51 protein-coding genes and 2 pseudogenes (2 of these 53 only partly in view) are annotated in these 55,978 nt (G+C 71.3%); 29 read left to right on the top strand and 24 right to left on the bottom strand.

Annotated features, from left to right (window positions below):
* Both DEJ46_RS36115 and DEJ46_RS36110 read left to right on the top strand, forming a co-directional pair.
* Positions 1–23, top strand: partial view of a hypothetical protein gene (locus tag DEJ46_RS36115; protein ID WP_150273209.1) — the final stretch only. 703 nt of this gene lie to the left of the window's left edge; only the last 23 of its 726 coding nucleotides appear in the window; its start codon lies off the left edge, out of view; the stop codon is at positions 21–23.
* Positions 23–1,030, top strand: a complete 1,008-nt coding sequence (locus tag DEJ46_RS36110) for a serine/threonine-protein kinase (protein ID WP_150273207.1) — start codon at positions 23–25, stop codon at positions 1,028–1,030. Before DEJ46_RS36115 ends, DEJ46_RS36110 begins: the two co-directional genes overlap by 1 nt.
* A 37-nt stretch (positions 1,031–1,067) precedes the next feature.
* Here DEJ46_RS36110 and DEJ46_RS36105 read toward each other — a convergent pair whose 3' ends face one another.
* Positions 1,068–2,414, bottom strand: a complete 1,347-nt coding sequence (locus DEJ46_RS36105) for a streptophobe family protein (RefSeq protein WP_150273206.1) — start codon at positions 2,412–2,414, stop codon at positions 1,068–1,070.
* 100 nt (positions 2,415–2,514) lie between these two features.
* On the opposite strand from DEJ46_RS36105, the pseudogene DEJ46_RS36095 reads away from it, so the two are divergent.
* Positions 2,515–3,873: pseudogene (locus tag DEJ46_RS36095) on the top strand (DUF6777 domain-containing protein); the annotation flags it as partial.
* A gap of 165 nt (positions 3,874–4,038) precedes the next feature.
* On the opposite strand, the gene DEJ46_RS36090 reads toward DEJ46_RS36095, so the two are convergent.
* The gene (locus tag DEJ46_RS36090) at positions 4,039–4,629 is read right to left on the bottom strand and encodes a universal stress protein (protein WP_150273202.1); all 591 of its coding nucleotides are present in this window, start codon (positions 4,627–4,629) and stop codon (positions 4,039–4,041) included.
* Complete coding sequence (locus tag DEJ46_RS40635; RefSeq protein ID WP_263411770.1) at positions 4,626–4,757, bottom strand: hypothetical protein; 132 nt, start codon at positions 4,755–4,757, stop codon at positions 4,626–4,628. The genes DEJ46_RS36090 and DEJ46_RS40635 overlap by 4 nt, the downstream gene beginning before the upstream one ends.
* A gap of 102 nt (positions 4,758–4,859) precedes the next feature.
* On the opposite strand from DEJ46_RS40635, the gene DEJ46_RS36085 reads away from it, so the two are divergent.
* A complete protein-coding gene (locus tag DEJ46_RS36085; RefSeq protein WP_150273200.1) occupies positions 4,860–6,326 on the top strand; it encodes a PLP-dependent aminotransferase family protein in 1,467 nt (488 codons plus the stop codon).
* Positions 6,327–6,416: 90 nt separating this feature from the next.
* Positions 6,417–6,920 carry an FBP domain-containing protein gene (locus tag DEJ46_RS36080; protein WP_150273198.1) on the top strand — a complete coding sequence of 168 codons (504 nt, stop codon included), beginning with the start codon at positions 6,417–6,419 and terminating at the stop codon, positions 6,918–6,920.
* Between the two features lie 134 nt (positions 6,921–7,054).
* Here the strand turns inward: DEJ46_RS36080 and DEJ46_RS36075 are convergent, their stop codons facing one another.
* Positions 7,055–8,236: an acyl-CoA dehydrogenase family protein gene (locus DEJ46_RS36075; protein WP_150273196.1), complete on the bottom strand. Its 1,182-nt coding sequence runs from the start codon at positions 8,234–8,236 to the stop codon at positions 7,055–7,057.
* A 171-nt stretch (positions 8,237–8,407) separates the two neighbouring features.
* On the opposite strand from DEJ46_RS36075, the gene DEJ46_RS36070 reads away from it, so the two are divergent.
* Both DEJ46_RS36070 and DEJ46_RS36065 read left to right on the top strand, forming a co-directional pair.
* Positions 8,408–9,592: a CaiB/BaiF CoA transferase family protein gene (locus DEJ46_RS36070; protein WP_150273194.1), complete on the top strand. Its 1,185-nt coding sequence runs from the start codon at positions 8,408–8,410 to the stop codon at positions 9,590–9,592.
* Between the two features lie 77 nt (positions 9,593–9,669).
* A complete protein-coding gene (locus DEJ46_RS36065) occupies positions 9,670–10,341 on the top strand; it encodes a GntR family transcriptional regulator (protein WP_150273193.1) in 672 nt (223 codons plus the stop codon).
* Positions 10,342–10,355: 14 nt separating this feature from the next.
* Here DEJ46_RS36065 and DEJ46_RS36060 read toward each other — a convergent pair whose 3' ends face one another.
* Entirely contained in the window at positions 10,356–10,955 is a 600-nt protein-coding gene (locus DEJ46_RS36060) for a hypothetical protein (RefSeq protein ID WP_223835353.1), read from the bottom strand.
* A gap of 159 nt (positions 10,956–11,114) precedes the next feature.
* Here DEJ46_RS36060 and DEJ46_RS36055 point away from each other — a divergent pair, with 159 nt between their 5' ends.
* Positions 11,115–11,708 carry a TetR/AcrR family transcriptional regulator gene (locus tag DEJ46_RS36055; protein ID WP_150273191.1) on the top strand — a complete coding sequence of 198 codons (594 nt, stop codon included), beginning with the start codon at positions 11,115–11,117 and terminating at the stop codon, positions 11,706–11,708.
* Positions 11,709–11,826: 118 nt separating this feature from the next.
* Positions 11,827–13,899: a discoidin domain-containing protein gene (locus DEJ46_RS36050; RefSeq protein WP_150273189.1), complete on the top strand. Its 2,073-nt coding sequence runs from the start codon at positions 11,827–11,829 to the stop codon at positions 13,897–13,899.
* Between the two features lie 45 nt (positions 13,900–13,944).
* Here DEJ46_RS36050 and DEJ46_RS36045 read toward each other — a convergent pair whose 3' ends face one another.
* On the bottom strand, positions 13,945–15,264 hold the full coding sequence (locus DEJ46_RS36045) for a YncE family protein (RefSeq protein WP_150273187.1): 1,320 nt from the start codon (positions 15,262–15,264) through the stop codon (positions 13,945–13,947).
* A 163-nt stretch (positions 15,265–15,427) separates the two neighbouring features.
* On the opposite strand from DEJ46_RS36045, the gene DEJ46_RS36040 reads away from it, so the two are divergent.
* On the top strand, positions 15,428–16,036 hold the full coding sequence (locus DEJ46_RS36040; protein ID WP_150273185.1) for a CBS domain-containing protein: 609 nt from the start codon (positions 15,428–15,430) through the stop codon (positions 16,034–16,036).
* Positions 16,037–16,143: 107 nt separating this feature from the next.
* On the opposite strand, the gene DEJ46_RS36035 is transcribed toward DEJ46_RS36040, so the two are convergent.
* Positions 16,144–16,443: a DUF1876 domain-containing protein gene (locus DEJ46_RS36035; protein ID WP_150273183.1), complete on the bottom strand. Its 300-nt coding sequence runs from the start codon at positions 16,441–16,443 to the stop codon at positions 16,144–16,146.
* A 96-nt stretch (positions 16,444–16,539) separates the two neighbouring features.
* Positions 16,540–17,385: a maleylpyruvate isomerase family mycothiol-dependent enzyme gene (locus DEJ46_RS36030; protein ID WP_223835352.1), complete on the bottom strand. Its 846-nt coding sequence runs from the start codon at positions 17,383–17,385 to the stop codon at positions 16,540–16,542.
* Between the two features lie 142 nt (positions 17,386–17,527).
* Here DEJ46_RS36030 and argG point away from each other — a divergent pair, with 142 nt between their 5' ends.
* Positions 17,528–18,982 carry an argininosuccinate synthase gene (argG, locus tag DEJ46_RS36025; RefSeq protein ID WP_055645107.1) on the top strand — a complete coding sequence of 485 codons (1,455 nt, stop codon included), beginning with the start codon at positions 17,528–17,530 and terminating at the stop codon, positions 18,980–18,982.
* A gap of 100 nt (positions 18,983–19,082) precedes the next feature.
* On the opposite strand, the gene DEJ46_RS36020 is transcribed toward argG, so the two are convergent.
* Positions 19,083–19,475 (bottom strand): nuclear transport factor 2 family protein, encoded by a 393-nt coding sequence (locus DEJ46_RS36020; RefSeq protein WP_150273180.1) that lies wholly within the window; start codon positions 19,473–19,475, stop codon positions 19,083–19,085.
* Between the two features lie 184 nt (positions 19,476–19,659).
* On the opposite strand from DEJ46_RS36020, the gene DEJ46_RS36015 reads away from it, so the two are divergent.
* The 6 genes from DEJ46_RS36015 (at position 19,660) to DEJ46_RS35990 (ending at position 25,389) form a co-directional block, all read left to right on the top strand.
* Positions 19,660–20,745 (top strand): hypothetical protein, encoded by a 1,086-nt coding sequence (locus tag DEJ46_RS36015; RefSeq protein ID WP_150273178.1) that lies wholly within the window; start codon positions 19,660–19,662, stop codon positions 20,743–20,745.
* Positions 20,742–21,866: a hypothetical protein gene (locus DEJ46_RS36010; protein WP_150273176.1), complete on the top strand. Its 1,125-nt coding sequence runs from the start codon at positions 20,742–20,744 to the stop codon at positions 21,864–21,866. Before DEJ46_RS36015 ends, DEJ46_RS36010 begins: the two co-directional genes overlap by 4 nt.
* Positions 21,867–22,052: 186 nt before the next feature.
* Complete coding sequence (locus DEJ46_RS36005) at positions 22,053–23,093, top strand: C40 family peptidase (RefSeq protein ID WP_150273173.1); 1,041 nt, start codon at positions 22,053–22,055, stop codon at positions 23,091–23,093.
* A 122-nt stretch (positions 23,094–23,215) separates the two neighbouring features.
* Complete coding sequence (locus tag DEJ46_RS36000; protein ID WP_150273171.1) at positions 23,216–23,584, top strand: BlaI/MecI/CopY family transcriptional regulator; 369 nt, start codon at positions 23,216–23,218, stop codon at positions 23,582–23,584.
* A complete protein-coding gene (locus tag DEJ46_RS35995; protein WP_150273169.1) occupies positions 23,581–24,489 on the top strand; it encodes a M56 family metallopeptidase in 909 nt (302 codons plus the stop codon). The genes DEJ46_RS36000 and DEJ46_RS35995 overlap by 4 nt, the downstream gene beginning before the upstream one ends.
* A 114-nt stretch (positions 24,490–24,603) precedes the next feature.
* Complete coding sequence (locus DEJ46_RS35990; RefSeq protein WP_150273167.1) at positions 24,604–25,389, top strand: sulfite exporter TauE/SafE family protein; 786 nt, start codon at positions 24,604–24,606, stop codon at positions 25,387–25,389.
* A 50-nt stretch (positions 25,390–25,439) separates the two neighbouring features.
* On the opposite strand, the pseudogene DEJ46_RS40255 reads toward DEJ46_RS35990, so the two are convergent.
* The 3 genes and pseudogenes from DEJ46_RS40255 to DEJ46_RS35975 all read right to left on the bottom strand — a co-directional run.
* Positions 25,440–25,934: pseudogene (locus tag DEJ46_RS40255) on the bottom strand (GNAT family N-acetyltransferase); the annotation flags it as partial.
* Positions 25,935–26,191: 257 nt separating this feature from the next.
* Entirely contained in the window at positions 26,192–27,364 is a 1,173-nt protein-coding gene (locus tag DEJ46_RS35980; protein ID WP_150273165.1) for an esterase-like activity of phytase family protein, read from the bottom strand.
* Between the two features lie 89 nt (positions 27,365–27,453).
* Complete coding sequence (locus tag DEJ46_RS35975) at positions 27,454–28,245, bottom strand: class I SAM-dependent methyltransferase (RefSeq protein WP_150273163.1); 792 nt, start codon at positions 28,243–28,245, stop codon at positions 27,454–27,456.
* A gap of 477 nt (positions 28,246–28,722) precedes the next feature.
* Here DEJ46_RS35975 and DEJ46_RS35970 point away from each other — a divergent pair, with 477 nt between their 5' ends.
* The 3 genes from DEJ46_RS35970 (at position 28,723) to DEJ46_RS35960 (ending at position 32,513) form a co-directional block, all read left to right on the top strand.
* Positions 28,723–30,747: an ATP-binding cassette domain-containing protein gene (locus DEJ46_RS35970; RefSeq protein ID WP_150273161.1), complete on the top strand. Its 2,025-nt coding sequence runs from the start codon at positions 28,723–28,725 to the stop codon at positions 30,745–30,747.
* A 120-nt stretch (positions 30,748–30,867) separates the two neighbouring features.
* On the top strand, positions 30,868–31,737 hold the full coding sequence (locus DEJ46_RS35965; RefSeq protein ID WP_150273159.1) for an NUDIX hydrolase: 870 nt from the start codon (positions 30,868–30,870) through the stop codon (positions 31,735–31,737).
* Positions 31,734–32,513: a methyltransferase domain-containing protein gene (locus DEJ46_RS35960; protein ID WP_150273157.1), complete on the top strand. Its 780-nt coding sequence runs from the start codon at positions 31,734–31,736 to the stop codon at positions 32,511–32,513. Before DEJ46_RS35965 ends, DEJ46_RS35960 begins: the two co-directional genes overlap by 4 nt.
* A 69-nt stretch (positions 32,514–32,582) precedes the next feature.
* Here the strand turns inward: DEJ46_RS35960 and DEJ46_RS35955 are convergent, their stop codons facing one another.
* Both DEJ46_RS35955 and DEJ46_RS35950 read right to left on the bottom strand, forming a co-directional pair.
* Complete coding sequence (locus tag DEJ46_RS35955) at positions 32,583–33,593, bottom strand: hypothetical protein (protein WP_150273155.1); 1,011 nt, start codon at positions 33,591–33,593, stop codon at positions 32,583–32,585.
* On the bottom strand, positions 33,590–33,940 hold the full coding sequence (locus tag DEJ46_RS35950) for a thioredoxin family protein (protein WP_150273152.1): 351 nt from the start codon (positions 33,938–33,940) through the stop codon (positions 33,590–33,592). Before DEJ46_RS35950 ends, DEJ46_RS35955 begins: the two co-directional genes overlap by 4 nt.
* A 320-nt stretch (positions 33,941–34,260) precedes the next feature.
* Between DEJ46_RS35950 and DEJ46_RS35945 the strand changes: the two genes are divergently transcribed.
* Entirely contained in the window at positions 34,261–36,216 is a 1,956-nt protein-coding gene (locus DEJ46_RS35945; RefSeq protein ID WP_150273149.1) for an amino acid transporter, read from the top strand.
* A 71-nt stretch (positions 36,217–36,287) separates the two neighbouring features.
* Here the strand turns inward: DEJ46_RS35945 and DEJ46_RS35940 are convergent, their stop codons facing one another.
* The 4 genes from DEJ46_RS35940 to DEJ46_RS35925 all read right to left on the bottom strand — a co-directional run bounded on the left by DEJ46_RS35940 (position 36,288) and on the right by DEJ46_RS35925 (position 39,461).
* Positions 36,288–36,518, bottom strand: coding sequence for a hypothetical protein (locus DEJ46_RS35940; RefSeq protein WP_150273147.1), 231 nt, complete (start codon positions 36,516–36,518; stop codon positions 36,288–36,290).
* 238 nt (positions 36,519–36,756) lie between these two features.
* Positions 36,757–38,184 carry a diaminopimelate decarboxylase gene (lysA, locus tag DEJ46_RS35935; protein WP_150273144.1) on the bottom strand — a complete coding sequence of 476 codons (1,428 nt, stop codon included), beginning with the start codon at positions 38,182–38,184 and terminating at the stop codon, positions 36,757–36,759.
* A gap of 14 nt (positions 38,185–38,198) precedes the next feature.
* Positions 38,199–38,591, bottom strand: a complete 393-nt coding sequence (locus DEJ46_RS35930) for an SAV_915 family protein (protein WP_150273142.1) — start codon at positions 38,589–38,591, stop codon at positions 38,199–38,201.
* Positions 38,592–38,789: 198 nt separating this feature from the next.
* Entirely contained in the window at positions 38,790–39,461 is a 672-nt protein-coding gene (locus DEJ46_RS35925; protein ID WP_150273139.1) for an endonuclease, read from the bottom strand.
* A 222-nt stretch (positions 39,462–39,683) separates the two neighbouring features.
* Between DEJ46_RS35925 and rpmF the strand changes: the two genes are divergently transcribed.
* Positions 39,684–39,854 carry a 50S ribosomal protein L32 gene (gene rpmF, locus DEJ46_RS35920; RefSeq protein WP_150273137.1) on the top strand — a complete coding sequence of 57 codons (171 nt, stop codon included), beginning with the start codon at positions 39,684–39,686 and terminating at the stop codon, positions 39,852–39,854.
* Between the two features lie 6 nt (positions 39,855–39,860).
* Complete coding sequence (locus DEJ46_RS35915; RefSeq protein WP_150273136.1) at positions 39,861–41,021, top strand: GTP-binding protein; 1,161 nt, start codon at positions 39,861–39,863, stop codon at positions 41,019–41,021.
* A 120-nt stretch (positions 41,022–41,141) separates the two neighbouring features.
* On the opposite strand, the gene DEJ46_RS35910 is transcribed toward DEJ46_RS35915, so the two are convergent.
* From DEJ46_RS35910 to DEJ46_RS35900, 3 genes are all read right to left on the bottom strand, one after another.
* A complete protein-coding gene (locus tag DEJ46_RS35910) occupies positions 41,142–41,327 on the bottom strand; it encodes a CsbD family protein (RefSeq protein WP_150273134.1) in 186 nt (61 codons plus the stop codon).
* A gap of 86 nt (positions 41,328–41,413) precedes the next feature.
* A complete protein-coding gene (locus DEJ46_RS35905) occupies positions 41,414–43,036 on the bottom strand; it encodes a phospholipase D family protein (protein WP_150273132.1) in 1,623 nt (540 codons plus the stop codon).
* Between the two features lie 182 nt (positions 43,037–43,218).
* Positions 43,219–43,647, bottom strand: coding sequence for a Fur family transcriptional regulator (locus DEJ46_RS35900; RefSeq protein ID WP_150273130.1), 429 nt, complete (start codon positions 43,645–43,647; stop codon positions 43,219–43,221).
* A 293-nt stretch (positions 43,648–43,940) separates the two neighbouring features.
* Here DEJ46_RS35900 and katG point away from each other — a divergent pair, with 293 nt between their 5' ends.
* Positions 43,941–46,130: a catalase/peroxidase HPI gene (katG, locus tag DEJ46_RS35895; protein ID WP_223835351.1), complete on the top strand. Its 2,190-nt coding sequence runs from the start codon at positions 43,941–43,943 to the stop codon at positions 46,128–46,130.
* Positions 46,131–46,335: 205 nt separating this feature from the next.
* Here katG and DEJ46_RS35890 read toward each other — a convergent pair whose 3' ends face one another.
* Both DEJ46_RS35890 and DEJ46_RS35885 read right to left on the bottom strand, forming a co-directional pair.
* On the bottom strand, positions 46,336–47,502 hold the full coding sequence (locus DEJ46_RS35890) for an aldose epimerase family protein (protein WP_150273127.1): 1,167 nt from the start codon (positions 47,500–47,502) through the stop codon (positions 46,336–46,338).
* A 177-nt stretch (positions 47,503–47,679) separates the two neighbouring features.
* Positions 47,680–49,146, bottom strand: a complete 1,467-nt coding sequence (locus DEJ46_RS35885; protein WP_150273125.1) for a non-reducing end alpha-L-arabinofuranosidase family hydrolase — start codon at positions 49,144–49,146, stop codon at positions 47,680–47,682.
* Between the two features lie 329 nt (positions 49,147–49,475).
* On the opposite strand from DEJ46_RS35885, the gene DEJ46_RS35880 reads away from it, so the two are divergent.
* Together DEJ46_RS35880 and DEJ46_RS35875 are read left to right on the top strand one after the other, a co-directional pair.
* Positions 49,476–50,498, top strand: a complete 1,023-nt coding sequence (locus tag DEJ46_RS35880; RefSeq protein ID WP_150273124.1) for a LacI family DNA-binding transcriptional regulator — start codon at positions 49,476–49,478, stop codon at positions 50,496–50,498.
* A gap of 331 nt (positions 50,499–50,829) precedes the next feature.
* The gene (locus DEJ46_RS35875) at positions 50,830–52,272 is read left to right on the top strand and encodes an endo-1,4-beta-xylanase (protein ID WP_150273122.1); all 1,443 of its coding nucleotides are present in this window, start codon (positions 50,830–50,832) and stop codon (positions 52,270–52,272) included.
* 99 nt (positions 52,273–52,371) lie between these two features.
* On the opposite strand, the gene DEJ46_RS35870 is transcribed toward DEJ46_RS35875, so the two are convergent.
* On the bottom strand, positions 52,372–53,388 hold the full coding sequence (locus tag DEJ46_RS35870) for a LacI family DNA-binding transcriptional regulator (RefSeq protein ID WP_150273120.1): 1,017 nt from the start codon (positions 53,386–53,388) through the stop codon (positions 52,372–52,374).
* A gap of 172 nt (positions 53,389–53,560) precedes the next feature.
* Here DEJ46_RS35870 and DEJ46_RS35865 point away from each other — a divergent pair, with 172 nt between their 5' ends.
* The 3 genes in view from DEJ46_RS35865 to DEJ46_RS35855 are tightly spaced (at most 30 nt apart) and all read left to right on the top strand, a layout consistent with a single transcriptional unit that may run on beyond the window.
* The gene (locus tag DEJ46_RS35865; protein WP_411757802.1) at positions 53,561–54,847 is read left to right on the top strand and encodes an ABC transporter substrate-binding protein; all 1,287 of its coding nucleotides are present in this window, start codon (positions 53,561–53,563) and stop codon (positions 54,845–54,847) included.
* 30 nt (positions 54,848–54,877) lie between these two features.
* The gene (locus DEJ46_RS35860; RefSeq protein ID WP_150273116.1) at positions 54,878–55,825 is read left to right on the top strand and encodes a carbohydrate ABC transporter permease; all 948 of its coding nucleotides are present in this window, start codon (positions 54,878–54,880) and stop codon (positions 55,823–55,825) included.
* A protein-coding gene (locus tag DEJ46_RS35855; protein ID WP_150273114.1) for a carbohydrate ABC transporter permease crosses the window boundary here: on the top strand, positions 55,825–55,978 show its start. It continues 665 nt past the right edge of the window; the window shows 154 of its 819 coding nt (coding positions 1–154); the start codon lies at positions 55,825–55,827; its stop codon lies off the right edge, out of view. Before DEJ46_RS35860 ends, DEJ46_RS35855 begins: the two co-directional genes overlap by 1 nt.

Raw genomic sequence — 55,978 nt, 5'->3', positions numbered from 1 at the left:
CCGGACCGGCAGGTGAGAGCTGATGGCCGGCGGGGAGCGGGACGGGGGCCTGTCGGCGGACGTGTCGGCGAGTCTTCCGGCGGGCCGGGCCTCGGGACTCCTCGGCAAGGAGATCGCGGGCTACCTCGTGGAGAGCGAGATCGGACGCGGCGGCATGGCCGTCGTGTACCGGGCGCGGGACCTGCGCCTGGACCGGACGGTGGCCCTGAAGCTCCTCGCGCCCGAGCTGGCCCGCAACGACACCTTCCGCAAGCGCTTCGCGCACGAGTCGCGGGTCGCCGCCTCCATCGACCACCCGCACATCGTGCCGGTCTTCGACGCCGGCGAGACGGAGGGGGTCCTGTACATCGCGATGCGGTACGTGGCCGGGCAGGACCTGGTGGCCCTGCTCGACCGCGAGGGGCCGCTGCCGCCCGCGACGGCGGGGCGGATCGCCTCCCAGGTGGCCTCCGCCCTGGACGCGGCGCACGCGCACGACCTGGTGCACCGGGACGTGAAGCCGGGCAACATCCTGGTCGCCGAGGGCACGGACCGCGACCACCCCGAGCACGTCTACCTCACGGACTTCGGGCTGACGAAGAAGTCCCTGTCGCTGACCGGGTTCACGACGGTGGGCGAGTTCGTCGGCACCCTCGACTACGTGGCGCCGGAGCAGATCTCCGGCAAGCCGGTCGACGGCCGCTGCGACGTCTACAGCCTCGCGTGCGTGGTGTTCGAGACGCTGGTCGGCGCGCCGCCCTTCCGCCGCGAGACGGACTGGGCGGTCCTGTGGGCTCAGCAGTACGATCCTCCGCCGCCGCTCTCCGAGGTGCGCCCGGGACTGCCGGAGGCCGCGGACTCGGTCTTCGCGAGGGCTCTGGCGAAGAGCCCCGAGGAGCGGTACGGGACGTGTCTGGAGTTCGTCGCGGCGCTGCGGTCGGCACTGGCCGGCGCGGGTCCTGGCGGCGAGGTGGTGACGACGGGCACCCGTCCGCCGGGACCGCCACCGGGACCGCCTGCCTGGGCACGGCCGGTCTTCCGGGAACTCTGAGGGAGAAGACGCCGAAGGAAACGCCGCTCCGGCAGGGCTACTTCTGCTCGGCCTCGCCGGCCTGCTCGACCTCGCCCTTGCGGTGGACCCGCGAGGCGAGGAGACCGCCGAGGAGGCCGAAGACCAGGCCCCAGAGGAGGGCCAAGCCCACCGTCTTCCAGATGTCCGGGCGGAGCACCACCTCGCCGCCCAGCGCTTCGAGTTCGCCGATGCCGAGGATCGAGAGACCGAAGCGCGCCTCGACCAGGGTGAGGGGGGCGACGACCAGCATCGTCAGGGCGAAGGCGACGCCCAGGTGCAGGGAATGCTGCCAGAGCCGCGTCCTGGCCGGGGAGCGGACCGCCGCAGCGAAGGCCGCGGCGAGCACGAGGACGGCGGCGATGGGCAGCAGCCACCAGGCCCTCCCGTCCTCCGCGGCGAGCGAGGAGAGGTCGACCGTGGACAGGTCCGTGCTGTCGCCGCCCTCGCGGAGGACGGCGTCGAGGATCTGGGGCATGGGGAGGCCGAAGGGGCCCTCGACCCTGCCCTCCCAGGAGCCGCCGATGCCCACGCCGAGCGCGAGCCAGGCCACGTTGGGCAGGCCGAGCAGCAGGACGGCCAGGGTCTCCACCGCGTGGCCCTTGGTCGCCGCGACGACGATCCCGATGACCAGGCCCACGGCCACGTACGCGAGGAGGAGCAGGAGCATCGCGTGGGCGGCGGGCCGTACGGGCTCGTGGTAGCGGACGAGGCGGGGCGGCAGCGGGGTCCTGCGGGAGACCAGGAGCGCGACGACGAGCACGCCGAGGATCCACAGCAGCCCGTAGAAGAGGGTGGGGCCGACGTCCGTGCGGAAGCCGACGGTGGGGTCGACGGCGTCCATGAGCTCCCCGAAGAGGTCCCCGAGGGGGTCTCCCGAGGTCTCCGAGGTGTCTCCGCCGATCGTGAGCGGGAAGTCGTGCCGGGCGAGGGCGGAGAGGCCCGCGAGGGCCGCCATCCAGAGGACGACGGTCGTCACGGCGCGGAGCAGGAGTTCGCGCGCGTCCGCGACCGCGTGATGGCGCAGGGGGCGCAGGAAGCAGTAGCCGGTGACGAGTGCGCCCACCAGGGTGACGGTGAGCGGCATCGCGGTCAGTTCGGCCTGGGTTCCGGCGAGGGATCCGGCGTCGCCGGAGAGCTCGACCTTGCCGCCCGTCGCCATGACGACGACCGCGGCGAGGACGGCGGTGAAGCCGCCGGGCAGGTCGGCCGCGCCCGCGGCCCAGAGGCCGAGCCCGGCGAAGACGCCCATGGCCACGTACCCGGCGAACACCGCTGCCAGGGCCTGGACACCGACACGTACGAAGAGCCCGGTCGAGGTCGAGGGGCTCGCTGAGGTGGAGAGCCGACTGCTCACGCTGTCCACGCTAGTACCGGTCGCTGCCGCCCGCTTGTGGACGGGCCTGCCTCCGCTTGCGGGCGGGCGCCGTTCGGCGCACACAATGGGCGCGGAACGGAAGAAAGGGATGAACGTGACTTCCTACCCGCCGCCAGACCCGCCGTCCGGCCCCCCGTCGGTCCCGCCGTCGGGCCCGCCCTCCGGCCCCCTCTCGGGGCAGGGCAGCAGCCCGGGGAGCTCCGGAACCCCACCACCTCCCGGACCACCCTCGGGTGGCGGATCAGGAGGCGGCTCGTCCGGCGGAGGTTCGCCCGGGGGTGGGCCGTCCGGCGGAGGCCCGGACGGCGGCAAGGGCGGAGGCGGCCCGTGGTGGCGCTCCGTCCCGAAGGTCGCCTCGGCCACCGCCGTGATCGTGGCGGGCGTGGCCCTGGCCGTCGTCCTGACCAACCAGTCCGACGACGGCGGCACGAGCGCGTCCGGCGGAGGTGAGGTCTTCCTCCAGAACGCCGCCGCGTCCGGCCCCGACCCGTTCACCCAGTCGACGGCACGCACCAGCGGCGCTTCCGCCTCACCGGCCTCGCTGCCGCCCCGTACCGCCTCGGCCGAGACCGGCACGCCGCAGGTCTCCGGCTCCGCGCCCGGCCTCTACGGCGGGACGCAGTCGGTCGCGAGCTGCGACGTCGAACAGCAGGTGCGCTACCTCACCGCCGAGCCCTCGAAGAACGCGGCCTTCGCCTCGGTCCTCGGAATCGGGCCGAGCGAGGTTCCGTCCTACCTCCGGTCCCTGACCCCGCTTCAGCTGCGCGCGGACACCCGGGTGACGAACCACGGCTACCGGAACGGCGCCGCCACCGCCTACCAGGCGACCCTCCAGAGCGGGACCGCCGTCCTGGTGGACAGCCGGGGCGTGCCGCGCGTGCGCTGCGCCTGCGGCAACCCGCTGACCGAGCCGGTCGCGCAGAAGGCACCACGGACGACGGGCACACCGTGGCAGGGGTACAACTCCTCACAGGTCGTCGTCGTGGCTCCGTCGGTGACGGTCGTGAACGTCTTCGTCGTCTACGACTACGAAGACGACAAGTGGTTCGCGCGGAAGCACGGCGACACCGGCAAGCAGGACAAGCCGACTCCGCCGCCTCCGCCGCCGCCCTCGCACTCGAAGTCCCCGCACGAGTCGCCGTCCACCTCGGCCTCCACGTCCCCGCCGGTCACCCCGTCCTCGCCGATTCCCTGCGTGACGGTGACGGGCGACGAGACGCCGGAGCCGATCGACGGGGTCACCCCGCCGCCGTGCCCCGCGTCGCTGTCGCCGGCCCCGTCGACGTCCGCGCCGTCCGACACGACGAGCCCGACCGACACGACGAGTCCGACCGACACGGGCCCGACCGAGGAGTCGCCCGCGACCGACGTCCCTCCGTCGGACCAGACCGAGAGCGTCGAGTCCGCGCCCGTCACGGACGGGGCCTCGGCGGCGACGAGCCAGTCGGCGGTCTCCCCCGTCTCCCCGGCGTCCCCGCAGAGCCAGTCGCAGAGCCAGTCGCAGGCGCAGCCGGATTCGCCGTCCGTCTCGTCGCCGGCCGCTGACTCGCCTTCCGTACCGGCCCCCGGTCCGGAGTCCGCGCTCTTCGTCTGACGCAGGCCGACCCGGGCGTCATGCGCCCTGCGCCGGCCCGCCCGTCGCGATACGTGACGGGCGGGCCGGCGTACCTGCGAGCAGGGGAGAGACGCGCGCGTTCCTGTGCAGGACTCGGGCCTCGCCCGGGCGCAGCACCGGCCCCGGCACGGTCAGCACCGGGCAGTCCGCGTGGCCCTGGACCGCGCGCAGGACCCGGCGGCGGCGCAGCCGGGCGAGGCGGCCCCGGCGCCTCGCGGCCCCGACGACGAGGAGGTCGCCTGGGCGGTCGGCCGCCGCGCGGAGGGCAGCCGCCGGAGCGTCCCTGACGATCCGCCGCTCCACCGCGAGGTCCGCGGGAGCCGCCCCGAGAGCCTCGGTGAAGGCGCTCCGCAGCCGGTCCCGGGCGTCCTCGCCCCACATCCGCGCCCACTCCCGGTCGGGCCTGCGGGCGTACAGCCCCTCCCCTTCCGGGGGCTCCCAGGCCAGCACCGCGAGCAGCGGTACGGACTCGCGGCGGGCGAGGGCGGTCGCGTACCGCAGGGCCGCGAGCGAGGAAAGGGAGCCGCTCACGCCGACGACGACCCGCCGCACGGCCCCGCCGGCGTCGTGGTGCGACGCGTCGCTCATGACGAGCCGCCGCGGATCGCCGCCCGCAGGCCACGGAGCCAGGCTCCGATCGCCGGCGGCCGGGCCTTGCGCTCCTCGGCGCGCTGCTGCCACATCCGCTCGTCGCGGTCGGTGAAGTGTCCGGACATCGGTCGTCTCCTTTCCCGTGGAAGTGGCCAACCACCAGGCCACTGGACAGGATTCTGTGGTCTTATTGGCCTGGACAGCAGAGCCAATAAGGAGTGATTGGCATGGCAGTGGCCCGCGTGGTCCACACAGCGGACCGGACCCTGACGGGCCGCCAGCTCGCTTCCCTGCTCACCCCGCCCTCCGAGGGCCGGTTCGGCTACCGGGAGCTCGCGCGGGCGGTCCGCGAGGCGCTGCTCGACGGACGGGTGGCGCTGCGCCTCCGGCTGCCGGCCGAGCGCGAGCTCGCGACGGTGCTCGCGGTGAGCCGGACGACGGTGACGGGGGCGTACGACCTGCTCCGCGAGAGCGGTTACGCGCACAGCCGCCGCGGCGCCGGCACCTGGACCGCGCTCCCGGACGGCCAGGCGCCGACCCCGCTCGGCGCCTTCCAGGACGACGCCGGGGGCACCATCGACCTCGCCCTGGCCGCGCCACAGGCCCCCGACGAGCTCGCCGCGGCGCTGGCGTCGGCCGCCGCCGAGCTGCCCCGCTACGCCGGCTCGCAGGGCTACCACCCGTACGGACTGCCCGCCCTCCGCACCGCGATCGCCGAGCGGTACACGGCCCGCGGGCTGCCGACCCGGCCCGAGCAGATCCTCGTCACGACGGGCGCGCAGCAGGCGCTGTCGCTGGTCCTGACGCTGCTCGGCCGGGCCGGTGACCGCGTGCTCGCCGAGAACCCCTCGTACACGAACGCCCTCGACGCGATGCGCGGCCGCATGCTCCGCATCACGCCCGTGCCGGTGACGGAGACCGGCTGGGACACCGGCCTCGTCGACGCAGCGCTGCGGCAGACCGCGCCCCGCCTGGCCTATCTGATCCCCGACTTCCACAATCCGACGGGGCATCTGATGCCGCAGGAGCAGCGCCGGGAGCTGGCGCGGGCCGCGCGCGCCACGGGGACGTGGCTCGTCGCGGACGAGACGCTCGCCGACATCGCCCTGGACGTGCCCGCGCCGCTGCCCTTCGCCGCGGCGGCCGGCGGGGGCGACGGCGAGCAGATCGTCTCCGTCGGCTCGCTGAGCAAGAGCTGCTGGGGCGGGCTGCGGGTCGGCTGGGTCCGGGCCGCGTCCCGGGTCGTGACCGAGCTGGCCCGGGTCCGGATCACCGCCGACCTGTCGGGGTCCGTCCTGGACCAGCTGGTCGCGGTCGCGCTGATGGAGCGGCTCGACTCGATCGTGCCGCGGCGCGTCGAGGAGCTGCGGCGGCGCCGGGACGCGCTGACGACGGCGCTGGCCAGGCACGTGCCCGAGTGGCGCTGGACGGTACCGGCCGGCGGGATGTGCCTGTGGATCGACCTGGGCCGCCCGGTCGCCTCCGCCGTCTCGGCCCACGCCCTGCGGCACGGGGTGCGGGTGGAGGGCGGTGCGCGGTTCGGGGTGGACCCGGGGACGCACGAGCACCGGCTGCGGATCCCGTACACACTGCCGGAGGACGTGTACGAGCCGGCGGCCGAGCGGCTCGCGGCGGCGCTCGACGGGTCTCCGGGGCGGTACGCCGACCCGGCCCTGCCGGACTGGGTGGCCTGAGGCGACGGACCTGGGGCGGCCGGTACGGCGCCCCGCACGCGGCCCATATTCGGATGCCCGCCCCCCGCATGTCCGTGTACGGTCCACCGAGTGGACCCTTTGACCGACAAACAGATCCGCTCGTCCTTCGTGAACTGCACCAAGGGCGAGGCGGCCCGGCTCAAGCTGCCGCTCGACTTCGCCGAACTCCCCTGGGAGGACCTGGACTTCCTCGGCTGGGTCGACCCGGGCGCGCCGCTGCGCGCGCACCTGGTCGTGCCCCGCGAGGACGGACCGCTCGGCGTGACCCTGCGGGTCCCGGCCACCGGCCGGACCAGCGCCGTGAAGTCCAGCATGTGCCAGGTCTGCCTGACCGGGCACGCCTCCTCCGGCGTCACGCTCCTCGTGGCACCGCTCGCCGGGAGCCGCGGCCGCGAGGGGAACACGGTCGGCATCTACCTCTGCGCCGACCTCGCCTGCTCCCTGTACGTCCGCGGCAGGCGGCAGCCGAAGCTGCGCGGCCGACGCCACGAGGAGTCCCTCACGGTCGACGAGCAGGTGGCCCGCCTGACGGGCAACCTGGACGCGTTCGTCGACCGGGTGACGGCGGGCTGACCGTCACGCGGGGACCTGAGCTCCGGTACCGAAGCTCAGGAACCGTGTCTCAGGGACCCTGCCTCAGGGACCGGAGCTTCAGGGACCCTGTCTCAGGGACCGGAGCTCAGGGACCCTGTCTCAGGGACCGGAGCTCAGCGGAAGGCCTGCTCGCCGGTGAGCGCCTTGCCGATGACCAGGGAGTGGACCTCGCTCGTGCCCTCGTAAGTGAGCACCGACTCCAGGTTGTTGGCATGGCGCAGCACCGGGTACTCCAGCGTGATGCCGTTCGCGCCGAGGATCGTGCGGCACTCGCGGGCGATGGCGATGGCTTCCCGGACGTTGTTGAGCTTGCCCACGCTGATCTGCTCTGCCGTGATCAGGCCCGCGTCCTTGAGGCGGCCGAGGTGGACGGCGAGCAGCATGCCCTTGCCGAGCTCGACGGCCATGTCGGCGAGCTTCTGCTGGGTCAGCTGGTACGAGGCGAGGGAGCGGGCGAAGACGGTCCGGTCGCGGGCGTAGGAGATCGCCGTCTCCAGGCAGTCGCGGGCGGCACCGAGCGCGCCGAAGACGATGCCGAAGCGGGCCTCGTTGAGACAGCCGAGCGGGCCGGAGAGGCCCCGGGCCTCGGGGAGCATCGCGTCGGCCGGGAGGCGTACGTCCTCCAGGACCAGTTCGCTGGTGACGCTCGCCCGCAGCGAGAGCTTCATCTTGATCTCCGGGGCGCTGAAGCCCGGGGTGCCCGCCGGGACGAGGAAGCCCCGGACACCGTCCTCCGTGCGGGCCCAGACGACGGCGACGTCGGCCACGGAGCCGTTGGTGATCCACATCTTGGTGCCGTTGAGCACCCAGTCCGAGCCGTCGCGCTTGGCGTTGGTCCGCATGGCCCCCGGGTCCGAACCCGCGTCGGGTTCGGTGAGGCCGAAGCAGCCGATGTACTCGCCCGCCGCCATCTTCGGCAGCCAGCGCTGCTTCTGCTCCTCTGAGCCGTACTTCCAGATCGCGTACATGGCGAGGGAGCCCTGTACGGAGACGAGGGAGCGCAGTCCGGAGTCGACGGCCTCCAGCTCCAGGCAGGCGAGCCCGTACGCGACGGAGCCGGTGCCGGCGCAGCCGTACCCCTCCAGGTGCATGCCCAGGACGCCGAGTCCGCCGAGGGTGCGGGCGAGCTCGCGGGCCGGGATCTCGCCCTTCTCGAACCAGCCGGCGATGTGCGGGCGCAGCTCGCGGTCGGCGGCGGTGCGCACGGTCCGGCGGATCTCGCGCTCCTCCTCGGTGAGCAGGCCGTCGATGGCCAGCAGGTCGAAGGGGTGGACGGGGGTGGACGGCGACTTCACGGACGGCCTCCTGTGACGGGCGACTGCGCAACTCGGCGAACCGAAGAGTAGCGGCAGATCGGATATTGGATCCAGTATGGAAAATCCGATGTCCAGGCCGTAGCGTCTCGGTCATCCGACGGGATCCGATGGCCGGCATCGGTCGGGCATCGCCGGCGAGGGAGAAGCGGAATGCGCGCAGACCATGAGGGCACACCGGACACGTCCCCGAAGGGCGCGCTGGACGGGATCGTCGTCGCCGACTTCGGCCGGGTGCTCGCGGGGCCGTACATGACGATGCTCCTCGCCGACCTGGGCGCGGACGTCATCAAGATCGAGCGGCCCGGCTCGGGCGACGACACCCGCGCGTGGGGGCCGCCGTTCGCCGACGGAGAGGCCACGTACTTCCTCGGGGTGAACCGGAACAAGCGCTCCATCGAGCTCGACCTGACGGACCCCGAGGACCTGGCGGCGGCGCGCGCGATCGTCGACCGCGCGGACGTCCTGGTGGAGAACTTCCGGCCCGGCACGATGGAGAAGCTCGGCCTCGGGTACGAGGACGTGCGCGCCGCCAATCCCGGGCTCGTCTACTGCTCGGTGACCGGCTTCGGCACCGCCGAGGGCGCCCGGCTGCCCGGCTACGACCTGCTCGTGCAGGCCATGGGCGGTCTGATGAGCGTGACGGGCGAGCCGGAGGGACCGGGGACCAAGGCGGGCGTCGCCCTCGTCGACGTCATCACCGGCCTCCACGCCGGGCTCGGGGTCCTCGCCGCCCTCCGGCACCGCGAACGCACCGGCGAGGGCCAGCGCGTCGAGGTCTCCCTGCTCCACTCGCTCCTCTCGGCGCTCACCAACCAGTCCGCCGCCCACCTCGGGGCGGGGGTCGTGCCGCGCGCCATGGGCAACAGCCACCCGAGCATCGCGCCGTACGAGGTCTTCGAGGCCCGGGACCGGCCGCTGGTCCTCGCGGTCGGCACCGACCGCCAGTTCCGCACGCTGTGCGAGCGGCTCGGCCGGCGGGAGCTGGGCGAGGACCCGCGCTTCGCGACGAACACGGCCCGGGTCGCCCACCGTGAGGAGCTGGTCGAGGAGCTGTCGGGGACGCTCGGCTCGCGCACGGCCGACGACTGGTTCGAGGAGCTCACGGCCGCCGGGGTGCCCTGCGGCCCCATCAACGACGTGGCCGCCGCCTTCGACCTCGCCGACCGGCTGGGGCTCGCGCCGCGGGTCCCCGAGGCGGCGGCGGGTCCCGGCCAGGTCGCCAACCCGATCCGGCTCGGCGCCACCCCGCCCTCGTACCGCGGTGCTCCCCCGCGGCTGGGCGAGCACACCGATGCGCTGCTCACGACGCTGGGACGCCCGGCGCGGACGCGCTGATCCATAGGAAGATGGTGGTCACACCGGTGCTTCCGGAAGCGCCGGTGGGCGACATGGGGAACGGAAGGTCACAGGCGATGAGCAGCGCGGTGCAGAAGCGGCGGCCGCAGACCGCCCAGCAGTTCGTCCTGGAGGAACTGCGGCGCGCCATCACCAGCGGTGAGCTCAAGCCGGGCGACCAGATCCGGCAGGACGCGCTCGCGGCGCGGTTCGACGTGAGCCGCGTCCCGCTCCGCGAGGCGCTCAAGGCCCTGGAGGCCGAGGGCCTGGTCGTGCACCACATACACCGGGGGTACTTCGTCGCGGAGCTCTCACTGGCCGACCTGGAGGAGATCTACCGGATCCGGGAGCTGCTTGAGACGGAGGCCGTACGCATGGCCGTGCGGCGCATGCCGGACGGGACGTACGAGGCACTCGAAGCCCTCCAGCGCGAGGTGGAGCGGGCGGCCGAGGACGGTGACGTGCCGGGGATGGCGGCGGCGAACAGGCGCTTCCACTTCACCCTCATCGAGGCGTCCGGGATGCCGCGCCTCGTCCGCCTCATCGCGACCCTGTGGGACTCCACCGACGCGTACCGCTCGCTCTACTACACGGAGACCGCACACCGCGAGCAGGCCGTCCACGAGCACCGTGCCGTGCTCTCGGCACTGCTCCACGGCGACGAACACGCCGCCGTCCGCCGGCTCGACGAACACCGCGCCCACGCGGTGGCCGCACTCCGCGAGGTCCTGGACCTGGACCGGGGCTGAGACCCGGTCGCCCTTCAGCGGGAGGCCGTCGTCTCGACCTTGAACATGGGGTGGTCCGCGACGTCGGCGAACTCCAGGACGCCCGCCTGGCCGTCGGGCACCTCGAACACGGTGGTGCCGCGCACGAACTCACCGGGCCGGGGGTTCGGTTCGGCGAGCAGGTTCTCCTTGACGAGGCCGAGCCCGGCGCACTCCGCGCCGATGACATGGCCGATGTTCTTCGTCTCCCCGTCCTTGCCGCTCCAGCGCGCCTTGGTCAGGTGCGAGGTGTCGAACTCCTCGGTACTCACGTTCTCGACCTTGAACTCGAGGCAGACGAACGTCATACCGCGATCGGCGACCTCGGGGTCCAGGTGCTCGCCCTGCGGCAGCCGGTCCGCCTGCTTCAAGGCGGTGAGGGTCACGTCGGCCGAGCTCGCCGGGATGTCGAAGAGGTCGTTGGGCGAGATCGCGACAGTCAGTGTCCGGCCCTGCCTGAGGGTGCGCACGTCGTCCGGCGACGGGCCGGGCGCGGCCAGGGCCGCGCAGGGCAGCATGGCCGAGCCTGCGACCACCGCGACACCGGCGGCCGCGAGGCGCACGAGTCCACGAGGGCGACGCGAACTTCCTCCCATGGCGGCGGCTCCTTCCGAGCGCTCCCCTGCCTCCAGGTTCCCCCCGCGCCCCGCGGAACGCAGGTCGGCGAGGTGCAGGGCGGGTGACCGGCCTTGTGGAACGCCGTTACGCGGCGCGCTCCTCTCGCCTTACCCTGTCGCCGGACGCGAGGAGGAACCATGACGCGGATGCCGTCGGCCGAACGACGCACGCAGCTCGTCGAGGCGGCGATCAGGGCGATGACCAGGGACGGTGTCGCGCGGACGACCACACGGTCGATCTGCGCGGAGGCGGGCGTCTCACTGAGCGTCTTCCACTACTGCTTCGACTCGAAGCAGGCACTGCTCGAAGCAGCGATCGAGACGATCACCGGCAACTACGTGGCCCGCGTGAAGTCGGCGGTCGAGCCGCGGGCGACGCTGCGCGAGACCGTGCGGGCCGGGCTGCAGACGTACTGGGACCACGTCACGGCACACCCCGGTGAGCACATGCTGACGTACGACCTCACCCAGTACGCCCTGCGCGAGCCGGGGTTCGAGCATCTGGCGCGCGCCCAGTACGCGCAGTACGTGGCGTCGGCGGCCGTTCTGATCGACCAGGTGCGCTCCGTCCTCGGCGTGGAGCCGCGGGTGCCGGTGGAGGTGCTCGCGCGGTACCTGGCGGCGGCGATCGACGGCCTCACGCTCCAGTACCTGGTCCTGAAGGACGAGCAAGTGGCGGACAGCCAGCTTGACATGACGGCTGATCAGCTGGCGGTCCTGATCGGCGGATAGCAGCCTACTCTTCGGTCACTTCACCAACAGGTCGTTTGTCCCGGACTCTTGACTCACTGGCTCGGCACCGGGATTCTCGGGGCGCCCGGCACACCCCCGTCGACCGAAGGCCTCGCCGATGACGACTCGCCCCTCACCGCGAAGGAGCGGCGGCCGATCCGCCCTCCTCGCACTGTTCCTGGCCCTCGCGGCCCTTCTCTTCGGCTCCGGGCCCGTCCCGGCGGCCGCCGGAGCCGCGACCGGGTCGTGGTGGGAGCCGGCGTCCCGGCCCTCACCGGACTCCGGCATCAACATCACCGGTGCGCCGTTCACCGGGACCGACGCACAGGGGAAGGTGCGCGGGTTCGTCGACGCGCACAACCACCTGATGTCCAACGAAGGGTTCGGCGGCCGGCTCATCTGCGGCCGGACGTTCTCCACGGCCGGCATCGCCGACGCGCTGAAGGACTGCCCCGAGCACTACCCGGACGGCAGGGGCGCACTCTTCGAGAACATCACCGGCGGCGCGGACGGCACTCACGACCCGGTCGGCTGGCCCTCCTTCAAGGACTGGCCCGCCAACAACTCGCTGACGCACCAGCAGAACTACTACGCCTGGGTCGAGCGGGCCTGGCGCGGCGGTCAGCGCGTACTCGTCAACGACCTGGTGACGAACGGCCTGATCTGCTCGATCCTGCCCCGGGACCGCGGCTGTGACGAGATGGAGTCGATCCGCCTCCAGGCCAAGAAGACGTACGAGCTCCAGGACTACGTGGACGGCATGTACGGCGGCCCCGGAAAGGGCTGGTTCCGGATCGTCACCGACTCCGCCCAGGCCCGCTCGGTGATCGAGCAGGGCAAGCTCGCGGTCGTCCTCGGCGTCGAGACCTCCGAGCCGTTCGGCTGCAAGCAGATCCTCGACGTCGCCCAGTGCGACAAGGCCGACATCGACCGCGGCCTCGACGAGCTGTACGGGCTCGGCGTCCGCAGCATGTTCCTGTGCCACAAGTTCGACAACGCGCTGTGCGGGGTGCGGTTCGACCAGGGGACCATCGGCGCGGCCGTCAACATCGGCCAGTTCCTCTCCACCGGCACCTTCTGGGCGACCGAGCGGTGCACCGGACCGCAGCACGACAACCCGATCGGCCTGGCCGCCGCGCCCGTGATGGCGTCGAAGCTGCCGGCCGGGGTCAGCGTGCCCTCGTACGCCTCGGACGCCAAGTGCAACACCCGGGGCCTCACCAGGCTGGGTGAGCACGCCCTGCGAGGCATGATCGACCGGGGCATGATGCTGGAGCTCGACCACATGAGCGTCAAGGCCGCCGGGCGGGCGCTCGACATCCTGGAGGCCGAGGAGTACCCGGGCGTCCTCTCCACGCACAGCTGGATGGACCTCGACTGGACCGAGCGGCTCTACCGCCTCGGCGGCTTCGTCGCCCAGTACATGCACGGCGCCGAGGGCTTCATCGGCGAGGCGGGCCAGAAGGCGGACCTCCGTAAGAAGTACGGGGTCGGCCTCGGCTACGGCACGGACATGAACGGCGTCGGCGGCTGGCCTGGGCCGGTCGGCCCGGACGCCCCGAACGCCGTCACGTACCCCTTCCGCAGCGCCGACGGCAGCGCGATGATCGACCGTCAGGTCACGGGCGAGCGCACCTGGGACCTCAACACCGACGGCGCCGCACACAACGGCCTGGTCCCGGACTGGATCGAGCAGATCCGGCTCAGCGGCGGCCAGGGGGTCGTGGACGAGCTGGCCGACGGGGCGGAGTCGTACCTGACCACGTGGAAGTCGACCGAGAAGCACGAGTCGGGGATCAACCTCGCCACGGGCGCGGCGACCTCGGCGAGCTCCTCGGAGTGGCACCCGTTCACCAGCTACGCGCCGGGCCGCGCCGTCGACGGTGACACGGGCACCCGCTGGGCCAGTGACTGGTCGGACGACCAGTGGCTCCGGATGGACCTCGGGGCCGTGCACCGGGTCGGCAAGGTGACCCTGGACTGGGAGCGGGCCTACGCGCGGGAGTACCGCATCGAGCTGTCGGAGAACGGCACCGACTGGCGTACGGCGTGGTCCACGACCACCGGCGACGGCGGCTACGACACGGCGGAGTTCGACTCGCAGCCCGCGCGGTACGTGCGGATCCAGGGGGTGCGGCGCGCGACCCAGTGGGGCTACTCGCTCCACGAGGTCGCGGTGCACCGCGCCTGACGCCCGGCCGGGTGCACCGCACCCGACGCCGGCCGCCACTCCGGATCAACTCACCGTGGTGCCCGTCCAGTCGGCGGGCACCCGGGCGAGCCGGACGCGCTGGGGGTGGTCGCCGACATCGACGGTGGCCACCCGCAGGCCGGTCGCGAAGTCGATCGCGGTCACCCGGTCGGCGCCGCTCTCGGAGACGACGCAGGACCGTCCGTCGCCGCTCACGGTCGCCCAGTAGGGCTTGGACACCTCGACGAGCGGGCCCTGCCGGAGGGTCGCCCGGTCGACGACGGTGGCGTAGTCGTCCATCGTTCCGGCGACGCACAGCTTGGCGCCGTCGGGGCTGATCGAAAGGCCGTGGTGACGCGAGTCGTTGACCCAGGTCGTACGGTCGGGATCGGTGGCCGGGCTGCCCGGGAGGTACTTGGCCCGGGTGATCCGGTCGGTGGCGATGTCGTACTCCAGGAACCCGCTGAGGAACGAGACCTGGAAGTACAGGGTCTTCTCGTCCGGGGTGAAGACGAGCGGCCGGACGGCGTCGGAGAGGTCGTCGCGGCCGAAGGCGTCGAGGCGCTCGCGCATGTCGATCACGCGGACGGTCTCGAAGGTGTCGGCGTCGACGACCGTGATGCGGCGGTCACCCTTCGTCCAGTCGAGCCAGGGTGCGTCGAGGGCGGTGGTGACCTCGCCGATGGACATGTTCCACAGGCGGCCGTCGGAGGTGAAGACGTTCTCGTGCGGCTTGTCGCCGGTCTTGAACGAGCCGAGTTGACGGCCGGTGGCGATGTCGAGGACGTGCACGGTGTTCGCCGTGGAGGCGGAGACCGCGACGCGGGTGCCGTCGGGCGAGACTGCCATGTGGTCGGCGCGGTAGCCGGCCACCGGGAAGCGCCAGTTGATCCGCCCGGTGCGCAGGTCGAGGGAGACGACGTCGGCGAAGCTGGGGCGGGAGACGACCATGGCCGCGCCGTCGGGGGTCGCGTACATGTCGTCGACGAACTGGTCGTGCCCCTCCCCCGGCCCGTTGCGGACACCGAGGAAGAAGGCGAGCTTGACGGGGTTCAGATGGATCTCCCGCAGCCGCTCCTCCTTGTCGGGGACGACGTTCAGGCGCGCGATGCGGCGGAAGTCGCCCCGGGACTCGATGACGTCGGCCGTGCCGTCCCAGTTGTTGCCGACGAACATCACCTCCCGCAGCCCGGAGCGGACGCCGCCCGGGGCCGGTCCGACGGCGGCCGCTTCCGGGACGGTGGCCCCCGGAGCCGCCCGTCCCGGTGCGGCCGTTCCGGTGGCGCCGGTCGTCGCGAGGAGTGCGAGGGCCAGCGCGAGGGCGCCGCCGAACCGGCGGCGGCGGAGGGTGCGAGGGGATGACATGAGAGGTCCTTCTTCCGTCTCGGAACCGCGACTTACCCGAAGTAACCATGTACATGTCATGCCCGCAAGCCCTCGTCGCACCCCCGTTCGCCACCCCCTCACACCAGGACCGCCTCCGGTGCGGGACCATGGAGTCCGGAACGCAGAAGGGACGGAACGGACGATGAGGAACCGCAGTGTCGCGGACCTGATGACGCCGGCCGCGGTCGCGGTGCAGCGGGGGACGTCATTCAAGGAGATCGCGCGGCTCCTCGACGAGTACGGCATCACCGCGGTCCCCGTCGTCGACGACGAGAACCGGCCCGTGGGCGTCGTCTCCGAGGCGGACCTCCTGCGGCGGCACACCGCGAAGGACGGCCCGAGCACGGCCGAGGCCATGATGTCGAGCCCGGTCGTGACGGCCCGCCCGTCGTGGACGGCGGTCGAGGCGGCCCGGCTGATGGAGCGGCACCGCGTGAAGCGGCTGCCGGTGGTGGACTCGGACGGCCGGCTCATCGGCGTACTGAGCCGGAGCGACCTCCTCCAGCTGTTCCTGCGGCGGGACCGGTCGATCCAGGAGGAGATCCGGGAGGACGTCGTCGTCCGCATCCTGCGCCTCTCCCCCGCCGCCGTGCACATCGACGTCGACGAGGGCGTGGTGACGCTCAGCGGCGACCTGCCGGACCCGAGCGTCACGCCGGTCCTGGTCCGGCTGTGCGAGACGGTGGACGGGGTGGTCGAGGTCGTGGACCGGCTCACGCACGGGGACGGCGGCGCGGACGACACCCCCTGAGGGCGGACGCCGGCGAGGACGGCGGCACTTGGGGAGGGGTCCGGCCGGACGTGACGTCGAGCCGGGCCCCTGGGGGCAGGTGACGGCTCCCTCGGAGGGCCCGAGGGTCAGGTGACCGCCTCCGGCCAGCCGTATCCGGGGCCGGTGTGCCGGGGTACGGTCCCCGCCCCCACCGCCTCCATCTCGCGGTTGGCCTCCCGCATGAGCTTGCCGGCCAGGTCCTTCATCGCCCGGCTCGCGGCGAGCTCGTCGCCGATCGCGGGGACGTCCACGTCCGACGGGTTGCAGCGGGCGGTGCCGTGGCCGGTGATGGTCGAGGTGCCGGTGCTCAGCCGCGCCTCGGCCTCCGTCCTGCCGCCGTCCTCGACCAGTTCCAGGCCGACCGTCCACTCCTGGGTACGAGTCATGGTCTGCCTCCTCGCACGTCGCTACCGGGATCCGTCCGCCCGGTGACTCCCGGCGGCCGTTCGCCCGGTTACTTCAAGGATCCACCGGAGCGGGCCTCAGGGCGCGCGGAAGAGGCGGGGGAACCGGGGCGCGAGCCAGGGTTTGCGCCCCCAGCCGAGCGCCTTGCCCCGGGCGATCACGGGCCACGGGTCTAGCCGGCCGAGGGCGAGGAGGAGGAAGGCGACCGGCTCGGTCAGGATCGTGCAGTCCGGACGGGCGGGCGGCTCGTGGGCCACCTGGACGTCGCCGCCCGTGACGGTGACGCCGAAGCCCGGGCCGCCCCGCAGCCGTACCGCGAAGCGGGCGGTCAGTCCGGCGACGGCGACCGGATCGGCGACCCCCGGCATCACGGCGATCATGAACGGGAGGGTGAGGGCGACCCTGCGGGCGTCGACCATGTGGGGACGGCCCAGGGCGAGGGCCAGGTCGTAGCCGTGGCCGAGCATGTGGGTCAGCAGGTACGAACCGAGGACAGCCGGGCTCATCGTGCCGAGCGGGGTGGTGAGCACCTCGGCCGGGTCGCGGCGCTCGACGGCGGCGAGGAAGGCCTCGGCCTGCTCCGTGATCATGTCGGCGAGCGGCTCGGGGTCGCGCTCCGCGAATTCGGCGAGGGCGCGTTCGTTGGCCTCGGTCAGGCCGCCTGGGGTGCCGTCCCCGTAGGGGCGCTCGTGACCGGCGGCGATGTCCGCCATGAGGGCGTTGGCCTGGGCCAGGTGCGCGGCGGCCTCGCCGACCGTCCAGACGGACCGGGGCACGGGCAGACCGCCCCGATGCCCGGCGCCATCGCCATCGCCAGGGCCAGGGCCAGTGCCACTGGCACCGAGCACCTCGGCGATGTCGCGAGCGGTCCCCCGTATCGCGTCCACCAGATCCCCGGGAAGAACCCCGCTCGTGAGCCGCACCCTCTCCACCCCTCCACGGACGCCGCCGCTCCTGGGTGGAGCTTCGGCCGGTGAGGGACCGTACCAGGGGTAAGCCCACGCGACACCGGACTCCCCGCAGATCGACGTTGCATGACCATGCAGGATCATGCATACTCTTCCTATGTCTAAGGTCCTCACCTCCCTCCCCGCCGGCGAGCGCGTCGGCATCGCCTTCTCGGGCGGCCTCGACACCTCGGTCGCGGTCGCGTGGATGCGCGACAAGGGCGCCGTCCCGTGCACGTACACCGCCGACATCGGCCAGTACGACGAGCCCGACATCGCCTCGGTGCCCGGCCGCGCGAAGACGTACGGCGCCGAGATCGCCCGCCTGGTCGACTGCCGCGCCGCGCTGGTCGAGGAAGGCCTGGCCGCGCTCACCTGCGGCGCGTTCCACATCCGCTCGGGCGGGCGCGCCTACTTCAACACCACGCCGCTCGGCCGCGCCGTCACCGGCACCCTGCTGGTCCGGGCGATGCTCGAGGACGACGTACAGATCTGGGGCGACGGCTCGACGTTCAAGGGCAACGACATCGAGCGGTTCTACCGGTACGGCCTGCTGGCCAACCCGCACCTGCGGATCTACAAGCCGTGGCTCGACGCCGACTTCGTGACCGAGCTCGGCGGCCGCAAGGAGATGTCGGAGTGGCTCCTCGCCCACGACCTCCCCTACCGGGACAGCGCGGAGAAGGCGTACTCCACCGACGCCAACATCTGGGGCGCCACGCACGAGGCGAAGACCCTGGAGCACCTGAACACCGGCGTGGAGACCGTGGAGCCCATCATGGGCGTCCGGTTCTGGGACCCCTCGGTCGAGATCGCCACCGAGGACGTCACGATCGGCTTCGACCAGGGCCGCCCCGTGACCATCAACGGCAAGGAGTTCCACTCCGCCGTCGACCTGGTGATGGAGGCCAACGCCATCGGCGGCCGCCACGGCATGGGCATGTCGGACCAGATCGAGAACCGGATCATCGAGGCCAAGAGCCGCGGTATCTACGAGGCGCCCGGCATGGCCCTGCTGCACGCGGCCTACGAGCGGCTCGTGAACGCGATCCACAACGAGGACACCCTGGCCCAGTACCACAACGAGGGCCGGCGCCTCGGCCGTCTCATGTACGAGGGCCGGTGGCTGGACCCGCAGGCCCTGATGGTCCGCGAGTCGCTCCAGCGCTGGGTCGGCGCGGCCGTGACCGGCGAGGTGACCCTGCGGCTGCGGCGCGGCGAGGACTACTCGATCCTCGACACGACGGGCCCGGCCTTCAGCTACCACCCGGACAAGCTCTCCATGGAGCGGACCGAGGACTCGGCGTTCGGCCCGGTGGACCGGATCGGCCAGCTCACCATGCGGAACCTCGACATCGCCGACTCCCGCGCCAAGCTGGAGCAGTACGCCACGCTGGGCCTGATCGGCACGGGCAGCCCCGCCATCGGCGCCGCCCAGGCGGCCGCGACCGGTCTGATCGGCACCCTGACGGAGCTGCCGGAGGGCGGCGCCGAGGCGATCGCCTCGCGCGGCGAGGTCTCCGGCGACGACGAGATGCTGGACCGCGCGGCGATGGAGATGGGCACGGACTGACCGTCCGCCCCGCCTCGCTGCATCCCCTGTCACGTCACCGAAGAGGCCGGACCGGCGCACTGCGCGCCGGTCCGGCCTCTCGGCATTCCCGTCGGACGCCTCAGCCGTCGGCCGCCTCGCGGACGATCCGGTCGAACTGGGCGCCCATGGCGTCGGCGAGCGCCCGCGCCGCCGACAGGGGGCGGACCATGACGGTCAGGTCGTCGATCTTCCCCTCCTCGTCGAAGTGCAGGAAGTCGCAGCCATGGATCTGCTTCCCGCCGACCGTCGCCGTGAAGACGAGGGCGTGGTCACGGCCGTCAGGGTTCCCGATCTCCCGTACGTACGAGAAGTCCTCGAAGACGCGCAGCACGCCGCGCAGGATCGCGGCGGTCATCGCGCGGCCTGCGTACGGCGCGAAGGCGACGGGGCTGGTGAAGACGACATCCTCGGCGAGCAGCGCCTCCAGAGCGTCCGGATCACGGTCCTCCACCGCCTTGCGGAACGGATGCATGACCTCTCCTCACATACTCGCTTACTCAAAAACTTGAATAGGTGCATCGGAGGCTATGCCGGAGTACTGCGACTGTCCAGCGGCGGGCGCGTGAGACCGGTGGGATAGCGTGCGGTGATCGATTCGCGGGTGCGATGCCCGCACGCGAGCACGAGCACGAGCACGGAGACTGGGCGGGGCGGGGATGAGCGATTCGGCGTGGGCCCGGTTCCGACGGCACCGGTGGCTGCCACGGGCGACGCTGGCCGTCCTGCTGGTGGCACTGACGGCGGGCTTCGTCCTCGTACGGGCCGAGCAGCGCGACCGGCACAACGCCGACGCGCTCGCCCGGGCCTGCGGCGGGGCGCTGCCCCGGAACGACGCGGCGAAGCTGCTGGCCGACGACGCGTGGTGGACCCTGCGGACCGGACCGGGGCCGCGCGGTCTCGTGTCCTGCTCCCTCGGCGGGGACGGCGAGGGTGACCCGTGGTTCACCGTGACGGCGGAGCCGGTGCTGGACCCGCCGCTGAAGGGCGTCCGGGTGGAGCACGTCATCGGCCGCACCCCCTACGAGGACGAGCCGGAGTGGGCCGAGGAGCACGAGCGGGCGGACCAGGTCGTCACGGTCACCTGCCCGAACGGCCTGCAGGGGTACGCCCGCCCTGTCACGTCCTTCCGGGTGCACGCCTCGACGAACAGCCCGGCGAGCGAATGGCTCGGCACGCTCGTCGCGGCCGTCGCCGAGGAGGTACGCGCCGACGGGCGCTGCGGAGGGGCTGTCGTGCGGGACACCGACGTACGACCGGTGACGCCGTCCCCGCAGGAGGACGCGCCGGACGCGCCTCCCGCGGAGTGCGCCTGGTTCCGCCCGGAGCTGCTCGGCTCTGCTCTGAAGGGCGCCGAGCAGTCCGCGCACGGGGCCACCCACGCCTGGGCCAGGGCCTGTTCCACGACCGTCTCGAAGCCGGGGGCGGCGGGCGGCGTGGTGGTGAGCTCGGCGAGCTGGTGGGGCGAGGTGCTGCCGGAGCTGCGCACCGAGTACGGGCGTGAACTCGCCCTGGCCGGGCGCGGCGGACAGCCGACCGCCGGTACGCCGACGAAGACGAAGACGTACGAGCTCGCCGTGTGGGCCGAAGGGCGGTGCGCGGGCGGACGGACCCTGCACCGTCTCGGGCTGGAGGGGACGGACCGCGAACTGCTCGCCGCCCGCGCCGACTCGCTCCTCGCGCGCTACCTCGACGCGTCGGGCGACTGCAATGACACGAAGGTGCTCGGGAAGGTGTGGGGATGAGCGGGGAGCCCAGGGAGTCTGCCGATCACGAGCTCGCCCGGATCCGCCGCCGCCGGCGGATCCGGCTCGCGGCAGGTCTGACGACCGGCGCGGCCGTGGTGGCGGGCGGCCTGTTCTGGCTGTCCGGCGGCTTGCAGGCCTGGCTCCACGACCGCGCCCTGGACTCGGCGTGCGAAGGGACCTTGGCGGCCGATCCCGTACGGGAGTTGGTGGGCGGGGCCGACGTGACGACGGAGACGAGGACGGGCCGGGACTTCTGGCAGTGCCGGGTCGGTGAAGCCGACGAGGTGTACGAGGAGGACGGCCGGATCGACCTGCGTGTGACGGTGAGTGACGCGCGGGACCGTTTCGGCGTGCTGGAGGCGGCAGCCACCGACGCGCCCCTGGGCCACGGCTGGACCGGCGGCTTCGCGTTCGATCCGGACCGGGAGCGCCGGGGCGAGGCGTCCGCGATCGTCCTGATCGACTGCGGCGGCACACAGGGCGACGCGCAGGGCGTCGGAATGGTCGCCGAGGCACGTGCCAGGATCGACCGGGCCGACTTCGGCCGCCCGGAAGCCCGTACGGAGCTCACCGCCGTACTGACCCGCACGGCGACCGCCTACGCGCGGCAGCAGGGATGCGAGGTCGCCGAGGGCGCGCCGGTGCGCGAGGTCGGCGCCTCCGTGAACGCCTGGGACCACGAGCCCTTCGCCTCGGTGTCGGGCAGCTGCGCGGGCATCGTGGACCCGCGGACCGCCGCCCGCTGGGGGGTCCGTACGGCCGTGGAGACCGCGCCGGGACCGAAGCCGGTCGAGGGCTGCACGCTCGGCGGCCTGCGGGGCGCGCCGCTGTACACGTTCACCGCGTCGTACGGCCCCGCGCTGGAGAGGACCGAGCGTCGGAACCTCGAAGACCTGGCCGGCCGGCCTGCGGGCGACGCCCCGGACGGCCTCTACGTGCTGTGGGCCGACTGCCGCGGCGCGGTGGACCGGGCCGCATACGTCGTCGCGCCCGTCGGCGGCACACTCGGCCGCACCTCCCGCCTCACCCTCGACCACCAGGGCCTCCGCACCGCCCTGTCGGCCTTCGCCGAACGCTCGGCGAAGACCCACGACTGCACCCTCACCGCCACCGACTAGGCCCCGCAGGGCCGTTCACTCGGATCGCCACCGTCGACCCTCATTGAGACTAAGCATCTTAGAAGATTAGTATGCGGCGGAGCCTTCGTACGGCCGATCGCCCACCCGGGGCGGCGGCGGAGGCGCCGCCGTGTCCGCTGTGCGCACAGCCCTTGTCGGCGGCCGAGCAAGAAGGAGCTCTCCCCCGTGGCTTCCCACCGCCGCCCGAAGCAGACCAACCCGCGCCGCACCGGAGTCCTCACCGCGACGGCCGCGGCGGCGGTCGCCCTCTCCACCCCGTCGGCCTCCGCCGATCCCCTCCCTGACCCCACCAAGAAGGGCGTGCAGGCACAGGTCGACCGCCTCTACGAACAGGCGACCCAGGCGACCGAGAAGTACAACGGGATCAAGGAGGAGGCCGAAGCGCTCAAGAAGCAGGTGGCGAACCTCCAGGACGCCGCCGCCCGCAAGCAGGGCGACCTCAACGAACTCCGCGACCGGATCGGCACGGTGGCTGCCGGCCAGTACCGCTCGGGCGGCATGGATCCCGCGCTCCAGCTCCTCCTCTCCGAGGACCCCGACACCTACCTGGCGAAGGCCTCCGCCCTCGACCGGGCCGGCGACCGGCAGACCGTCACCCTCCAGCAGTTCCTATCCCAGCAGCGCGCGCTCCGGCAGCAGCGCAGCGAGGCGGCGGAGAAGCTGGGCGATCTCGACGCCGTCCAGCGGGAGCTGGGCAAGCGCAAGAGCGAGATCCAGGGCAAGCTGCGTGAGGCGCAGCGCCTCCTCAACACCCTGTCGGCGAAGGAACGCGCGCGGATCGCGGAAGGGGAGGCGCGAGCGAACCGGGCGAGCGCGCGGGTCGATCTCGGCAACGAGGCGAGTGCCTCGCAGCGCGCCGCGGCAGCCTTCGCCGCGGCCAAGAGCCGGGTCGGCATGCCGTACGTCTGGGGCGCGAGCGGACCGACGTCCTTCGACTGTTCCGGCCTCACGTCGTGGGCGTTCCGCCAGGCCGACGTGTCCATACCCCGCACGTCGCAGGCACAGGCCGGGGTCGGGACGCGCATCGACTCCCTGAGCGCGCTCAGGCCCGGCGACCTGATCATCATGCGCACCGACCTGAGCCATGTCGGCTTCTACGCGGGCAACGGACAGATCCTGCACTCCCCCAAGCCGGGCGCGCAGGTGCGCTACGAGTCCATCGCCCGCAGCGGCATGCCCTTCATGTGGGGCGTACGCATCGGCTGACGCCGGCTCCGAGGCCCGACGGGCACTCGGACGGCGGCGCCGGGAGCCGCGGGCCCGGGAAGGGCCGTGACCTGCCCGACTACTATGCAGCCGAGTGCGGAACAGCGGAGAGGACACGGCCCATGCGTCGGCTGGGGGAGCTTGAGGCGGAGATCATGGACCGCTTCTGGAGATGGGACCGCCCCGCGACCGTCCGCGAGGTCGTCGACGACATCAACGAGCACCGGGACGCCGCCTACACCACGGTGACCACCGTCACGACCATCCTCTTCCACAAGGGCCACCTCACGCGTACCCGCGACGGGCGGGTCTGGCACTACCGGGCCACCGCCTCCCGCGAGGCCTACGCGGCGGCGCTCATGGAGGACGGCCTGGGCGCAAGCGAGGACCGCCCGGCCGCCCTGGCCCAGTTCGTGGAGAACCTCGACGCCGACGAGATCGCGGCCCTGCGCAAGGCCCTCCGCGATGTCGAACGGCGGGCGAAGGAGTGAACGCGGCCCCCGCCCTGCTGGCGTACGCGGCCGTCGTGGGTGTCGCGGCGCCGCGCCTCATGACACGCAGCGCCTGGCCGTACCGCGCGCCCGCGCTGGGCGCGGCCGTGTGGCTCGCCCTGATGATGTCGTTCACGCTCACGGTGGCGCTCGCGGCCACCCAGCTCGCGGCGCCGACGGAGCATCTGCACGCGGGGCTCCTGGGGCTGCTCCACGCCTGCGGTCTGGGCACGGAGGCGGCCGGGCCCGACCCCACCACGGCGGACCGCCTGGCCGTCGCCATGCCACTCGCCGTCGTCACCGCCTTCGTCGGGTCCTTCCTCTTTCATCTCGCCCGCACGACGCTCATCCGCGCACGCCACCGGGACCGGCTCGACCTGGTGGGCACGCGCTGCGACCGGCTCCACGTCACCGTGCTCCCCCACTCCACCCCGGGGGCGTACTGCCTGCCGGGCTTCCGCTCGCGCATCGTCGTCAGCGACGCCGCCGTCCGGCTGCTCACGGAGGAACAGTTGGACGCCGTCCTCGACCACGAGCGGGCGCACGTCGCGGGCCGCCACCATCTGCTGCTCGCCGCCGCGGACGGGTTCGCCACCGTCTTCCGCCGGCTGCCGCTGGCACGCCACGGGCGGGAGCAGACGGCCGTCCTGCTGGAGATGATCGCGGACGACGGCGCCCTGCGCCGCCACCCCCGCGAGGTCCTCGCGACCGCGATGTACGAGATGGCCGCCGGCCGCGCTCCCGAGGGTGCCTTCGCGGTGGGCGGGTCGACGGCGCTGCTCCGCATGAAGCGCATCCTGGGCCCGCACCGGGCTCCGCACCCCGCCCTCCGGGGATCCATGGCCTCGGCCGCCGTCGCCGTGCCGCTTCTGCCCCTGCTGGTGGCCTGCCCTCCCGGCCTCTGATCCGCACGCGAACGGACCGACAACACTCCTCCCGATCCCTACGGAACCCCACCGTCTAGGCTGTCGCGGAGGTCGAGCGGCATCACGCCGACAGGCCTCCTGAGGGGGTGTCAGGTGGAGTGGGGGCTCGGCGTCGCCGGCCTGACGGTCGGGCTGCTGACAGCCGTCGTGACGGCACCGGTCGGAGTCTCCGGGGCCGTGTTCCTGCTCCCGGTGCAGCTCAGCGTCTTCGCCGTGCCCAGTCCCGCCGTCACTCCCACGAACCTCCTCTACAACGTGGTGGCAGGGCCCGGCGCCCTGCTGCGCTACCGGCGAGACGGCGCTCTGACCGGGCCGCTCGTCCGCCTCCTGGTGCTGGGCTCCCTGCCCGGTGTCGTCCTCGGCGCGATCATCCGCGTGTTCGCGCTGCCGGGGCCGCGCGTCTTCCGCCTCCTGATCGCCGCGCTGATGCTGCCGCTCGGCGTGTGGCTCATCGTCAGAACCCTCCGCCCGGCGCACACGGCGACCCCCAGGCCCGGACCCGCGCCTCGGACGGTCGCGTCGATGGCGCTCGCGGTCGGGGTCGTGGGAGGCGTCTACGGCATCGGCGGCGGGTCCATACTCGGCCCCGTCCTCGTCGGTCGCGGCGTCCCCGTCTCCACCGTCGCGCCCGCCACGCTCGCCTCCACCTTCGCCACGTCGGTCGTCGGCGCCTGCACCTACGCCCTGCTGTCCGTGACGCACAGCGGCAGCATCGCACCCGACTGGCCGCTCGGACTGGCCTGCGGTCTGGGCGGACTCATCGGCGGCTACCTCGGAGCGCGCCTCCAACCGCGCATGCCGGACACCTTCCTGCGCGTGCTCCTCGGCTCCCTGGCCGTAGGACTCGGCACGCTGTACGCGGTCGAAGGGCTTCTCTGACAGGGCGGTTCCGCACTCCCTCCGCAAGGACGGATGTCGGCGTCGGCGTCGGCGTCGGCGCGGAACGAGATCCAGACGTCGGGCGGCAGGTCCGGACGGCCGGGAACGGGCCTGCGCTCTTCGGACCATGCCTCGCCTGCGACCTCGGTCGCGACCCGCCTCCAGAAGCGGACCGCAGCGGCGTTGGCGTCCTGGAAGGCCACTTCCCATCGCCCCGGGTGGCAGGCGACGACCTGCTGGACGGCGCTCAGGCCGATGCCCGCCCGGCGGGCTCCACGCACCACGAAGAAGCTGTTCAGCACGCGCGTCGGCTCGGCCAGACCACGAACGAGGGCGAGACCGACAGGTCGATCGCCGCTGGTCAGCAGGTACGGAGCCCAACCGGCCTCCGTGAAGGCGGCCTCAAGCCTCTCCTTGCGGAAGGTGCCGTCAGGGAAGGGAAGCACCTCGCTGAACTCCGACATGTCATGGCGGAACATGAGCCACAGCCGCTCGACGGCAGGACGGTCGTCAACGGTCGCGAGGCGCACGGAAACGTCTGACATGGCACTCCTTCGATACAGGGCACCGACCCCTCAAGCACGGTTATGGGTATGCCGAATTCAGTGGTCGGTGCGACGGGAACGCCCGGGAAGGGCGAACATGCCCTCGTGCTGTTTGCCGGCTGGGCATGAAAAAAGCCTCCCCAGGGACATGTGTCCGCCCGGGAAGGCTTCGGTGATACCGCGCATCATAGCGTGATCTCACGGCGCTGTCGCGGGGCCGGTGTCGGCCGGCCCCGCGCGTCACGCACTCGTCATGGTCAGCGGATGGCGAGCGCGACGATCTGGGTGACCGCGTCCGAGACGAAGTTGTCGTCGCTGACCAGGATCAGCGACCGCTCGCCGGAAGGCAGTTCCGGGCCCCACGTCATGCCTTCGGTGTTGTCCACGGTGGAGAGCCCCAGGGTGTCGAAGTCCGCGACGAGCTTCTTGCGCATCGCCACGACGGGCTGTCCTGCCAGCGACTCCATCCCCTGGACATCGGTCGCGCCACGGGTGGTGGCGTCGTAGAGACGAATCTTGTATCCCGATCCGGCGACCCAGGTGCGCTCGAGGACGAGGTAGCGGTTGGGGTTGTCGGGAAAGGCGAGGAGGGACGGGACCCCGGTGTCCGGGCCCCAGGGGCTGGTCGGGTCGGACGGGGCGAAGATCTTCTCGAGGGGGTACGCGAACTGGCCGAGCACCCCGCCCTCGCGGGTCTGCCGCGTGACCCTGACAAGAGCGCCGTTCTCCAGGTCGGGCACCGGGCCGTCCTGGATCAGCGGGCCCTCGACCGCGCTGGTCACCACTCGGCCCTGGGAGCCGAAGGTGATCGCCTCGATCGCCTGGTTCCGGCGCGGACCGCGCTCCTCCATGGTGATCTCGTAGTTCGACGGCAGCGGCAACCGGCCGAGGTAGGCGCCGGTGGGGCCGGCGAACTGGATCGAAGGCTGGATCACCGGTCCGGCGCCGACCGCCCTGGGCCGGTCGCCCTCCTGCGCCCACCAGTAGTCGCAGGTGCGCGGATCGACCCGGATCTCCTCCGGATCGATGGCCTTGCCGTCGCCGACGGAGGGCGCCGGGTACGTCGAGCCGTCGGGCTGGAGGAGCGGGTGCGTACCGGTGAAGTCGACGGAGTGCACGCCGGCCGCGTCCACGTCCAGCTTGGCGGTGTAGAAGCGGGCGGGCTGCAACTGCGAGCGGTCGTCGCTGAGGAACACGTACTCCCCGGTGCACCGGTTGCGGTCGACACCGGAGAAGCCGCCGACGGTGGTGCCGCGGAAGTCGAGCTTGTGCGGAACGATCTTCTCACCGAGCAGACGGGCGTGCGCTGCCGCACGCCCCGACTGCCGTTCGTTTCCTCCGGGTTGGGCGGCCACGGCCACCGCGGGGGCGAGCGTCGACGTCACGAGCAGGGCTACGGCGCACGCGCGGCGCGTCAGGGAAGCTCTCATGCAGATGATCTTGCCTCTGCCCACCCAGGGGCGCAGTCACCCAACCGGGTACTCCTGCCGGCCTGTCGGACGCCTGTCCGAGTGTCGGCTCAGGCCCGCACCGCCGGCTCCGCGATGTCGCACCGGGAACGCAGATCGGCGGGACCGATGAACCTCCGCGGTGCGCCCCGGCGTTCGGCGGGTTCGGGCACCGCGGGCGCGTACGGGGCGGAGAACAGCGCGAGTACGCCCGGATGGACGGTGCACAGCGGCATCCTGCCGTTCTCGGCGGCCGCCGCCCGAAGCCGCTCGTCGGCGGCGAGCCGCTCGCCGCTGACGTAGAGCAAGGCGTTCTGCGCGTACCAGGGCTCGATCGCGTGGTCGTCCCACAAGCGGGTACGCAGGCAGTCGACGAGCTCGTACCCCCACTGCTCGAAGCGCTCGCGCCAGTACGGCGGCCACTGCTCGTTGCGATGGTCCGTTCCGGTCTGGCCGGGGATCGCGGCGGAGAACAGGACGACGTCCGACATGGCACACAGGTCCGCGACCAGGGAGTCGGCGCGGGACTCGTCGAAGTGCTCGGCAGCTTCCATGCACATTGCCAGGTCGAAGCGCCGATCCAGGCGCAGCGGGCTGCTGAGGTCCTGCTTCATGAAGCACTGCGGGGGGATGTGGAGCGCCTCGGGGGACACCCAGGGTCCGTCGACGCCCAGGATCTCGTCCACTCCCAGGTGCTGGGCGGTGGCGAGCCAGGAACCGGTGCCGCACCCGACGTCCACGACGCTCGCCGGCCTGACGAGATCGAACACCAACGGCAGCACGCGCTCGGCGGAGCGCCGCGAACCGTCCTGCTGGCCGGCGTAGAACCACTCGCCGTAAGCACTCGTAGAGACAACACCCATCAGACATCTCCTAGCGCCGAAGGTCCCGAGAGGACGAGTTCCCGGAGAACGAATATTTGCAGACAAATAGGACTTTCGATGAGACGCGCGCGACGAGGCGGACGGGTCGTGACCTGTCCGGCCGATCACGGCGATGCCCCGTCAGTCGCGAGTCGCAAGGTGTGAGTCGCAAGCCGGAAGTCGTGAGCCGTAGGTCGTCATCGGCGTTTCGGCCACCACGGTCGCCCGCCTCGGGTCACGGACGGCAAGGGTCGATGTACCCGGCACGAACGCACATTCGCCTGCTCATGGGGTTCGCGCCCCGTCCGAAACACGTGTGTTCGAAACCGGCGAGTGGGTCGTTGAACGCCGCGACACCCCAGACCACTACCTCCCGGAGGCCGCCGTGTACCCCCTTCCCGCTGTGACGACTCCCCTCCCTGCCCTCCTTCGCGCCGGCGCCTTGCTCGCGGCACGCCCGTATACGAGGTGGGGGGCATGACGAGCACCGCGGACGACGCGTCGTCCACAACCGGGGCGGAGACCCATTCGGCCTCCGAGGAGCTCCTGTTCGGCGGTCGGCTCGACTACGACCAGGGGTGGAACCAGTACCGCGGGACCTGGGTGAAGCTGGGCATGTGGAGCATGGCCGTCAGCTTCCCCCGACAGGTCGCCGTCGCCGTCCGGCTGGCGAGGCAGGCCGACCGGAGAGCCCTGTACACGGTGGCGGTCAGCGAGTTCGGCCGGGGTCTGGCGCAGGCGTTCACGCTGGTCGCGGTGAACGCGCTCCTGACCGAGCTGCTGGCGGCCGGGACCCTGGCCGATCGGCTACGGGGGTCCGTGCCGGCGCTGGTGCTCGTATCGGTGCTGTCGGTCGTCTCCTCGCTGCTGAAGTCGGCGTCGACCGCCTCCACGGGCGTCCTGGAGCCCAAGGTCCAGCGGGTCGCCACCGAGCGGTACCTGAGTCTGGTCGCCCGGGTCGAGATGGACGCCATCGAGGACGACGCGTTCCACAAGCTGATGGACTCGGCGCAGTGGGGCGCCGACGGGGCCCGGCGGATGGTGGGCTACTGCACGGCCGTGGTCGCCTCGGCGATCTCGCTGATCGCCGCCGCGAGCGTACTGACGGTGCTGCACTGGGCGCTCCTGCCGCTGCTGGTCGCCATGGCGCTGCCCAGCGCGTGGGGGGCGTTGACGATGGCTCGCGCGCGGTATGCGAGCTGGCACCGGTTCGTCCAGCACGCTCGGGCGGCGCAGCTGATCAGTCGCCTGCTGATCGACCAGCAGGCGGCAGGTGAGGTCCGGGTCCATGACGTGGGGCCGTTCCTGCTGGAGCACTTCCGGGGCATGGCGGAGACGAGCGAGCGGGAGCAGACCCGTCTCGCCTGGGTGGCGGCCCGTACGGGGCTGCTCGCCGACGGGGCCCGCGGTGTGGCGACGGTGGCCGCGTACGGCGTGCTCGGTCTGCTGCTGTGGAACGGGCAGATGGCGCTCGCGGTCGGCGGCACCGCGGTCCTGGCGATCCGGGCCGGTTCGGCGAGCATCACCGACCTGGTGCTGCGGGTCACCGACATCCAGGAGGAGTCCCTGTTCGTCGCCGACCTGGAGCGGCTGTGCGCCGAGGCGGAGCGGCGTGCGATCCCGGAGACGGGGGTCGATGTGCCGGACGACTTCGACGCGATCCGCTTCGAGAAGGTCTCCTTCTCGTACCACGGCGCCGACGAACCGTCCCTGCGGGAGGTGGACCTGGTCATTCCGCGCGGCAGGACGGTGGCCCTGGTGGGGAGGAACGGATCGGGCAAGTCGACGGTCTCGAAGCTCCTGTGCGGCCTGCACCTGCCCGCCTCCGGGCGGGTCCTGTGGGGTGACGTCAGCGCCGCCGACGCGTGCCGGGCCCGGATCTTCTCGCGCGTGGCGATGGTCGCGCAGGACTTCCAGCGGTGGCCCTTCACCGCCCGGGTGAACATCGGCATCGGCCGCAGCAGCGTCCCGATGGACGACACGGCCATCGAGGCCGCGGCCGCGTACGCCGGGGCCGACGAGGTCGTCAGGGGGCTGCCGCGCGGTCTGAGCACGCTGCTGGCCCGCGGCTACCGGGGCGGGCAGGAGCTCTCCGGCGGACAGTGGCAGGCGTTCGGCCTGGCCCGGAGCAAGGCCCGCAACGGCCAGGTGCTGATCGTCGACGAGCCGACGAGCGCCCTCGACCCGGCCGCCGAACAGCGCGTCTTCGACCAGATCCACCGACTCGCCGGTACGGGCCAGACCACGGTCCTGATCACGCACCGCCTCCACAGCGTGCGCCACGCCGACCTGATCTACGTCCTGGACGAGGGCCGGGTCGTCGAGCACGGCACGTTCGCCCAGCTCATGGACCCCGCCACGAGCACGGGTGCGTTCCGGGAGGCGTACGAGCTGCAGGCCCGCCAGTTCGCGAACCCTTCGGTACCGGCCCAGCCCACCCGGGGCGAAGGCACACCGAGCAAGCCCGGCGCCCTCCTCGGTGAAGGGGAGGCACTGGCGTGAGTCAACCCGACTAGGTCCCACCAGGTCCGCCCACGCCCCCAGCGTCCCGCCGGCATCCCCCGCCGGCGGGACCACCGTCCACCAGCCCCCGCCGGCCCGAGAGCTCCGTGAGGTTCCGACATGCCCCCTTCCCCCGCCCACATCCGCACCCTCCTCGGCGACTACCTCGACCGACACCCCGGCGAACACGGCTCCCTGACCGGCCTGCGGGCCACGCTGGAAGCTGCCGTCGATCCGACCAGCCGTACTTCCCTCCCCGGCCACGTCACCTGCAGCGTCGCGGTGATCGACCGCGACGCCCGGGGCCCGGAGAAGGGCGAAGCGGCGCACCGGCACTACGACTTCCGTTTCGTCTTCCATCTCGCCGACGACGCACCGGACCTCACGCTTCAGGCCGAGGAGGTCGACGGCGCCGCCTGGCTCCCCTTCGACGAGGTCGCCTCCCCCACCCTGCGCGCCAAGCTCGTCGCCTCCGGACTGGACGGCGCGATCCGACCGGTGGCCGCCGGCGCGGCGACGGCTGCCGTCGCGCCGGTGAGGGCATCGGTCGGGACCGTGCCCCACGTGGTCGGCGCCCATCTGTACCTGGAGCGCGCCGGCCATGTCCTGTTGGGCCTCCGTCATCCCGATTCGGCGTACGCGGGCGGAACCCGGCACGCCCTGGCCGGGCACCTCGGGGCGGAGGCCGCGACCGCCGGCCTGGTCCGGGAGGCGCACGAGGAGGCCGGGCTGGTGATCGTCCCGGCCGGCCTCGAACTCGTACACACCGTGCATCTCGTCGACCGGCCCGGAGACCGGCCCCGCATCGGTCTCTTCTTCCGAGCCCGCCACTGGGAGGGCGAGCCGGAAGTACGGGAGCCGGACAAGTGCGTCGCCTGGCAGCGGTGGAGCGCCAAGGATCTGCCCGAGCCGATCGTCCCGTACACGCGCGCCGCGATCGAAGGCATCCTGGCCGGCCGCCCCTACACGGAGATGGGCTGGTCGCGTTGACCGACTTCGCCGCGGTCGGCTCCGCCTACGCCGCCCACTCCCGCACCGGCCGGGGGCGCCTGCGTCACGATCTCGTGGCCCGCCGCCTGCTGGCCGAGCTTCCCGCCGGGCCGGTGCGGGTGCTGGACGCAGGCTGCGGCGACGGCGAGATGACGCTTCGCATCGCCGCGGCCGGACACCATGTGACCGCGGCCGACCCGTCGGCCGAGATGCTCGGCGCCGCAGCCCGCCGCTTGGCCGCCCGACCCGAACTCGCCCCGCGGGTCCGCCTCCTCGAGGCAGGTGTCGAGGACCTCTTCTTCGACGGAGGCCTCTTCGACGCGGTGTGCTGCCACGGCGTGCTGATGTACCTGGACGACACTCCGGGCTCGGTCGCCCTCCTGGCCGGTCTGGTCGCACCGGGTGGGGTGCTGAGCATCCTGACGAAGAACCGGGAGGCGATCGGCTTCCGCGAAGCATTGCGCGGCGACTGCCCGGCGGCGCGCCGCCTCATCGCGTACGGCTGCGACACCAGCGTCGGCAACCTCGGCCTGGACACACGAGGGGACACGGCCGAGACCCTCGACCGGCTCGCGGCCGAGCACGGCCTCACACCGCTGGACTGGCAGGGCGTCCGGATCTTCCACGACCACCTCGCCGGTTGGGACCCGGCCCCCTCCGCATACGCGCAGGCGCTGGAAACGGAGTGGGTCGCCTCGTCCCGTGACCCGTATCGACGCCTCGGCCGCCTCGTGCACACACTGGCCCGCCGCCTGCCGGGAGGGGACGAGCTGTGACGGCTCATGACCCGGCGGGCTCGATGCGAGGGAGGAGCCACGTGTCCCCTTCGACTACAGCCGCGCGGATCAGACGGTCGTCCAGCGCTCCACCGTCTCTCCGTCGCGGGTGAGCCACGTGCCGTCGCCGAGTGGCACGGCAGTGGCTCCCGGCGTCCGCGGGTAGCCGACTTCGGCGAGGGGCCTGAGCGTGTGGGCGTCGAGGAGGATGTGGGTGCTCTCCTCCGCCCACGGCTCCTCGGCCGTCGCGACCAGAATCCGCTCGTCGTCGACGAAGCCCGGGGTGTAGCCGACGAAGACCCGGCCCTCGGGAAGGATCGCGCCGGCCTCGACGACGACGTCGTCCGCGCCGTCCTGCATGCGGCAGAGGTAGCCTCCGCCGACGTCCTGGCCGAGCACCACCCCGTGCCCGCCGAGACCGACGTACGGTTCCTCGGCGGTGCCCGCCGCCCGGGCGTCGAGTCCGGTGGCTGTGTGGGCGAGCAGGAGGCAGTCGGTGCCGTCCTGACCCATGGAAGCGGTGAGCAGAACCTCGGGGCGTGCGTCCGGGAACTGCTGGAAGGCGTACGTCGCCGAGAAGGACGGCAGGACGTGCTCCGCGAGCACCTCACCGGTGGCCAGGTCGAGGACGCGGCAGATGTCGCCCCTGGAGAGGCCGTCGGCTCCGGGCGGGCCGGCCATGGTCGCCAGCAGGACGCGGCCGGCCGGGTCGGGCGTGCACGCGCCGGCGGCCTCGGGTGAGTGCTGCCAGTCCCTGTGGCGGTGCTCCCAGCGGGCGGTTCCGTCCGCCTCGTAGACGGTGACGGCCTCTCGGCCGCTGAGGGCCAGGGCTCCGTCGGGCAGGGGCGAGCAGTAGGTGTCCGAGCCTACCGTGGCCGGGTCGGTCCACGAGGAGCGGTCGGCGAGTACCCGGGACGGATCGGCGGCGACCCTGCCGACGGTGACGACACCCTCGTGGCGGGTGACGAGCCAGTGCGCGCCGTCGCGCAGGAGCCAGCCGTCCATGCTTCCCAGCGCCTCGGTGACACCGGGCACGGACTCGCGGGCGAGGAGCCGTGCGGGGACACGGGGACGGTTCATGTGCTCTTCCCGAGGTGGGCCTCCAGGAACTCCCGGACCTCGGAGGTGGTCATGGGTCCCGCGCTCTGCGCCACCGCCTCTCCGTCCTTCAGCAGGACGCAGGACGGGGCTCCGGTGATCCCGTAGCGCTTGGTCGCGGCGGGGCAGCGCGTCATGTCGGTGCGGACGACCGTCAGGCGGCCTGTGTACGCATCGGCCACGCCACCCACGACGAGGTCCATCGTCCGGCAGGGCTCGATCGCCTTGGGCCATGTCCCGATGAAGTACGCGAGGACCGGGACTCCGCTCATCCCGAGGATGAAATCGAACTCCGCGTCCTCACGGGGCTGATGAACCTGCTTCGCCATGGAAGCTCCTGACCTCGTGTTCCGTCGTTCCCTCCCCATCATCCCCTCCCCGTTCGGTGCCCCTGACCCGGCACGATCGGCTGACTGGCCCGGGGCCTGGGGAGACCCAGCGTCGCCCTCTCCGTGGCCACACGCGCACCCGGTACGCCTCACGGCGGCACCCGATGTGAGGAAGGCGACGCCCTACCGGCGGATCTTGACGCTTCTCTGATGCGCTGGCCACGGCTGCCGCCGTGCGTGCTGCTTACGCTGGCTCGGCCGCGGGACCGCCGGCCGAAACCCCCCTCATCACGTCATCGAGCAGAACCCGGGAGCACCCCATGGCCACCACTCTCGAGACGCGCGGCAACAGGCTGCGCGCGTGGATGCTGGAGGGCTTGTCCGACATGGGCAAGGGCAGACCCTCCCGGCCCGCCGAACCGGCTCCCGACGCCGCTCACCAGGGCCAGCCCTGGTACCGCGTGATGTGTCTGACCGGCGTCGACTACTTCTCGACCCTCGGCTACCAGCCCGGCATCGCCGCCCTCGCGGCCGGGCTCCTCTCCCCCATCGCCACGATCGTCCTCGTGATCGTCACCCTCGCCGGCGCGCTCCCGGTCTACCGGCGAGTGGCCGAGGAGAGCCCGCACGGCGAGGGCTCGATCGCGATGCTGTCGCGACTGTTGTCGTTCTGGAAGGGCAAGCTCTTCGTCCTCACCCTGCTGGGCTTCGCGGCGACCGACTTCCTCATCACCATCACCCTCTCCGCGGCGGACGCCTCGACCCACCTGGTGGAGAACCCGCACCTCGAATCGGCGCTGCACGACAAGCAGGTCCTGATCACCATGATCCTGATCGCGCTGCTCGGCGCGGTGTTCCTCAAGGGGTTCCTGGAGGCGATCGGCGTGGCCGTGGCCCTCGTCGGGACCTACCTCACGCTGAACGTGGTCGTCGTGGTCACGGGCGTGTGGCAGGTCCTGACCGAGGGCCACGTCGTCACCGACTGGACCAGCGCGCTGACCCAGGAGCACGGCAACGTCTTCGTCATGATCGGCGTCGCCCTGATCGTCTTCCCGAAGCTCGCCCTCGGCCTCTCCGGCTTCGAGACGGGCGTCGCGGTCATGCCGCACGTGAAGGGTGATCCGGGTGACACGGAAGCTCGGCCCGCCGGCCGGATCCGCGACACCAAGAAGCTCCTGACCACGGCCGCGCTGATCATGAGCGTGTTCCTGATCTGCACGAGCTTCATCACCACCGTGCTGATCCCGCACGAGGAGTTCGAGTCCGGCGGCGAGGCCAACGGCCGCGCCCTGGCCTACCTCGCCCACGAGTACCTCGGCAGCGCGTTCGGCACGGTCTACGACGTGTCGACGATCCTCATCCTGTGGTTCGCGGGCGCTTCCGCGATGGCGGGGCTGCTCAACCTGATGCCGCGCTACCTGCCGAAGTACGGCATGGCCCCGCACTGGGCCCGCGCCGTGCGCCCGATGGTCATCGTCTTCACCCTGGTCGCCTTCCTGGTGACATGGATCTTCGACGCGGACGTCGACGCCCAGGGCGGCGCGTACGCCACCGGTGTCCTCGTCCTGATCTGCTCGGCCGCCGTCGCCGTGACCATCGCCGCCCGCAAGGCCGGGCAGAAGGGGTGGACCATCGGCTTCGGCGTCATCTCCGCCGTCTTCCTCTACACCACCGTCCTCAACGTCACCGAACGCCCCGACGGCGTGAAGATCGGCGCCTGCTTCATCGCCGGCATCATCCTCATCTCTCTTCTCTCCCGCCTCGGCCGTGCCTTCGAACTGCGCGTCACCCACGTCGAGCTCGACGAGATGGCCGAGCGCTTCATCCAGGACATCTCCCGCCGCACCCCGCGCTTCATCGCCAACGAACCCGACAGGCGCGACGTCGCCGAGTACCGCGACAAGATCGAGCAGATCCGTGCCGACAACGACCTTCCGACCACCGAGGACTTCGTCTTCGTCGAGGTCACCGTCACCGACCCCTCCGAATTCGAGGCGGGCCTGACGGTGAGGGGCGAGGTCCTCCACGACCGGTACCGCGTCCTCACCCTGGAGTCCTCCTCGGTGCCGAACGCCCTCGCCGCGCTCCTCCTCCAGTCCCGCGACCTCACCGGCGTCCGCCCCCACGTCTACTTCGAGTGGACCGAGGGCAACCCCTTCGCCAACTTCCTCCGCTTCTTCCTCCTCGGCCAGGGCGAGGTCGCCCCCGTCACCCGAGAGGTCCTGCGCGAGGCGGAGCCCGACCGGGACCGCCGTCCCCGCGTCCACGTCGGCTAGGGCCGTTCTCCGGGGGCATCCGACTCAGGTCACTGGCCGGCCTGCCGCGAGGCGGAACCTCAGTCGGCAGATCACGCCGGAGAAACCGGCAGCGCCGCCGACACCACGGCGAGCCCCACGGTGAGGGCGGACAGGCCGATCAGCATCACGCCGAGCAGCGCGCCGACGGCGACCTCCGCGCGCCCCGCGCCCCGGGCGGCGGGGCGCGGAAGGACGGTGATGATCACGAGGACGGCTACGCCGGCTGTGACGGCGACAGCCACGTTGATCACGTAGTCGAGGACGAGCGAGTCGGCCGCCACGAGGCTGCTGCGGTGCCCTGGCCGTGTACGGCGTCCTTCTCGGTGGTTGGAGCGGTGACGGGGTCGTCACGGCCGGCCGGTCCCGGGGGTGCCATGACACCCCCGGGGCCGTGGGCCGTGGGCCGTGGGCCGTGGGCCGTGGGCCGTGGGCCGTGGGCCGTGGGCCGTGGGCCGTGGGCCGTGGGCCGTGGGCCGTGGGCCGTGGGCCGTGGGCCGTGGGCCGTGGGCCGTGGGCCGTCTACAGACCTATGTCCCGTGCCCTGAGGTCTTCCAAGGTCTCCCGGCGCACCAGGACCCGGGCCCGGCCGCCGAGGACGGCGACCACGGGCGGGCGGCCGACGAGGTTGTACGAGGAGGCCATGGCCAGGTGGTACGCGCCTGCCACCGGGACCGCGAGCAGGTCACCCGGGTGGGTGTCGGCGGGCAGCGGCACGTCCTCGGCGAGGATGTCGCCGGCCTCGCAGTGGCGGCCCACGACCGTCACACGCTCGGCTCCGGCCGTCGAGTGACGGCCGATCAGGCGGGGCGTGTACCGCACCCCGTACAACGCAGGCCGCGGGTTGTCGCTCATCCCGCCGTCCACCGCCACGTACGTCCGCCCGGTCGTGCGTTTCACCGCGAGAACCCGGTAGACAGCGACTCCGGCGGGGCCCGCGACGGCGCGGCCCGGCTCGATGATCAGGCGCGGGACGGGAAGCCCGGCAGCCGCGCAGCTCTCGGCGAGTTCGGTGCGGACCCTGGCCGCCAGCGTCCGCAGGTCGAGAGCCGGCTCGCCGGGACGGTAGGCGATGCCGTGTCCGCCCCCGAGGTCGAGCTCCGGCAGCACGACCCCATGGGCGTCGCGGACCCTGGCCATGAGGCCGACGAGCCGGCGCACGGCCACGAGGTACGGTCTGGCGTCCGTGATCTGCGAGCCCAGGTGGCAGTGGATGCCGGTGAGTTCGAGTTGCGGCTGGTCCAGGATGCGAGCGATGGCGTGCTGGGCGTGGCCGTCGCGGAGGGACAGACCGAACTTCTGGTCGTCGGAGCCGGTACGTATCTTGTGGTGGCCGCCCGCGCTGATGCCCGGGGTCACCCGGACCATGACCTTCTGGTGACCCCCGGTGCCGACCGCCGCGGCGATGCGGGCGATCTCCGCGGGGGTGTCGATGACGATGCGGCCCACGCCCAGACGCAGTGCGGTCGCCAGGTCCCGGGGCGACTTGGCGTTGCCGTGGAGCAGGATCCGGTCGGCCGGGAAACCGGTGGTGACGGCCAGTTCCAGCTCTCCGGCCGAGCACACGTCCAGACCCAGTCCCTCCTCCTCGACCCACCGGACGAGGGCGCGGCAGAGGAACGCCTTGGCCGCGTAGTGGATCTCGGCCTCGGGGAAGGCAGCACGGTAGGTGCGGCAGCGCTCGCGGACCTCGGCCTCGTCCACGACGTAGACGGGGGTGCCGTGGCTCCCGGCGATCTCGGTGAGGGGAACGCCTCCGACGAGGACGTCGCCATGAGGGCGCTCGGTCGTGGTCGCGGGCCAGAGCGAGCGGAGGTCGGCGGCGTCGGAGCCCGTCGGGGTGACGGGGGCGGGGCCGGCCGGGGGGACGTGGGCAGCGACGGGGGCAGTGTCGGTCGGGATGGTGCACGCCGTGTCGGTCGGGGCGGTGGGCAGGGGAAGGGTGGTCATCGCTGGGGCTCCCTTCAGTTCGCCAGCCCGGCGAGCGGCCGCGGGCTCGGCAGCGGCTCCGCTCCGGAAGCGGTCACGCCGACGGTGATGTCGGCAGGCGTGCCGTCGATCGAGGCCGCGGGAGTCCGGGCGGTGAGGACGGGGTCGATCCGCAGGTCGCGGACGCCCAGCGGTTCCATGAGCGCGCGCAGCGCCGGTTCGGCGAGGACGATCCACGGCTGGGCAGCCCCCAGGACGGCCCTCAACCGCTCCGGACCGGTGAACGCGACGGCGGTCCGGCCTCCGACGGGCGTACGGAAGAGACGGGTCACGTACCCGCCGGGGCCCGGCCGGACGGGCACGCAGAGCCGTCCGGCCGGGAGCTGTTCTCCGGGCTCGGGCTCGTCTCCGTACAAGGCAGCTGACATGGCTTCCTCCGAGGAAGGGAACGCGGCTCCCGGCCGCGGTCGCGGCGGGGTGTCTCCGACGCTATTCCCGGACCTCAGAGGTCCCGGCCGCCTCTTGATGCCCCTCTGACGGCATCCGCCGGGACGCATACGCCGCACATACACCGCTCCCGACGGCCGGCCACCCCGGCGCTGTGCGCCACGGAGGCGGCGCTCGGGTCAACCGGCAGCAGCCGCACCGAGGACCGTCGGCGGCGCGGCCCACAGTTCCTCCGCCGCGTGCTTGGACAGGCTTACCCGTACGAGGGCCGCCGCCAGTCGAGCGATGTCCTCCGGGGGGACGTACCGGGCGAGACCGGCCGGGGTGTGCGGGAGGCCCAGCCCGGCAGCGGTCGTACGCGAGCGCTCGTCGAAGAACGGGCGCAGCTCCGGCCACACGGCCTGCACCTCCCGGCAGAAGATGTCCGCGCCCACGGGCCCGATCCGGGGCAGCTCCTGCAGGAGATCCCGCAGCTCCGCCGTGTCGTCGGCGGCCTGCGCGCGGAGTTCTCGCAGATCCCCGTGGAAGCGGCCGAGCAGCAGTTCGGCGCCGTCACCGAGCGCGGTCGCGGTGCTCTCGTCGTACCGGACGTAGTGAGCCCGTCCGAGGGCGTCGACGCGCTCCTGCCAGGTGGAGGCCACCATTGCCCGGGGCGTCCGCAGCCCTGCCGCGAAGAGTTCCCGGGCTGCGGAGGTGGCGATGTCGGCCCTGATCCGGATCGAGCACAGGACGGTGAGGACCAGCAGCTGGTAGAGGGGCGCGGGCTTGTCGCGGAGGGTGATGCCGGCTTCGTCGGCGTAGGTTCGTCCGTGGTCTCGCAGCAGCTTCGTGATCTTCTCTGCCGTGTCCATGGGTACACCCTTCCGCGGGTGGCGGCCCGGCTCGCCGACCGGGCGTCCCGTTTCATGAAGGGGCGACTACCCCGGTGACGGCCGGGCACCCGTGAGCGATGCCGCACAGACCGCGCCCCCGGCCCCCGTCGCAGCGAGTGCGGGAGCCGCAAGGGCAAATTGATAATGGCATCCATTTTCATATAGCCTCTCCGTGACAGCACCGGACCGAGGAGTCTCACGATGGCCGTTCCCAAGCGGAAGATGTCCCGCAGCAACACCCGCCACCGCCGCGCGCAGTGGAAGGCGACCCCCGCCCAGCTCGTTCCCCTCACCGTGGACGGTTCGGTGTACCTGGTGCCGCAGCGCCTGGTGAAGGCGTACGAGCGCGGCCTGATCCGCCCGGAGGGCTGAGCGCTCATGACGTCCACCGACCGGCTGCCCGTGACCGTGCTCTCGGGGTTCCTCGGGGCCGGGAAGACCACGCTGCTCAACCATGTGCTCGGCAACCGCGAAGGGCTGAGGGTCGCGGTCATCGTCAACGACATGAGCGAGGTCAACATCGACGCGGCGCTCGTGCGCGGCGGCGACGCGGCCCTGTCCCGCACCGAGGAGCGACTGGTCGAGATGACCAACGGGTGCATCTGCTGCACCCTGCGCGACGACCTCCTGGAGGAGGTCGACCGGCTCGCCCGCGAGGGACGATTCGACTACCTGCTCGTCGAGTCCAGCGGCATCTCCGAGCCCATGCCCGTCGCCGCCACCTTCTCGTTCCCCCGCGACGACGGGGCCACCCTCGGCGACCTCGCCCGCCTGGACACGATGGTGACCGTCGTGGACGCCGCGAACTTCCTTCCGGAACTCCACGGCGGTGACGAACTCGCCGCGCGCGGCCTGGCCCCGTACGAGGACGACGAACGCACCGTCAGCGATCTCCTCGTCGACCAGGTCGAGTTCGCCGACGTCATCGTTCTCAACAAGCTCGACCTGGTCGGGCCCGAGGAGGCCCGCCGGCTGCGGGCCACCCTCTCCCGGCTCAACCCGGAGGCGCGCGTCGTCCCGGCCGTACGCGGCCGGATCCCCCTCGAACTCGTCCTGGGCACCGACCTCTTCGACGTCGAGAAGGCGCAACAGGCACCCGGCTGGGTCAAGGAGCTCAACGGCGACCACGTACCGGAGACCGAGGAGTACGGCATCTCCTCCCTCGTGTTCCGCTCCGACCGGCCCTTCCATCCCGGGCGGCTCTGGAGCTTCGTCACCAAGGGAATGGAGAGCGGCACCTTCGGACGCGTACTGCGCTCCAAGGGGTTCTTCCGGCTCGCCGGCCGGCCCCGGGTGACCGGGCTGTGGTCGCAGGCCGGCACCGTCGCCCGCTTTGAACCTTCCGGCGCCCACGGCCCGGACACCGCGCAAGGCCAGGAACTGGTCTTCATCGGCACCGGGCTCCGCGCCGAGGCCCTGCGCGCGGCCCTCGACGCCTGCCTCCTCGCGCCGGGCGAGCCCGTACCCGCCGACGACCACTTCCCCGCGTGGGAGACGTACGGCATCGAGGAGGCCTGCGAGCACGAGAAGGCCGCCTGACACCCGGCCTCTCCTCCGGCTCCGGGCCGGACGGCGGTCGCCGCCTCGACAGCCGGAACGGGGCCCCGCGGGCCCCGCCTCGGCGCGATTCGCCGTCGGCGCCTGGACGGCTCGCCAGGTCTACTTCTCGGGGTCCAGGGAGTCGCGGACGCCCTTGGCGCGGTCACGGACCGCGTCACCCGCTTCGCGGGCCTTGCCCTTCATCTGGTCCGTCCTGCCTTCCGTCTCCAGGCGCTTGTTGCCCGTCGCCTTTCCGGCGACCTCCTTCATCTTGCCCTTCGCCTTCTCCGTACCCTTGCCGGCCATCACGAAATGCTCCTTCCGTAGGGGTTCGTTCCATGCGTCACGCTAGTCACGCACCGGGAATCCCGCCCGTCGACGAAACGGCTCGTTCAGAAGGTGTTGCGGCGCCGCATCCCCAGCGGACGGCCGTCCGGATCGACCAGGACATGGTGCAAGGGGGTCGCCAGCGCCCTCTGCGCCCCGGAGAGGTCCGGGGGTGTGTACCGGCGCAGACGGCCCGCCGGCCGTGGACCGCGGCGGCCGCCTTCGTGCCATGCGTCGAGCGCGGCGGCAGCCTCCTCGAAGGCGCCGAAGGCGGTCGCCGGGTCACACAGCGCGTCCAGGGCCGCCGCCCGCTGCCCCTCGGTCCCCTCCGTGTCGAGGTGCTCGCCCATGAGCTCCAGGCGCAGCTCCCGGGCGAAGACGCGTGCGCCGTCCCCCAGTCCCCCGGGGTCCCGTGGTTGCCGCTGGTCCAGGCTTTCGTCGACGACGGCGCAGCTGAGTTCGGAGTCGTGGGTCCACGAGCGGAGGTTGATGTTGTCGGAGCCCACGGAGGCCCACACGTCGTCGATCACGCACACCTTGGCGTGCACGTACACGGGGGTCCCGGCATGGTTCTCCACTCCGTACACCGCGACGCGGTCGCCGCCCGCACGACGCAGCTCGTCCAGGGCGGTGACCCGCCCGACCAGGTTCATGGGCCGGGTGAGCCGGCCGTCCTGCTCCGGGACCGTGGGGATGACGCCGATCATCAGCAGTCCGGGGTGCCTGGACAGCGCCCGGGCGAAGCAGGCCACGACCCTCGGCGACCACAGGTACTGGTCCTCGACGTAGATCAGCGCCCGGGCCCGGCGCAGCGCCTTGAGGTACCCCCGCGCGATGCTCCGCTCCCCGTCGGGGGCGAAGGGGTACCCGAGCAGCAGTCGGTTCGGATATGTGCGCAGCAGCTGCACGGTGTGCGTGCCGCACGGCACCGGATCGTCGGTCTGCGCCGGCAGGCTGTCCGCGTCGGTGTCCTCCCGGTGCATCAGCGCGCGCAGGCGGGTGACGGGGCTGCGGGTGAGCGGGGCGGGGTCCTGCCACCGTTCGCGGAACACGGCTTCGACGTCCCCGACGACGGGGCCGCGCAGGGCGAGCTGGACGTCGTGCCACGGTGGGTGCGGACCGTAGGCGGAGGCCATGGGCAGAGACTGGCGGTCGCCTCGGTGGGTGGCGTCGTCGTTGCGGTTGCGGCAGAGGTCGATCCCTCCGATGTACGCCACGTCGAGCTCCGGGCGCCCGGGGTGACGCAGTACCACCATCTTCTGGTGGTGCGACCCTCCGGGCCGCACCCGCATGTCGAGCAGGCACTCGCCGCCCGCCTCCTCGATCTCCTTGCCGAAGCGGCGGTTCTCCTCCTGACTGAACCGGAGGCTGTCCAGGTGGGACCGCCAGAGCAGCCCCTTGACGACGACGTGACGTCCGGCCGCCCGGCACAGGACCTTGCCTATCTCGGTGTCCTCGCCGGCGAGCCGCTCCTCGGGATCGCCGCGCCAGTCGGTGAACAGAAGCAGGTCGCCCGAGCGCATCTCGCGGATGGCCGCCAGGAGTTCCCCGAAGTACGCGGCGCCGTGGACCAGGGCGTGTGCCTGATTCCCGTCGGACCAGACCTTCCCGTCCGGGCGGCGCCGGTCCAGGCGCGTCGCGGTGTTGCCGCGTTCACCGGAGGCCAGAAGCCACTCTGCGCGTGTCACGTCGGCTCTCCAAGGTGCTCCTGCCACCCTGCCACTGGCTGCGGCAGGCCGGGGGCTGCCGCATCCCTGTTCGGCTCTCGCGAGTCCCGTCGGCACCCTCACCTTTCAGCGTCCCACTCCAGGGCGGCGGCCTGCAGCTCACGCTGCCTGGCGGTGTGCGCTCGGTAGCGGACCGGAGCGGATCACCCGTGCGGCAGACCGGGCGCGCACTGGGGGCACAGCCCGCGGTAGGTGACCTCGACCGCGGACACGGTGAAGCCGAAGCGCTCCTCCTCCGGGAGGGCGGCCAGCGGGTCGCCGGTCGGGTGGACGTCGCGCATGGTGCCGCAGCGGGAGCACACCAGGTGCTCGTGCGGAGCGTGCGCGTTGGGGTCGTAGCGTTTCGCCCGGCCCTGGTCCGAGACTTCCGCGACCTCACCGAGCAGGACCAGTCCGCCCAGGATGTTGTAGACGGCCGCCCGGGAGATCTCGGGCAGCCGCTGTGCGGCGCGGGCCTGAATCTCGTCGGCCGTGAGGTGCACGTGGTCACCGCCGAGGACCTCGGCGACGACACGCCGCTGGGGCGTCATCCGCCAGCCACGCGCTCGCAGTCGCTCCAGCAGGTCGCTCATATCGGTTCACCTGTTCACGCTCGGTGGGGTGGCGCGAGTTTACCGGCGGAGATCGGGGTTCCGACGGAAGAAGGAAGGCGGAAGGGGGGAATTTCCGGGGACTGCTTCTCGCACTCCAGCGACTCGATCATGATGATCGGAAAATGACACCTTCCATCGGAATTTGGCTTTGTTATGCAACGGCGCTCTGCGTGTTCCCCTGCCGGTGCGGTCCGCGGTGCGCGACCATACGGACGCCGATGCGGTCCCCGCCGGCAGCAGACGGAAACACCGAGACGGAAAGAAGGACGGACGTGCCCGGCAGCGAAAGCGAGAACCCGGTAATCCCCGCCCCCACCCCCACGTCGGCCCGACCGAGCACGAACCGGGACTGGTGGCCCAACCAGCTGGACCTCGCGGTTCTCCACCAGCACTCGCCCCAGTCCAATCCGATGGACGAGGGCTTCGACTACGCGGAAGAATTCGCGGCCCTCGACGTCGACGCGCTGAAGCGCGACGTCATCGAGGTGATGACGACATCGCAGGAATGGTGGCCGGCCGACTACGGACACTACGGACCGCTCTTCATCCGGATGAGCTGGCATGCCGCCGGAACGTACCGCATCGCCGACGGCCGAGGCGGCGGCGGCTCCGGCGCCCAGCGCTTCGCCCCCCTCAACAGCTGGCCGGACAACGCGAGCCTCGACAAGGCCCGTCGTCTCCTCTGGCCGGTCAAGCAGAAATACGGCCGGAAGATCTCCTGGGCTGATCTTCTGGTTTTCGCCGGCAACTGCGCCATGGAATCGATGGGCTTCAAGACGTTCGGATTCGGATTCGGGCGAGAGGACATCTGGGAACCCGAGGAGATCTTCTGGGGGCCGGAGGACACCTGGCTCGGAGACGAGCGCTACAGCGGCGACAGGGAACTCTCGGGTCCTTTCGGTGCCGTACAGATGGGATTGATCTACGTCAATCCCGAAGGGCCCAACGGCACCCCGGATCCGATCGCGGCCGCCAGGGACATCCGCGAGACGTTCGCGCGTATGGCGATGAACGACGAGGAGACGGTCGCGCTCATCGTCGGGGGCCACACCTTCGGGAAATGCCACGGTGCCGTCGATCCCTCGTACATCGGTCCGGAGCCCGAGGCCGGCCCCATCGAGCAGCAGGGCCTCGGCTGGAAGAACAGGTACGGCAGCGGTCATGGCGTGGACTCGCTCACCAGCGGGCTCGAAGGCGCATGGACGTCCGAGCCGACGAAGTGGGACAACGGATACCTGGACAACCTGTTCCGGTACGACTGGGAGCTGACGACGAGCCCGGCCGGGGCGCAGCAGTGGACTCCCAAGGATCCCGCGGCGAAGGGCACCGTGCCCGACGCGCATGATCCGTCGAAGAGGCACGCTCCGATGATGCTGACGACGGACCTCTCGCTGAAGCTGGACCCGGTCTACGCGCCGATCGCGAAGAGCTTCCACGAGAACCCGGAGAAGCTCGCGGACGCGTTCGCCAGGGCCTGGTACAAGCTGTTGCACCGCGACATGGGCCCCCTCTCGCGCTATCTCGGGCCGTGGATTCCCGAGCCGCAGCTGTGGCAGGACCCTGTGCCCGCAGTCGACCACCAGCTGGTCGGGGACGAGGACGTCGCCGCCCTCAAGGCGAGGATCCTCGCCTCGGGACTGTCCGTCCCCCAACTGGTCACCACCGCCTGGGCGTCGGCGGCGAGCTTCCGGGGCACCGACAAGCGCGGCGGGGCCAACGGGGCGCGGATCCGACTCGCGCCGCAGAAGGACTGGGAGGTCAACGACCTGCCGGAGGTGGCCGAGGCGTTGCAGACCCTCGAACGGCTCCAGCAGGACTTCAACGGCTCCCGCTCCGACGGGGTGAGGATCTCGCTCGCCGACCTGATCGTCCTGGGCGGGTGCGCGGCCGTCGAGCAAGCCGCGAAGGACGCCGGGCACGACATCACGGTCCCGTTCGCACCGGGGCGCACGGACGCCTCGCAGGAGCAGACGGACGTGGAGTCGTTCGCCGTGCTCGAACCCAGGGCGGACGGGTTCCGCAACTACCTGCGGACCGGGGAGAAGCTGTCGCCGGAGACCCTTCTCCTGGACCGCGCCAGCCTGTTGACGCTGACCGCTCCCGAGATGACGGTCCTGACGGGCGGCATGCGGGCCCTGAACGCCGGCTTCAAGGGATCCCCGCACGGCGTACTCACCGAGCGGCCGGGGGCGTTGACCAACGACTTCTTCGCCAACCTGCTCGACATGGGCACGGAGTGGAAGCCGTCGACCTCGACGGAGAACGTGTTCGAGGGCACGGATCGTGCCACGGGCGAGACCAGGTGGACGGCCACCGCCGTGGACCTCGTCTTCGGTTCGCACTCGCAGCTCCGAGCGGTAGCGGAGGTCTACGCGTCCGAGGACGCGGCAGAGAAGTTCGTGCGTGACTTCGTGGCGGCGTGGGACAAGGTGATGAACCTCGACCGGTTCGAGCTCGCGTGAGTCCGATGTCCCGGTCGGCCGTCCGTCGGCGGACCGGGACATCGACAGGCTGCCGGCCGAACTTGCGACCGCATGGGCCGGTTTCGACCTGGTCCGGAACAGGCACCTGGGACCAGGGCTCCGGATCCCGGTTCCCCGCACCGCCGCCCCACTCCCGACCGGACCGTCCGGACCGGTCACGGGCCGGAACCCCGGCTCTTCCGTATCAGCGGGCGGCGAAAGAGTGCACGGTCGTCGAGCGGTAGGTCTGTCCCGGGCGGAGCACCGTCGTCGGGAAGGACGGCTGGTTGGGCGAGTCGGGGAAGTGCTGGGTCTCCAGGCAGAAGCCGTCACCCTGGCGGTAGACCTTCCCGGAGGTGCCCGCAAGCGTGGCGTCGAGGAAGTTCCCGCTGTAGAACTGCACGCCCGGCTCGGTGGTCGCGATCTCCATCACGCGGCCGTGGACGGGTTCCGTCACGGTCACGGCATGCTGCGGGGTGTCGGTGCGTCCCTTGTCGAGCACGAAGTTGTGGTCGTAGCCGCGGCCGAAGAGGACCTGCGGGTGCGCCTCGCGGATGTCACGGCCGATGGGCTTGCCGCTGCGGAAGTCGAAGGGGGTGTGCGCGACCCTGGCGAGTTCGCCGGTCGGGATGAGGGTGGAGTCGACGGGGGTGTAGCGGGCCGCGGCGATCCTCAGGGTGTGGTCGAGGATGCCGCCGCTGCCCTCTCCCGCGAGGTTGAAGTACGTGTGGTTGGTGAGGTTCACGACGGTGGCCTTGTCCGTCGTGGCCTTGTAGTCGATGCGGAAGTCGCCGCGGGGCGTGAGGACGTAGTCGACCCGGACGCGCAGGGTGCCGGGGTAGCCCATCTCGCCGTCCGCGCTGACGTGGCGCAGGGTGAGGCCGGTGTCCCGACCCCGCGCGTACGGCTCGACGTCCCACACCCGCTTGTCGAAGCCCTTGTCCCCGCCGTGCAGGCTGTTCGGGTCGTCGTTGACGGGGAGTCGGTACGTGCTGCCGTCGAGAGTGAAGGCGCCACCCGCGATGCGGTTGCCGTAGCGACCGATGAGGGCACCGAAGTACGGGCTGCCCGCCACGTAGTCCTCGAGGTTGTCGAAGCCCAGCGACACGTTCGCGTACAGCCCGCGCCGGTCGGGGATCTCGAGGGCCTGGACGATGCCGCCGTACGACAGCACGCGCAGCCGGGTGCCTCCCGCGGCCACCGTCCAGCGGTGGACGCGTGTGCCGTCGGACAGGGTCCCGAACAGCTCCTTCAGCGGCCTTCCGCCCAGCCGTTCCGCGCCGCCCGCGGCGAACGCCGGGGCTGCCCCCGCGGCCGCTGCCGCCACTCCGGCGGCGCCCGCCGCCATCACCGTACGCCTCTTGATGGCCATGTCGATGACGCTCCTTGACGTAGGATGTTCGATATTTCGTCACACGTTCGAAATCGTGGCGCGACCGTATGGTCGCCGCGATGAGCATGTCAACGGTGTGCGCGTCGAGGGCGGGCTCGGACTTCCGCCGAGCCCGCCATGCCGGCCCCGCACCGGAGCCGGACCCGTGTCATACCGTCAGCGCCGCAGCGTCAGCAGACCCGGCCGGTAGGGCAGAAGGCCGTAGTCGCCGCCCGAGTCGGGGCTGCGCCCCTGGTAGAGCAGCTGCAGATTGCACGGATCGACGGTCATGGTCTCATCGGGACCGGTACGGATCAGTTCGCCATGGCTGATGTCGTTGGTCCAGGTGGCGCCACTGTTGGCCTTGCCGGCGAACGGGTTGCTCTCGGTCGCGGCCTGGGGCGTCCACGAGCCGTTCAGACTCGTGGCCGTGAACGAGCGGAAGTACCGGCCCTGCGAGCCGATCGCCTCGACGATCATGAGGTAGCGGTCCTGGCCCTGGAGCTTGTAGACCTGCGGGGCTTCGAAGAGGTTGTTCGTCGTATCGCTCATGACCACAGTCGAGTTCGCGCCGAAGGTGCCCGGGAAGTTCCCGATCGGCATGCTCGCCCGGTAGATCTTGCCGTTGTCGCCGGCGAAGAACAGGTACATGTTCGTGCCGTCGCTGATGAGCGTCTGGTCGATGGGGCCTGTTCCGGAGCCGGTGATGCTTCCGGAGAAGAGCACCTTCTCCGACGACCAGCCGTTCGGGTTGGCGGGATCGCTCGACGTCCGGTAGGAGAAGGCAGTCCCACCCCACTGGTAGGCGAGCACCCAGATGTTCTTCGGTGCGAAGTGGAAGAGCGTGGGAGCGACGGTGGAGTTCGACATCGCGTTCTGGCCGGCCGAGCCCATCTCCGGCCAGTCGGTGAACAGGCCGAAGTTCATCGAGCCCCACCTCGTCCCCGTGTCGTGCGTCGTCGCGTAGACGAGTTGCCTGCCGTTGTAGGGGACGACGGTGAAGTCCTTGAGCGAGGCCCAACCCGGTTTGGGCTGCGCCAGCGCGCCCGTCGACGACCAGCGGTACGTCGACGGAAGAGCGCACGTGCCGGGGTTGCCGGCGCCGACCTTGACGAGCTGCCACTGCTGGTTGCCGCCGCCCCAGTCGTCGTACTGGACGATGTTCGCGTTGTCGGCAGTGGAGGCGCCTTGTACTTCGAGGGCCTTGTTGCTGTGGCGTGCGATGAGCCTCACGTGGCCGTCGGAGCCGTCGGCCAGCCGCCACTGCTGGTTGGTGCCGTTCAGGTCCGCCCACTGGACGACCGAGCCGCCGTTGGCGGTGGACAGGTTGTGGACGTCCAGCACCTTGCCGGAGTGACGGGACTTGAGGCGGTAGTAACCGCCGCCGGAGTCGACGAACTGCCACTGCTGCTGGTTCTGATCGTTCCTGGACCACTGGGTGATGCGGGCACCGTCGTGGGTCGCCAGGTTGTGGACGTCCAGGGCTTTGCCGCTGTTGCGGTTGACCAGCACGTACCAGGCGTTGGTGTCGACGGTCGCCGCGCCGGCGGGCTGGGCACTGAATAACGTCGCCAGGAGCAACAGGGGCACGAGGACGGTCAACAGGCGTTTCAGATGGACCGCGGAGGGATGACGAGACCTCATCAGAAGAGCTCCTTCGGAGGGTGAGGGGGAACGGAATAGGCGTGAAGGCGGCCGCGCATGCCGCAGAGTCGGCGCTCCGGACCTTCCCGTCGGGAAGCCCTCGAAGGGTGCCGAACGCCGGTTCGCGCCCGAAAATGTTTCGAAATACTCTCGAATTCCGTGCTGCCACAAACTAGGAACGCGGGGCTTCGCGGTCAAGCCCCCTGACGCCAATTCATGCAGGAACAGCGGCTGTTCCTAGGCTTGACAGACCGTCCCGTCAACCCGAAACTCTTCGAAAGTTTGCGATACCTGTCGCCAGCCGAGGGCGTCTGGGCAGAGGAGAGAAGTTGAGCGAGCAGCGTCCGACCCTGGCCGTCATCGCCGCGGAGGCAGGGGTCTCCCAGGCCACCGTGTCCAAGGTGATCAACGGCCGCTCCGATGTCGCACCCTCGACACGCGAACGGATCGAGGGCCTGCTGCGGTCGCACAAGTACCTCCAGCCCGGCCGGCAGGGCAGGGCCCGCAGGTCAGGCCTCGTCGACCTGATCATCGGCGGTCTGGACAGCGCGTGGGCGGTGGAGATACTGCGCGGCGTCGAGGCCGAGTGCGCCCAGCGGAGCGTCGGCACCGTCGTGTCGCTCGTCCCGCCCGGCGAGGCCACGCCGTCGAGCTGGGCCGAACTGCCGGTCCTGCACCACAGCGACGGCGTCATCCTCGTCACCACCTCGGTCACCCACGCCCAGCGCGCCCAGGTCGCACGTGCCGGGGTGAAGCTGGTCGTCATCGACCCGATCGACCTGCCGGGCAACGGTGTGCCGAGTATCGGCGCGACCAACTGGGCGGGCGGCCTCGCCGCCACCGAGCACCTGCTGGAGCTGGGGCACCGCCGGATCGCCGCGATCGGCGGGCGCAAGGACATGCTCTGCAGCCAGGCCCGCATCGACGGGTACCGGGCCGCGCTGGAGCGGGCCGGGATCGAGGTGGACCGCGATCTGATCCGGTTCGGCGACTTCCAGCACGAGGGCGGTTTCCGGGGCGCGCGGGAACTGCTCGCCCTCCCCGAGCCGCCGACCGCCGTCTTCGCCGGCAGCGACCAGCAGGCGATGGGCGTCTACGAGGCCGCCCGGCAGGCCGGACTGCGCATCCCTCAGGACCTCAGCGTGGTCGGCTTCGACGACCTGCCGATGTGCGAATGGCTGTCACCGCCACTGACGACGGTGCGCCAGCCGCTCGAGGAGATGGGCCGGCTCGCCGCCCGCACGCTGTTCCAGCTCCTGGAGGACCAGCCCCTGGTCAGCCCCCGGATGGAGCTCTCCACCGAGCTCAAGGTCCGGCTCTCCACGGCCCCGCCTCGCACCGGCGGAAACTGACCGGATCCGGCCGGTGCGTTTGTCCTGTCCTCTCGTGTCTGCCTCATCGAAATTCTTTCGATGAGCCTTGTACGACTGAAATGCGACGACAGCGTCGTTCCGAGGGCAGGGTCATCGAAATTCTTTCGAAACTCTTGACATGTTTCTGCGGGGTTTCCACACTGAGTCACGAGGCGGTGACGCCCCTCTTCCCGAATTCCGGGCACCTGCACCCCTGAATCATTACGCCCTGATGGTGCGCGTCCTTTTCCCATGGACAGGGGCGTCGTTCACGTGGATTCATTCTGCCGCGCTCACATCCTTCCGTGATTTCCATCCTGGAGGCTCAGTCATGCGCTCAAGTGCCATTCCACCGTCCACCGTCCGCCGGAAAATCGGCAGCCTGTGCGCGGCGCTGATCGTCGGCGTCCTCGGCTCGGCCGCCGTGCTGGTGGCGCCGCAGACCTCACAAGCCGCCGAGAGCACACTCGGCAGCGCGGCGGCGCAGAGCGGGCGTTACTTCGGCACCGCCATCGCCTCGGGCAGGCTCAACGACTCGGCGTACACGACGATCGCGGCCCGCGAGTTCAACTCGGTGACGGCCGAGAACGAGATGAAGATCGACGCCACCGAACCCCAGCAGGGCCAGTTCAACTTCAGCGCCGGCGACCGCGTCTACAACTGGGCGGTGCAGAACGGCAAGCAAGTACGCGGCCACACCCTGGCCTGGCACTCCCAGCAGCCCGGCTGGATGCAGAGCCTCAACGGCAACGCGCTGCGCCAGGCGATGATCAACCACATCAACGGCGTGATGGGCCACTACAAGGGCAAGATCGCCCAGTGGGACGTCGTGAACGAGGCCTTCGCCGACGGCAGTTCGGGAGCCCGGCGCGACTCCAACCTGCAGCGCTCCGGCAACGACTGGATCGAGGTCGCCTTCCGCACCGCGCGCGCGGCCGACCCGGCCGCCAAGCTCTGCTACAACGACTACAACGTCGAGAACTGGACCTGGGCCAAGACCCAGGCCATGTACGCCATGGTCCGCGACTTCAAGCAGCGCGGCGTGCCGATCGACTGTGTCGGCTTCCAGTCGCACTTCAACAGCGACAGCCCGTACAACAGCAACTTCCGCACCACCCTGCAGAGCTTCGCCGCCCTCGGCGTCGATGTGGCCGTCACCGAACTCGACATCCAGGGCGCCTCGGGCACGACCTACGCCGGCGTGACCAACGACTGCCTGGCCGTCCCGCGCTGCCTCGGCATCACCGTCTGGGGCGTGCGCGACACGGACTCCTGGCGGCCGGAGCACTCGCCGCTCCTGTTCAACGGCGACGGCAGCAAGAAGCCCGCCTACACCTCCGTGCTCAACGCACTCAACGCCGCCTCCCCCAACCCCAATCCGACCCCCTCGCCCGGTGGCGGACAGATCAAGGGCGTCGCTTCGGGCCGCTGCCTGGACGTGCCCGGTTCCAGCACCACCGACGGCACCCAGCTCAACCTGTGGGACTGCAACAACCGCACCAACCAGCAGTGGACCCACACCGCCGCAGGCGAGCTCAGGGTCTACGGCGACAAGTGCCTGGACGCCGCCGGCACGGGCAACGGCGCCAAGGTCCAGATCTACAGCTGCTGGGGTGGCGACAACCAGAAATGGCGCCTCAACTCCGACGGATCCATCGTCGGCGTCCAGTCCGGCCTCTGCCTTGACGCCGCCGCCAACGGCACGGCCAACGGCACCCTGATCCAGCTCTACTCCTGCTGGAACGGCAGCAACCAGCGCTGGACCCGCACCTGACCTGCAGCGGCGGGGTGGAGCCAGGGCGATCCTGGCTCCACTTCGTCGCCGTCCACTTCAGGTCGAGCCGAGCTGTCGACGTGCAAACACCGTCGCCGCCTACGCCGACGGCGGGGCGGTGCTCTTTCGGACGACGAGGCTGGTCGCGAGCTCCATGCGCGTCACCGAGGGCTCCCCGGCGCGCAGGCGGAGCAGCATCTGTACCGCTTCCTCGCCCATCTCACGCAGCGGCTGGTGGATCGTGGTGAGCGGGGGGCTCGACCAGCGCGCGATCATCACGTCGTCGTAGCCGACGACGGACAGGTCCTCGGGCACGCGCAGCCCGCACGCCCGCGCCGCCTCCATGACGCCGAGCGCCTGCAGGTCGCTTCCGGCGAAGACGGCCGTGGGCCGGTCCGGCCTCTGCAACAGCTCCATGGCACGGGCGTATCCGCCTTCGACGTGGAAGTCGCCGAACCGGACGAGGGTGGCGTCGTGATCCAGGCCGGCCACGTTCAGGGCGGACCGGTAGCCGTCGAGCCGGGCCAGGGAGCACAGCATGTCCTCGGGGCCGGTGATGATGCCGATGCGGCGGTGACCGAGGTCGATCAGGTGACGGGTCGCGGCGACGCCGCCGGACCAGTTCGCCGAACCGACGGACGGCACGTCCGGTTCGGGGTCTCCCGCCGGGTCGACGATCACGAAGGGGATGGACCTCGCGTCGAGCTGCCGTTTGACGGCGTCGGGGAGGGAGGAGAAGACCAGGACCACGCCGATCGGCCGGCGCTGGAGAACTCCTTCGATCCAGTCCGGCGCCGGGGCGTGCCGGGTGCCGCTCTCGGTCAGGACGACGCTCGCCTGGTGGCCCTTGGCGAGGTTCTCCACCCCGCGGATCAGCTCCATCGACCACACGCTGTCGAGCTCGTGGAAGACGAGTTCGATGAGGGGCGCCTCCCGGGCGACGCGGGTGGTCCGGCGGTACGAGTGCGCCTCCAGGAGCCGTTCCACCTTGCCGCGCGTGGCCGATGAGACGTCCGTTCGGCCGTTGAGGACTTTCGAAACTGTCGAAAGCGATACTCCGGCCTGCTGTGCCACCTCCGCCAGCGTGATTCGCGTGTTTTCCTCGCCGTCTCGCATCCGAGCAGCATAAAGCACAGCTCCACGTGTCGACATAGTCACGCTTTGATAACTCCCCACCGGAGGGTTGACCCCTTCGCCGCAGCCGCCCTAGCGTCCGGCAACGTGAAGTTTCGGAAAAAAGATCGAAACTATTTCGAAGGGTGAGGCGATGAAGAGGCACATACGGCTCATGAGAACCGCTGTCGTCGGTGGGGCGTCGCTGGCCATGGCCCTGTCCCTGGCTGCCTGCGGCGGATCGGGAGACTCCGCCGCAGGCGACTCGGACACGATCCATGTCCTGGTGTACGGCGATGCCGCCAACAAGGTGGAGAAGCAGCTCGTCGAGACCTTCAACAAGACCTCCGAGGTCAAGGCGGTCCTCGACACCATCCCCGGTGCCGACTACCAGGCCAAGCTGCAGACGATCATCAGCGGCAAGCAGGCGCCGGACGTGTTCTTCAACTGGGGCGGCGGCAGCATCAAGCCCTACGTCGACGCCGGCCTGCTCATGCCGCTCGACGACTTCATCGCCAAGGACCCCGGCCTGAAGTCCAACTTCCTGCCGTCGGTCTTCGACACCGCGGTCGTCGACGGCAAGCCCTACGGCGTACCCATGCGTGGCACCCAGCCCGTCCTGCTGTTCAACAACAAGAAGGTGCTGGCGGAGGCCGGTGTCGATGCCCCGCGCACCTGGGAGGAGCTCCTGACCGCCGTCAAGGCGCTCAAGGCCAAGGGCGTCACCCCCATCGCGCTCGGCGGCGGTGACAAGTGGCCCACCCAGATGTGGTTCCAGTACGTCTACGACCGGGTGGCAGGTCCCGACCTCTTCCAGAAGGCCGTTGCCGGAGACAAGAGCGTCTGGGCGAGTCCCGACAGCAGGAAGGCCCTCGGCATGCTGAGGGACCTGATCGACGCCGGCGCCTTCGGCACCAACTACGACTCGGTCAAGTTCACCGACGGCGGCTCCCCCGCCCTGCTCGCCACCGGCAAGGCAGCCTTCGAGCTCATGGGCTCCTGGGAGTACTCCACTCTCCAGGACGCCTACCCGGACTTCGTGAAGAACGGCCTCGGCTACGGCGCCTTCCCGACCGTCGAGGGCGGCAAGGGCGACCCGGCCAACCTCGCCGGCAACACCAACAACTTCTACTCGGTCCTGAAGAACACCAAGCACCCCGAGGCCGTGGCCGAGTTCCTGAAGCTCATGTACTCGGACGAGTTCGTCAAGAGCCAGCTCGGCATCGGCAACCTGCCCACCACCACCAACACCCCCCGGTTCCTGGACGGCTCCGCCAGCCCGGCCTACTCGAAGTACCAGTACGACCTGGTGAAGAAGGCCCCCGCGTTCCAGCTCTCCTGGGACCAGGCCTACCCGCCCGCCGCCACCACCACCATCCATCAGGCGGTCCAGCAGTTCTTCAACGGACAGATGAGCCCCGACGCCTTCGTCGCCGCCATGCAGAGCCTGCCCGCGGCCTGACCCGCGGCCCGACCCTCCGGAACGCCTGACATGACCACTGCCGCAGTCCCCACCGTGGACAGCACCGAGAAGAGCGTCCGGCACGGGCGGTCCCACCGCCCCGCGACCGGTGTGGGCCGTCCGGGATTCGCCTGGGCAGCGCCCGCCGCCGTCTTCTTCGGCCTGTTCGCCCTCGTCCCGCTCCTCCTGGTCGTCGTCCTGTCCTTCACCCGCTGGAACGGCCTCGGCTCCCCGGAGTTCGCCGGCCTGGACAACTGGAGCCGGCTGCTCGACGACCCCGTGATGGTGAAGAGCCTCTGGCTGAGCCTGGTGTTCACCGTCCTCGGCGCCGTCGTCCAGACGCCGATCAGCATCCTGCTCGGCGTCTGGGCCGCCGGCCGGCAGCGCAACCGCGCTGTGCTCTCAGCCGTCTACTTCGTCCCGCTCCTGCTCTCCATCACCGCCGTCTCCGTCCTGTGGCGCGCCGTGCTCGACCCCAACTTCGGGGTCCCCTCACAGGCGAAGTGGCTCTTCGGAGACGGCAACCTGTTCGGCACGCAGGTCGGCGCCATCGGCGTCCTCGTCCTCGTCGGCACCTGGCAGTTCACCCCCTTGCACACCCTGATCTACCAGGGCGCCGCGCGGGCCGTCCCCGGGGTCCTCTACGAGGCGGCCCGGATCGACGGCGCGGGCAGGGTTCGCCAGTTCTTCCACATCACCCTGCCGCAGCTGCGCAACAGCATCGTGACCTCGATGATCCTGATGGTGGTCGGCGGACTCACGACCTTCGACACCGTGCTGATCCTCACCCAGGGCGGACCGGGCACCGACACCACGAACAGCGCCTACTACATGTACCAGAAGGCCTTCAAGAGCTTCGACTTCGGCGGGGCCTCCGCGATCGCGCTGCTCCTCGTCCTCGTCGCCACGCTCGTCTCCCTGGTCATGGTGCGCCTGACCGGCTACGACAGGATGCGCAGCACCATGGAGGGCGTGTGATGAAGCCCCGTCCCAACTACCTCGCCGGATTCGGCTCGCTGATCTGGCTCTTCGTGGTCGGCCTGCCGCTGTACGTCATGCTGATCGCCACCTTCCAGTCCCGGACGGACTACGCGGCGAACGGCCCCCTCGCCTTCCCCGAGCGCTTCACCC

This window comes from Streptomyces venezuelae (genome assembly GCF_008642375.1).
GTDB classification, from domain to species: domain Bacteria; phylum Actinomycetota; class Actinomycetes; order Streptomycetales; family Streptomycetaceae; genus Streptomyces; species Streptomyces venezuelae_G.
This window is presented reverse-complemented; position numbering and strand designations above follow the sequence as displayed.

What these genes read in the sequence shown, in the direction of transcription:
- DEJ46_RS36110 (WP_150273207.1), top strand. Translation starts at nt 23, where the DNA reads ATGGCCGGCGGGGAGCGGGACGGGGGCCTGTCGGCGGACGTGTCGGCG.
- DEJ46_RS36090 (WP_150273202.1), bottom strand. Translation starts at nt 4,629, where the DNA reads ATGAGCGACGCGTCGCACCACGACGCCGGCGGGGCCGTGCGGCGGGTC.
- DEJ46_RS40635 (WP_263411770.1), bottom strand. Translation starts at nt 4,757, where the DNA reads ATGTCCGGACACTTCACCGACCGCGACGAGCGGATGTGGCAGCAGCGC.
- DEJ46_RS36085 (WP_150273200.1), top strand. Translation starts at nt 4,860, where the DNA reads ATGGCAGTGGCCCGCGTGGTCCACACAGCGGACCGGACCCTGACGGGC.
- DEJ46_RS36070 (WP_150273194.1), top strand. Translation starts at nt 8,408, where the DNA reads ATGCGCGCAGACCATGAGGGCACACCGGACACGTCCCCGAAGGGCGCG.
- DEJ46_RS36065 (WP_150273193.1), top strand. Translation starts at nt 9,670, where the DNA reads ATGAGCAGCGCGGTGCAGAAGCGGCGGCCGCAGACCGCCCAGCAGTTC.
- DEJ46_RS36060 (WP_223835353.1), bottom strand. Translation starts at nt 10,955, where the DNA reads ATGGGAGGAAGTTCGCGTCGCCCTCGTGGACTCGTGCGCCTCGCGGCC.
- DEJ46_RS36055 (WP_150273191.1), top strand. Translation starts at nt 11,115, where the DNA reads ATGACGCGGATGCCGTCGGCCGAACGACGCACGCAGCTCGTCGAGGCG.
- DEJ46_RS36050 (WP_150273189.1), top strand. Translation starts at nt 11,827, where the DNA reads ATGACGACTCGCCCCTCACCGCGAAGGAGCGGCGGCCGATCCGCCCTC.
- DEJ46_RS36045 (WP_150273187.1), bottom strand. Translation starts at nt 15,264, where the DNA reads ATGTCATCCCCTCGCACCCTCCGCCGCCGCCGGTTCGGCGGCGCCCTC.
- DEJ46_RS36040 (WP_150273185.1), top strand. Translation starts at nt 15,428, where the DNA reads ATGAGGAACCGCAGTGTCGCGGACCTGATGACGCCGGCCGCGGTCGCG.
- DEJ46_RS36035 (WP_150273183.1), bottom strand. Translation starts at nt 16,443, where the DNA reads ATGACTCGTACCCAGGAGTGGACGGTCGGCCTGGAACTGGTCGAGGAC.
- argG (WP_055645107.1), top strand. Translation starts at nt 17,528, where the DNA reads ATGTCTAAGGTCCTCACCTCCCTCCCCGCCGGCGAGCGCGTCGGCATC.
- DEJ46_RS36020 (WP_150273180.1), bottom strand. Translation starts at nt 19,475, where the DNA reads ATGCATCCGTTCCGCAAGGCGGTGGAGGACCGTGATCCGGACGCTCTG.
- DEJ46_RS36015 (WP_150273178.1), top strand. Translation starts at nt 19,660, where the DNA reads ATGAGCGATTCGGCGTGGGCCCGGTTCCGACGGCACCGGTGGCTGCCA.
- DEJ46_RS36010 (WP_150273176.1), top strand. Translation starts at nt 20,742, where the DNA reads ATGAGCGGGGAGCCCAGGGAGTCTGCCGATCACGAGCTCGCCCGGATC.
- DEJ46_RS36000 (WP_150273171.1), top strand. Translation starts at nt 23,216, where the DNA reads ATGCGTCGGCTGGGGGAGCTTGAGGCGGAGATCATGGACCGCTTCTGG.
- DEJ46_RS35980 (WP_150273165.1), bottom strand. Translation starts at nt 27,364, where the DNA reads ATGAGAGCTTCCCTGACGCGCCGCGCGTGCGCCGTAGCCCTGCTCGTG.
- DEJ46_RS35975 (WP_150273163.1), bottom strand. Translation starts at nt 28,245, where the DNA reads ATGGGTGTTGTCTCTACGAGTGCTTACGGCGAGTGGTTCTACGCCGGC.
- DEJ46_RS35970 (WP_150273161.1), top strand. Translation starts at nt 28,723, where the DNA reads ATGACGAGCACCGCGGACGACGCGTCGTCCACAACCGGGGCGGAGACC.
- DEJ46_RS35965 (WP_150273159.1), top strand. Translation starts at nt 30,868, where the DNA reads ATGCCCCCTTCCCCCGCCCACATCCGCACCCTCCTCGGCGACTACCTC.
- DEJ46_RS35955 (WP_150273155.1), bottom strand. Translation starts at nt 33,593, where the DNA reads ATGAACCGTCCCCGTGTCCCCGCACGGCTCCTCGCCCGCGAGTCCGTG.
- DEJ46_RS35950 (WP_150273152.1), bottom strand. Translation starts at nt 33,940, where the DNA reads ATGGCGAAGCAGGTTCATCAGCCCCGTGAGGACGCGGAGTTCGATTTC.
- DEJ46_RS35945 (WP_150273149.1), top strand. Translation starts at nt 34,261, where the DNA reads ATGGCCACCACTCTCGAGACGCGCGGCAACAGGCTGCGCGCGTGGATG.
- lysA (WP_150273144.1), bottom strand. Translation starts at nt 38,184, where the DNA reads ATGACCACCCTTCCCCTGCCCACCGCCCCGACCGACACGGCGTGCACC.
- DEJ46_RS35930 (WP_150273142.1), bottom strand. Translation starts at nt 38,591, where the DNA reads ATGTCAGCTGCCTTGTACGGAGACGAGCCCGAGCCCGGAGAACAGCTC.
- DEJ46_RS35925 (WP_150273139.1), bottom strand. Translation starts at nt 39,461, where the DNA reads ATGGACACGGCAGAGAAGATCACGAAGCTGCTGCGAGACCACGGACGA.
- rpmF (WP_150273137.1), top strand. Translation starts at nt 39,684, where the DNA reads ATGGCCGTTCCCAAGCGGAAGATGTCCCGCAGCAACACCCGCCACCGC.
- DEJ46_RS35915 (WP_150273136.1), top strand. Translation starts at nt 39,861, where the DNA reads ATGACGTCCACCGACCGGCTGCCCGTGACCGTGCTCTCGGGGTTCCTC.
- DEJ46_RS35910 (WP_150273134.1), bottom strand. Translation starts at nt 41,327, where the DNA reads ATGGCCGGCAAGGGTACGGAGAAGGCGAAGGGCAAGATGAAGGAGGTC.
- DEJ46_RS35900 (WP_150273130.1), bottom strand. Translation starts at nt 43,647, where the DNA reads ATGAGCGACCTGCTGGAGCGACTGCGAGCGCGTGGCTGGCGGATGACG.
- DEJ46_RS35890 (WP_150273127.1), bottom strand. Translation starts at nt 47,502, where the DNA reads ATGGCCATCAAGAGGCGTACGGTGATGGCGGCGGGCGCCGCCGGAGTG.
- DEJ46_RS35885 (WP_150273125.1), bottom strand. Translation starts at nt 49,146, where the DNA reads ATGAGGTCTCGTCATCCCTCCGCGGTCCATCTGAAACGCCTGTTGACC.
- DEJ46_RS35875 (WP_150273122.1), top strand. Translation starts at nt 50,830, where the DNA reads ATGCGCTCAAGTGCCATTCCACCGTCCACCGTCCGCCGGAAAATCGGC.
- DEJ46_RS35870 (WP_150273120.1), bottom strand. Translation starts at nt 53,388, where the DNA reads ATGCGAGACGGCGAGGAAAACACGCGAATCACGCTGGCGGAGGTGGCA.
- DEJ46_RS35865 (WP_411757802.1), top strand. Translation starts at nt 53,561, where the DNA reads ATGAGAACCGCTGTCGTCGGTGGGGCGTCGCTGGCCATGGCCCTGTCC.
- DEJ46_RS35860 (WP_150273116.1), top strand. Translation starts at nt 54,878, where the DNA reads ATGACCACTGCCGCAGTCCCCACCGTGGACAGCACCGAGAAGAGCGTC.